At 69.8% G+C, this 56432-nt stretch carries 53 protein-coding genes, 1 tRNA gene and 1 other RNA gene; 23 read left to right on the forward strand and 32 right to left on the reverse strand.

Annotated features, from left to right (window positions below):
- From AB0F72_RS10310 to AB0F72_RS10320, 3 genes are all read right to left on the reverse strand, one after another.
- Positions 1-812: cbb3-type cytochrome c oxidase subunit I (locus AB0F72_RS10310; RefSeq protein WP_360428385.1), on the reverse strand; the 812-nt coding region annotated here is incomplete at its 3' end.
- A 150-nt stretch (positions 813-962) separates the two neighbouring features.
- Positions 963-2069: an FAD-dependent monooxygenase gene (locus AB0F72_RS10315; RefSeq protein ID WP_360428388.1), complete on the reverse strand. Its 1107-nt coding sequence runs from the start codon at positions 2067-2069 to the stop codon at positions 963-965.
- Between the two features lie 107 nt (positions 2070-2176).
- Positions 2177-2362 carry a hypothetical protein gene (locus tag AB0F72_RS10320; protein ID WP_360428391.1) on the reverse strand — a complete coding sequence of 62 codons (186 nt, stop codon included), beginning with the start codon at positions 2360-2362 and terminating at the stop codon, positions 2177-2179.
- A gap of 86 nt (positions 2363-2448) precedes the next feature.
- Between AB0F72_RS10320 and AB0F72_RS10325 the strand changes: the two genes are divergently transcribed.
- Together AB0F72_RS10325 and AB0F72_RS10330 are read left to right on the forward strand one after the other, a co-directional pair.
- Positions 2449-3582 carry a DNA polymerase ligase N-terminal domain-containing protein gene (locus AB0F72_RS10325; protein ID WP_360428394.1) on the forward strand — a complete coding sequence of 378 codons (1134 nt, stop codon included), beginning with the start codon at positions 2449-2451 and terminating at the stop codon, positions 3580-3582.
- 73 nt (positions 3583-3655) lie between these two features.
- Positions 3656-4642, forward strand: a complete 987-nt coding sequence (locus AB0F72_RS10330; protein ID WP_360428397.1) for a hypothetical protein — start codon at positions 3656-3658, stop codon at positions 4640-4642.
- On the opposite strand, the gene AB0F72_RS10335 is transcribed toward AB0F72_RS10330, so the two are convergent.
- The 4 genes from AB0F72_RS10335 to AB0F72_RS10350 all read right to left on the reverse strand — a co-directional run bounded on the left by AB0F72_RS10335 (position 4639) and on the right by AB0F72_RS10350 (position 12109).
- Positions 4639-5124: a MarR family transcriptional regulator gene (locus AB0F72_RS10335; RefSeq protein ID WP_360428400.1), complete on the reverse strand. Its 486-nt coding sequence runs from the start codon at positions 5122-5124 to the stop codon at positions 4639-4641. The two genes, AB0F72_RS10330 and AB0F72_RS10335, sit on opposite strands and share 4 nt — an antisense overlap.
- 221 nt (positions 5125-5345) lie before the next feature.
- A complete protein-coding gene (locus tag AB0F72_RS10340) occupies positions 5346-5735 on the reverse strand; it encodes a cupin domain-containing protein (protein WP_360428403.1) in 390 nt (129 codons plus the stop codon).
- A 19-nt stretch (positions 5736-5754) separates the two neighbouring features.
- The gene (locus AB0F72_RS10345) at positions 5755-7455 is read right to left on the reverse strand and encodes an EAL domain-containing protein (protein ID WP_360428406.1); all 1701 of its coding nucleotides are present in this window, start codon (positions 7453-7455) and stop codon (positions 5755-5757) included.
- 373 nt (positions 7456-7828) lie between these two features.
- Entirely contained in the window at positions 7829-12109 is a 4281-nt protein-coding gene (locus AB0F72_RS10350) for an AAA domain-containing protein (protein WP_360428409.1), read from the reverse strand.
- 121 nt (positions 12110-12230) lie between these two features.
- On the opposite strand from AB0F72_RS10350, the gene AB0F72_RS10355 reads away from it, so the two are divergent.
- On the forward strand, positions 12231-13127 hold the full coding sequence (locus AB0F72_RS10355) for a hypothetical protein (RefSeq protein ID WP_360428412.1): 897 nt from the start codon (positions 12231-12233) through the stop codon (positions 13125-13127).
- A 12-nt stretch (positions 13128-13139) separates the two neighbouring features.
- Here AB0F72_RS10355 and AB0F72_RS10360 read toward each other — a convergent pair whose 3' ends face one another.
- The 3 genes from AB0F72_RS10360 to AB0F72_RS10370 all read right to left on the reverse strand — a co-directional run bounded on the left by AB0F72_RS10360 (position 13140) and on the right by AB0F72_RS10370 (position 16576).
- The gene (locus AB0F72_RS10360; RefSeq protein WP_360428415.1) at positions 13140-14060 is read right to left on the reverse strand and encodes an SDR family oxidoreductase; all 921 of its coding nucleotides are present in this window, start codon (positions 14058-14060) and stop codon (positions 13140-13142) included.
- 539 nt (positions 14061-14599) lie between these two features.
- Positions 14600-15268: a hypothetical protein gene (locus AB0F72_RS10365; RefSeq protein WP_360428418.1), complete on the reverse strand. Its 669-nt coding sequence runs from the start codon at positions 15266-15268 to the stop codon at positions 14600-14602.
- 936 nt (positions 15269-16204) lie between these two features.
- On the reverse strand, positions 16205-16576 hold the full coding sequence (locus AB0F72_RS10370) for a hypothetical protein (protein WP_360428421.1): 372 nt from the start codon (positions 16574-16576) through the stop codon (positions 16205-16207).
- Positions 16577-16639: 63 nt separating this feature from the next.
- Between AB0F72_RS10370 and AB0F72_RS10375 the strand changes: the two genes are divergently transcribed.
- From AB0F72_RS10375 to AB0F72_RS10385, 3 genes are all read left to right on the forward strand, one after another.
- The gene (locus AB0F72_RS10375) at positions 16640-17938 is read left to right on the forward strand and encodes an AAA family ATPase (RefSeq protein WP_360428424.1); all 1299 of its coding nucleotides are present in this window, start codon (positions 16640-16642) and stop codon (positions 17936-17938) included.
- Between the two features lie 52 nt (positions 17939-17990).
- Positions 17991-18836, forward strand: a complete 846-nt coding sequence (locus tag AB0F72_RS10380) for a bifunctional DNA primase/polymerase (RefSeq protein ID WP_360428427.1) — start codon at positions 17991-17993, stop codon at positions 18834-18836.
- 208 nt (positions 18837-19044) lie between these two features.
- Positions 19045-20850 carry a SpoIIE family protein phosphatase gene (locus tag AB0F72_RS10385; RefSeq protein WP_360428430.1) on the forward strand — a complete coding sequence of 602 codons (1806 nt, stop codon included), beginning with the start codon at positions 19045-19047 and terminating at the stop codon, positions 20848-20850.
- Here the strand turns inward: AB0F72_RS10385 and AB0F72_RS10390 are convergent, their stop codons facing one another.
- Together AB0F72_RS10390 and AB0F72_RS10395 are read right to left on the reverse strand one after the other, a co-directional pair.
- Positions 20851-22260 (reverse strand): hypothetical protein, encoded by a 1410-nt coding sequence (locus tag AB0F72_RS10390; protein ID WP_360428433.1) that lies wholly within the window; start codon positions 22258-22260, stop codon positions 20851-20853.
- On the reverse strand, positions 22257-23351 hold the full coding sequence (locus tag AB0F72_RS10395) for a hypothetical protein (protein ID WP_360428436.1): 1095 nt from the start codon (positions 23349-23351) through the stop codon (positions 22257-22259). Before AB0F72_RS10395 ends, AB0F72_RS10390 begins: the two co-directional genes overlap by 4 nt.
- Positions 23352-23481: 130 nt before the next feature.
- Here AB0F72_RS10395 and AB0F72_RS10400 point away from each other — a divergent pair, with 130 nt between their 5' ends.
- Positions 23482-23766, forward strand: coding sequence for a DUF427 domain-containing protein (locus tag AB0F72_RS10400; protein WP_014441033.1), 285 nt, complete (start codon positions 23482-23484; stop codon positions 23764-23766).
- A gap of 21 nt (positions 23767-23787) precedes the next feature.
- Here the strand turns inward: AB0F72_RS10400 and AB0F72_RS10405 are convergent, their stop codons facing one another.
- Entirely contained in the window at positions 23788-24195 is a 408-nt protein-coding gene (locus AB0F72_RS10405) for a hypothetical protein (protein ID WP_360428440.1), read from the reverse strand.
- A complete protein-coding gene (locus AB0F72_RS10410) occupies positions 24170-24358 on the reverse strand; it encodes a hypothetical protein (protein ID WP_360428443.1) in 189 nt (62 codons plus the stop codon). Before AB0F72_RS10410 ends, AB0F72_RS10405 begins: the two co-directional genes overlap by 26 nt.
- 258 nt (positions 24359-24616) lie before the next feature.
- On the opposite strand from AB0F72_RS10410, the gene fxsA reads away from it, so the two are divergent.
- From fxsA to AB0F72_RS10425, 3 genes are read left to right on the forward strand one after another with little or no spacing between them, the layout of a single operon-like run.
- A complete protein-coding gene (fxsA, locus tag AB0F72_RS10415) occupies positions 24617-24811 on the forward strand; it encodes an FxSxx-COOH cyclophane-containing RiPP peptide (RefSeq protein ID WP_360428446.1) in 195 nt (64 codons plus the stop codon).
- Positions 24812-24818: 7 nt separating this feature from the next.
- Positions 24819-26246: an HEXXH motif-containing putative peptide modification protein gene (locus tag AB0F72_RS10420; RefSeq protein WP_360428450.1), complete on the forward strand. Its 1428-nt coding sequence runs from the start codon at positions 24819-24821 to the stop codon at positions 26244-26246.
- 48 nt (positions 26247-26294) lie between these two features.
- Positions 26295-27968: a bifunctional diguanylate cyclase/phosphodiesterase gene (locus tag AB0F72_RS10425; RefSeq protein WP_360428453.1), complete on the forward strand. Its 1674-nt coding sequence runs from the start codon at positions 26295-26297 to the stop codon at positions 27966-27968.
- A gap of 18 nt (positions 27969-27986) precedes the next feature.
- Here AB0F72_RS10425 and fxsT read toward each other — a convergent pair whose 3' ends face one another.
- A complete protein-coding gene (fxsT, locus tag AB0F72_RS10430; protein ID WP_360428457.1) occupies positions 27987-30410 on the reverse strand; it encodes an FxSxx-COOH system tetratricopeptide repeat protein in 2424 nt (807 codons plus the stop codon).
- A 93-nt stretch (positions 30411-30503) separates the two neighbouring features.
- Between fxsT and AB0F72_RS10435 the strand changes: the two genes are divergently transcribed.
- Complete coding sequence (locus AB0F72_RS10435; protein WP_360428460.1) at positions 30504-30821, forward strand: STAS domain-containing protein; 318 nt, start codon at positions 30504-30506, stop codon at positions 30819-30821.
- Here AB0F72_RS10435 and AB0F72_RS10440 read toward each other — a convergent pair.
- Positions 30811-32145 (reverse strand): MFS transporter, encoded by a 1335-nt coding sequence (locus tag AB0F72_RS10440; protein WP_360428463.1) that lies wholly within the window; start codon positions 32143-32145, stop codon positions 30811-30813. The two genes, AB0F72_RS10435 and AB0F72_RS10440, sit on opposite strands and share 11 nt — an antisense overlap.
- A gap of 1 nt (position 32146) precedes the next feature.
- On the opposite strand from AB0F72_RS10440, the gene AB0F72_RS10445 reads away from it, so the two are divergent.
- The 10 genes from AB0F72_RS10445 (at position 32147) to AB0F72_RS10490 (ending at position 41468) form a co-directional block, all read left to right on the forward strand.
- Positions 32147-33136: a helix-turn-helix domain-containing protein gene (locus tag AB0F72_RS10445; protein ID WP_360429271.1), complete on the forward strand. Its 990-nt coding sequence runs from the start codon at positions 32147-32149 to the stop codon at positions 33134-33136.
- Positions 33137-33195: 59 nt separating this feature from the next.
- A complete protein-coding gene (locus AB0F72_RS10450) occupies positions 33196-34863 on the forward strand; it encodes an ATPase, T2SS/T4P/T4SS family (protein ID WP_360428466.1) in 1668 nt (555 codons plus the stop codon).
- Between the two features lie 68 nt (positions 34864-34931).
- Entirely contained in the window at positions 34932-36050 is a 1119-nt protein-coding gene (locus AB0F72_RS10455) for a type IV pilus twitching motility protein PilT (protein WP_360428469.1), read from the forward strand.
- A gap of 4 nt (positions 36051-36054) precedes the next feature.
- Complete coding sequence (locus AB0F72_RS10460; protein ID WP_360428472.1) at positions 36055-37287, forward strand: type II secretion system F family protein; 1233 nt, start codon at positions 36055-36057, stop codon at positions 37285-37287.
- Positions 37288-37371: 84 nt separating this feature from the next.
- Positions 37372-37869: a prepilin-type N-terminal cleavage/methylation domain-containing protein gene (locus tag AB0F72_RS10465; RefSeq protein WP_360428475.1), complete on the forward strand. Its 498-nt coding sequence runs from the start codon at positions 37372-37374 to the stop codon at positions 37867-37869.
- Positions 37870-37947: 78 nt separating this feature from the next.
- Positions 37948-38727, forward strand: a complete 780-nt coding sequence (locus AB0F72_RS10470; protein ID WP_360428478.1) for a prepilin peptidase — start codon at positions 37948-37950, stop codon at positions 38725-38727.
- 57 nt (positions 38728-38784) lie between these two features.
- Positions 38785-39810, forward strand: a complete 1026-nt coding sequence (pilM, locus tag AB0F72_RS10475; protein WP_360428481.1) for a type IV pilus assembly protein PilM — start codon at positions 38785-38787, stop codon at positions 39808-39810.
- Positions 39807-40505: a hypothetical protein gene (locus AB0F72_RS10480; protein ID WP_360428484.1), complete on the forward strand. Its 699-nt coding sequence runs from the start codon at positions 39807-39809 to the stop codon at positions 40503-40505. Before pilM ends, AB0F72_RS10480 begins: the two co-directional genes overlap by 4 nt.
- Complete coding sequence (pilO, locus tag AB0F72_RS10485; RefSeq protein ID WP_360428487.1) at positions 40505-41119, forward strand: type 4a pilus biogenesis protein PilO; 615 nt, start codon at positions 40505-40507, stop codon at positions 41117-41119. Before AB0F72_RS10480 ends, pilO begins: the two co-directional genes overlap by 1 nt.
- A 139-nt stretch (positions 41120-41258) precedes the next feature.
- The gene (locus AB0F72_RS10490; protein ID WP_360428490.1) at positions 41259-41468 is read left to right on the forward strand and encodes a hypothetical protein; all 210 of its coding nucleotides are present in this window, start codon (positions 41259-41261) and stop codon (positions 41466-41468) included.
- 553 nt (positions 41469-42021) lie between these two features.
- On the opposite strand, the gene AB0F72_RS10495 is transcribed toward AB0F72_RS10490, so the two are convergent.
- Both AB0F72_RS10495 and AB0F72_RS10500 read right to left on the reverse strand, forming a co-directional pair.
- A tRNA-Ala gene (locus tag AB0F72_RS10495) sits at positions 42022-42094 on the reverse strand.
- A 77-nt stretch (positions 42095-42171) separates the two neighbouring features.
- Positions 42172-42720 carry a YqgE/AlgH family protein gene (locus AB0F72_RS10500; protein WP_360428493.1) on the reverse strand — a complete coding sequence of 183 codons (549 nt, stop codon included), beginning with the start codon at positions 42718-42720 and terminating at the stop codon, positions 42172-42174.
- Positions 42721-42842: 122 nt separating this feature from the next.
- On the opposite strand from AB0F72_RS10500, the gene AB0F72_RS10505 reads away from it, so the two are divergent.
- On the forward strand, positions 42843-43649 hold the full coding sequence (locus tag AB0F72_RS10505) for an S-methyl-5'-thioadenosine phosphorylase (RefSeq protein ID WP_360428496.1): 807 nt from the start codon (positions 42843-42845) through the stop codon (positions 43647-43649).
- Positions 43650-43741: 92 nt separating this feature from the next.
- On the opposite strand, the gene AB0F72_RS10510 is transcribed toward AB0F72_RS10505, so the two are convergent.
- The 4 genes from AB0F72_RS10510 to AB0F72_RS10525 form a co-directional block, all read right to left on the reverse strand.
- A complete protein-coding gene (locus tag AB0F72_RS10510) occupies positions 43742-44374 on the reverse strand; it encodes a DUF4360 domain-containing protein (RefSeq protein ID WP_360428499.1) in 633 nt (210 codons plus the stop codon).
- A 37-nt stretch (positions 44375-44411) separates the two neighbouring features.
- Entirely contained in the window at positions 44412-45005 is a 594-nt protein-coding gene (locus AB0F72_RS10515; RefSeq protein WP_360428502.1) for a DUF4360 domain-containing protein, read from the reverse strand.
- A gap of 31 nt (positions 45006-45036) precedes the next feature.
- A complete protein-coding gene (locus tag AB0F72_RS10520) occupies positions 45037-45621 on the reverse strand; it encodes a DUF4360 domain-containing protein (protein ID WP_360428505.1) in 585 nt (194 codons plus the stop codon).
- A gap of 671 nt (positions 45622-46292) precedes the next feature.
- Complete coding sequence (locus AB0F72_RS10525) at positions 46293-46436, reverse strand: Txe/YoeB family addiction module toxin (RefSeq protein ID WP_360429274.1); 144 nt, start codon at positions 46434-46436, stop codon at positions 46293-46295.
- Between the two features lie 55 nt (positions 46437-46491).
- Between AB0F72_RS10525 and AB0F72_RS10530 the strand changes: the two genes are divergently transcribed.
- Entirely contained in the window at positions 46492-47154 is a 663-nt protein-coding gene (locus tag AB0F72_RS10530) for a hypothetical protein (RefSeq protein WP_360428508.1), read from the forward strand.
- Positions 47155-47348: 194 nt separating this feature from the next.
- On the opposite strand, the gene AB0F72_RS10535 is transcribed toward AB0F72_RS10530, so the two are convergent.
- The 10 genes from AB0F72_RS10535 to AB0F72_RS10580 all read right to left on the reverse strand — a co-directional run bounded on the left by AB0F72_RS10535 (position 47349) and on the right by AB0F72_RS10580 (position 56374).
- Entirely contained in the window at positions 47349-47483 is a 135-nt protein-coding gene (locus tag AB0F72_RS10535) for a type II toxin-antitoxin system YoeB family toxin (RefSeq protein WP_360428511.1), read from the reverse strand.
- Between the two features lie 589 nt (positions 47484-48072).
- Positions 48073-49539 (reverse strand): pentapeptide repeat-containing protein, encoded by a 1467-nt coding sequence (locus AB0F72_RS10540; RefSeq protein WP_360428514.1) that lies wholly within the window; start codon positions 49537-49539, stop codon positions 48073-48075.
- 301 nt (positions 49540-49840) lie between these two features.
- Positions 49841-50218: a transfer-messenger RNA gene (ssrA, locus tag AB0F72_RS10545) on the reverse strand.
- Between the two features lie 27 nt (positions 50219-50245).
- Positions 50246-51010: a cellulose binding domain-containing protein gene (locus tag AB0F72_RS10550; RefSeq protein ID WP_360428517.1), complete on the reverse strand. Its 765-nt coding sequence runs from the start codon at positions 51008-51010 to the stop codon at positions 50246-50248.
- A gap of 63 nt (positions 51011-51073) precedes the next feature.
- Positions 51074-51550 carry an SsrA-binding protein SmpB gene (gene smpB, locus AB0F72_RS10555; RefSeq protein WP_360428520.1) on the reverse strand — a complete coding sequence of 159 codons (477 nt, stop codon included), beginning with the start codon at positions 51548-51550 and terminating at the stop codon, positions 51074-51076.
- Between the two features lie 51 nt (positions 51551-51601).
- Positions 51602-52825: a M23 family metallopeptidase gene (locus AB0F72_RS10560; RefSeq protein WP_360428523.1), complete on the reverse strand. Its 1224-nt coding sequence runs from the start codon at positions 52823-52825 to the stop codon at positions 51602-51604.
- A gap of 104 nt (positions 52826-52929) precedes the next feature.
- Positions 52930-53805 carry a permease-like cell division protein FtsX gene (gene ftsX, locus AB0F72_RS10565; protein WP_360428526.1) on the reverse strand — a complete coding sequence of 292 codons (876 nt, stop codon included), beginning with the start codon at positions 53803-53805 and terminating at the stop codon, positions 52930-52932.
- 66 nt (positions 53806-53871) lie between these two features.
- Positions 53872-54552, reverse strand: a complete 681-nt coding sequence (gene ftsE / locus AB0F72_RS10570; RefSeq protein WP_014441003.1) for a cell division ATP-binding protein FtsE — start codon at positions 54550-54552, stop codon at positions 53872-53874.
- 141 nt (positions 54553-54693) lie between these two features.
- Positions 54694-55806, reverse strand: a complete 1113-nt coding sequence (prfB, locus tag AB0F72_RS10575) for a peptide chain release factor 2 (RefSeq protein WP_360428529.1) — start codon at positions 55804-55806, stop codon at positions 54694-54696.
- A 52-nt stretch (positions 55807-55858) separates the two neighbouring features.
- Positions 55859-56374, reverse strand: coding sequence for a PadR family transcriptional regulator (locus AB0F72_RS10580; RefSeq protein ID WP_360428532.1), 516 nt, complete (start codon positions 56372-56374; stop codon positions 55859-55861).
- Between the last annotated feature and the right edge of the window lie 58 nt (positions 56375-56432).

The following is a 56432-nucleotide window of genomic DNA, read 5'->3' on the forward strand; positions in this document are numbered from 1 at the left end:
AACGGCAGCGCGATGATGTACACCTCGGGGTGGCCGAAGAACCAGAAGAGGTGCTGCCAGAGCATCGGCCCGCCGGTCTCCACGTCGAAGACGTGCGCGCCGAGGACGCGGTCCGCGGCGAGCGCGAAGAGCGCGGCCGCCAGGAACGGGAAGACCATGACCGCGAGCAGCGCGGTGACCAGCATGTTCCAGGTCATGATCGGCATCCGGAACATGGTCATGCCCGGGGCCCGCAGGGTCAGGATCGTGGTGATCAGGTTGACCGAGCCGAGGATCGTGCCCAGACCCGAGATCGCCAGGCCGACGACCCACATGTTGCCGCCGACGCCCGGCGAGTGCAGCGAGTCGCTCAGCGGCGTGTACGCGAACCAGCCGAAGTCGGCGGCGCCACCGGGCGTCAGGAACCCGCCGATGGTGATCAGGCCACCGAACAGGTAGAGCCAGTACGCGAAGGAGTTCAGCCGCGGGAACGACACGTCCGGCGCGCCGATCTGGATCGGCACGACGTAGTTGCCGAACGCGAACACGATCGGTGTCGCGAAGAACAGCAGCATGATCGTGCCGTGCATCGTGAACAGCTGGTTGAACTGCTCCGGCGACAGCAACTGCATGCCCGGGCGAGCCAGCTCGGCGCGCATGAGGAGGGCCATCAGGCCGCCCAGCAGGAAGAACACGAAGGCCGTGATCATGTACATGATCCCGATCTGCTTCGCGTCCGTCGTGCGCAGGATCCGAGCGATCGCCGAACCCTTGACCTGCCGCCGAACCGGATATGGCCGGGTCGCGATCGGCGACGGCGCAACGGTCGTCACGAAATGCCTCCGTTGTCTCGTTCGTCCCTCTCGGGGTACCCCTGAAGATCGGGCGTATCCCGTGGGCAGGATAGTCCCCCTCATGACCTTCGACTGGCGCGGGGGGACCCAACCGGCCCACATGGACAAGATCCATGCAGGTAAGAAGGTCTAAACCGGAGACACCAGCTCGCGATAGTGGTCGGTGAAGAGACGGAGGCCACGCCGGCGCAGCATCGGGTCACGCAGCGTGGGCGGAACGTCGCGGGTCCGGTCGCGCTCACGGGTCCGCTCGCGCACCTCGCCGCAGTGCGGCCGGCGCCGCCGCTCGAACGCCCGCAGGGCCGCCGGGATGTCGTCGACCGAGGCGCGGAGCTCCTGGCCCAGCACGTAACCGTCCTCGAACGACATCGCCGCGCCCTGGGCCAGGGTCGGCGCGGTGGCATGCGCCGCGTCACCGGCCAGCACGACCGGCCCCTTGGACCAGCTCGGCAGCACGACCTCGTCGGTCCGCGCCACCTGCACCTTCTCGATCTTGTCCAGGATGGCCGGCACCGGGCCGCCGAACGACTCGAAGAGCTCGATCATGCGGGCCCGCGGGTCGTCCGGGTTCGGGCTGTCCGGCGCTGTCTCGTCGGCGTAGCAGTAGATCTTGCGGCCGCCCATCGGCATCGCGACGAATGACGCGCGGCGCCCCAGCACCGCCGTCCAGTCGGTGAGCGGCGGCCCGCCGCTCACCACCGAGCGGTAGACGATCTGCCCGGTCGGCACGGCGGGTCCGCCGAGACCCACTTTCTCCCGGATCGTGGAGCGCCGGCCGTCCGCGCCGATGACCAGGTCGTACTCCGCGACGCCGCCGGTCGAGAACTCCACCTTCGCGGCGCCGTCGACGATCTCCAGCCCGGTGACCTCGGTCTCGTAGCGGACCTCGCCGCCGACCCCGGTGAGCAGCACCTGCTGCAGGTCGCCCCGGGACAGCGCGCGGGACTCGCCGACACCGGCCCACAGCGCGGCGACGTCCATCTCGAAGAGCTCGCGGCCACGCGCGTCCAGGAAGACCTGCCGGAAGATCAGATCACCGAGCGGGCGCAGCGGGACGTCCAGCCCGAGCAGCCGCAGCGCCCGTGACGCGTTGCCCGGAAGGTAGATGCCGGCACCCGGCACGACGGTGGCGGGCAGCGCCTCCACCACCTCCGGCCGGAATCCGGCGACGCGCAGCCCTCGCGCCGCAGCCAGGCCGGAGATGCCGGCGCCCACCACGAGGATGCGCAAGGTCATCGCACCAAAGCTTTCTTGTCGATGGATACGGGCCGGAGCCAGAACATTACCCCCCGCCATCATCGCGGGGGAACACCCGCGATCGACATCCAGTCCGATTTGTTCGGTCAGGCGCCGCTGACCAGCTCACCGAACGCGCGGTCGGCGCGAGCCAGCGCGACCGCCCGGCGCATCCGCAGAATCCGGCGGGCGGCGCGCGCGTCACCGCCGGCGAGGAGCCGCGCGACCTCGCTGGTGGGCGGCGGGGTCGTGCTGTGCCAGGCGACGACGAACGGCAACGCGGAGTTCTGCATGCCGACACCCCATCACGGGGGTACGACAGTTCTCGCCCGAGTTACACCGGTGTATTTCTCGATGCTCCCGGGCAGACAATCGGGGTATGACGGACCGCCTCGACGACTACCGCCGCAAGCGGGACGCCCGCCGCACCCCCGAACCCATGCCGGCGACCAAGGCCCACCGGAAGCCAACGCCGCAGGAAAAGCCAACGCCGCGGGAAAAGCCAACGCTGCGGGAAAAGCCGACGCCGCCGGAACAACGCTTCGTCATCCAGCAGCACCACGCCCGCAGCCTGCACTGGGACGTCCGGCTGGAACACGACGGCGTGCTGGTCTCGTTCGCCGTGCCGCGCGGGCTTCCTCGCGAACGGGCCCGCAACAATCTCGCCAAGCACACCGAGGATCACCCGTTGGAGTACCTCGATTTCTCCGGCGAGATCCCGGCCGGCGAATACGGCGGCGGCCGGATGACGATCCACGACCGGGGCACCTACGAGATCGACAAGTGGCGGGACGACGAGATCGGCGTGACGTTCCACGGCGAGCGCACCACCGGGCGTTACGTCTTCTTCCAGACCGGCGGGCGGGACTGGATGGTGCGCCGGATGGATCCGGCCGAGCCGGGCTGGGAGCCGATGCCCGAGGTGGTCGCCCCGATGCTGGCGACCAGGGTGGCGGGCCTTCCCTCCGACGACGCCGACTGGGGATACGAGATGAGCTGGGGCGGGCGGCGGGTCACCGCGTACATCTCCGGTGGGAGATCTCGCCTGACCGACGCCGACGGCGCCGACGTGACCTCGTGGTACCCGGAGATCCGGCCGATCGGCCCGGCGCTCGCGCCGGTCGAGGCCGTGCTCGACGGCGAGATCGTCGCGTTCGACGGCGCCCGGCCCGCGCCCGAGCTCCTGGATCGGCGCACCGCGCCGAAGGACCCGGCGGCGGCACGGCGGGCGGCGGAGCGCACGCCGGTGCAGTTCCTGGTGTACGACCTGCTGTGGCTGGAGGGCCACTCCACGATGGAGCTGGTCCGATACGCGGAGCGCCGCGAGCTGCTGGACGGGCTGGCCCTGACCGGTGAGCACTGGCAGACGCCGCCGTTCTTCGCCGGCGGTGGCGAGTTCGTGCGGGAGGCCGCGCGGGCGCAGGGCCTGCCGGGAGTGGTCGCGAAGCGGCTGGACTCGCCCTATCTCCCGGGCCGCCGCAGCCGCCTCTGGCTGACCATCCCGGCGGCCTGATTCCCTCAAGCCGGCCTCTCCCCCGCCGATCATCAGGTTTCCATCGGCTCGGGCAGGGAAGGTCGTCACTACGATGCACGCAGACGTCTCCGCCGAACTCTGGAAGTCCGCGACCTGGGTCCTCGACACCGGCCGCGCGGACCGCTCCGCCCCGGCGAGCTGGGACATCGCCGTCACCGCGATCGGTTTCGCCTACACCGATCCGGCGCGCGCCTGGCAGCGACTCCGGGGCCTCTTCGAGGCCCAGCGCCCCACCGGCCAGCTGCCTTCCGAGACCTGCAAAGCCTTTCCCGGGTACGGGCACAGCCTCACCCGCCCGGCCGCGCCTCCCCTGCACGCGGTGGCGGCGTGGGAGGTCTACCGGCACTGCGCGGCGCACGGGGCGGCCCCCGTCCGGCAGGCACAGGCCGAGCTCGCCTGGCTCTACCCCCGGCTCTCGGCTCAGCAGGAGTACCTGACCGGCGAGACGTCCCACCCCGGTTTCGACGCGATCCTCGGCTCGGCGGATCTCGCCCTGGCCCAGATCGCCGGCGCGCTGGGCCGGCTCGCCGACGCCGATCGGCACCGGGACCGGGCGCAGGCGGCCGCCGCCGCGATCGTCCGCCGGCTCTGGGACCCGGCGACCGGCACGTTCCGGTCCCGTGACCCGCGCACCGGCGAGCCCGGCCCGGCCCACACGGCCGCCGGCCTGCTGCCGCTGCTGCTCCCGGACCTGCCGGCCGAGCAGGCCGAGGCGATCCGCGCGGAGCTGGCGTCGGAGCGGTTCGGGCTGCCGTCACGGACCGGGTTGCCGGTGCCGGAGAACGACGGTTCCGGCCGCGGCCCGATCCGGGTCGACCTGAACTGGCTGCTGCGCCGGGGCCTGCTGGTGCACGGTCACCGCGCCGAGGCCGACCAGCTGCGGACCGCGGTGACCGGCCTGGTCCACGCGAACGGGCACTACGCGGCGTACGACGGGGACACCGGTGAGGGGCGCGGGGCGTCGTCCGACGAGCGGACCGCGGCGCTCTGCCTCGATCTGCTGGCCGACCGCTCGGCGCCGGCGTACGCCCGGGTCTAGCGTTTCTCCCGGACCTCGAGGGGCTCCTCCAGCAGGGCCTCGGTCACCCGGGTGAGCTGGCGCATCTGCGTCACGGTCAGCCTGTCGAAGATCAGCTGCTGCACCGCCTCGGCGTGCCCCGGCGCGGTCGCCACGACCTTGTCGTACCCCTCGTCGGTGAGCACGGCGATCTGGACCCGGCCGTCGTCCGGGTCCCGCTCGCGGCGGATCCAGCCCTTCTCCTCCAGGCGGGCCACGACGTGGGAGAGCCGGGACAGCGACGCGCAGGCCAGTTTCGCCAGCTTGCTCATGGACAGGCGGCGGTCGGGGCGCTCGGAGAGGGTGATCAGGACCAGGTAGCCCATGTGGGTCAGCCCGGCGTCCCGTTGCAGCTGGGCCTCCAGCGCGGCAGGCACCTTGACGAGCACCTCGACCAGGCGGCGCCAGGTGTGCTGCTGCTCGTCGGTCAGCCAGCGAGGCCCGCCGTCGATGGGCTCAGTCATGCTCGCAGGTTAGTGGTGATCCAGCCGGGCCGAGGCATCCGGGGCGACTGCCATCCGCCACGGCCTATATATAAGGCGTCGATTCGATCGACTTACGTGAACTTTGCCGGGTAGTCTGGTCGAGGACTTTCACCCCGACACGACGCCGGAACCGGCTGGCTGGGGGGCCTCGGCCGGTTCCGGCGTCGTTTTTAACTGATCAGTCGCCGGAGCCGAGCGCGTCACGCCGACGGCGGCTCGTCCTGACCGGCCTCCTCGGCCGCGTCGGCCTCTTCCTTGGTCTTGTGCACGGCGCCGTCCGCGTGCTCCGGCGGGCCGTAAACCGTGTAGAGGACCAGCGGGTTCGGGCCGTCGTTGAGGAAGTTGTGCTTACGCCCGGCGGGCACGACGACCAGGTCGCCCTGCGCGACCTTGCGGGTCTGACCCGAGATGATGGCCTTGCCGACACCGCTGACGAAGGTGAGGATCTGGTCCACCTCGTGGACCTCCTCGCCGATCTCGCCGCCCGGTGGAATCGTCATGACCACGAGCTGGGTGTGCTTGCCGGTCCAGAGGACGCGGCGGAAGTCGGGACTCTGCTCAGCGACGGTGGCAATCGTGAAGTGCTCCATGCACCGCACGTTACCCCCGTCAGGCGTTGTGCAATCGGCCCGGCGGAACCGGTGACGGCCGTCCGATCAGATAGCCCTGCACGTAGTCGACGCCCAGCTCACGCAGCATCCGCAGGGTCGGCTCGTCCTGCACGAACTCGGCCACGGTGTGAATCCCGTACGCCTGGCAGACCTGCACCAGCGCCCGGACCAGCACCTGGTCCTGGGGATTGTCGACCAGATCCACCACGTACTCCCCGTCGATCTTGACGAGGTCGATCGGGAAGAGCCGCAGGTAGCGGAACGACGCGTACCCGGAGCCGAAGTCGTCGAGCGCCAGCCCGCAACCCAGGTCACGGACGCGGTCGGCGAAGCGGCGCGCCTCGCTCAGGTTGCCGATCAGCGCCGTCTCGGTGATCTCGAAGGTGAGCTGTGCCGGGTTCACCGCGTAGCGGTCGAGCAGTTTCTCCACCTCGGCGGTGAGCCGCGGGTCGCCGACCGAGCGGCCGGAGAGGTTGACCTGCAGGCAGAGACCGGGCTCCTCGGCGGCGAGCCGCATGGCCCGCTCCACCACCCAGAGGTCGATGTCGAAGATCGCGTCGAGTCGCTCGGCGGTGTCCAGCACCTGGATCGGCGACTGCGGGCCGTCGGCCTCGTCGATCACCCGCAGCAGCAGCTCGTGCCGGGTCACCTTGTTGGTCTGCAGCTCCAGGATCGGCTGCGAGTAGAGCGTGAACCGGTCGGTGCCGAGCGCGTCGGCGACCCGGCTGCGGTACGACCCCTGCCGGTCCCGGACCGGAACCGGGTGCGCCACCAGGGTCAGCGGCCGGCTCAGCTCACGGGACTGACGCCAGGCCTGCTCGGCGTCGATCAGCAGACCGTGGCTGCCGGCCTCGGCATCCTGCTCGAAGCGGACCAGGCCGCCCCAGGCGGTCGCCCGCGGGCACCGGTCGGACGGCGGCGCGGACCGCAGAGCGTCGACCAGCTGGCGAGCGTGCTCGTGGGCCGTGTTCCAGCCGGCCGCGGCGAGCAGGACGCCGATCTCGTTGGGGCCGACCCGGCCGAGCAGGTGCTCCGGCCGGATCCGGTCCTCCAGCAGCCGGGCGGCGCGGCGCAGCAGCTCGCCGTTGTGCTCGGGGCGCACCCCGTCGTCGCCGTCGTCCTCCGCCTGGATCCGCACCACCAGCACCGCGCCGGCCGAACCGCGCAGGGCCCGGTCGATCTCGTCGGCGAACCGGGCCCGGGTGAGCAGGCCGGTCGCCGGGTCCGGCTCGATCAGGGACGCCTGCACGGTCTCGCCACGACGGGTGAGCCGCGCGTTCTCCCGGCGGGTCCGCTCCCGGTGGGTGACGTCCTGGACCGTGCCGCGCAGGCCGCGGACCGTGCCGTCCGGGCTCATCATCGGTTCCAGCCGGCAGTCCACGTCGAACCAGCCGCCGTCGGTGCGCATCAGCCGGACCGTGGTGTGCACGGTGTTCCGGCTGGTCCACGCCTCGGTGATCGCGCCGAGCGCTTTCGCGTGGTCGTCGCGGTGCACGTAGCGAGCGAGTATCTGGCGGGTCATCTCCTTCTCGGCGGGCGGGCGGCCGAGCATCGCGGAGAGCGCGGCGGACCAGACGATCTGGTCACCGGCGGCGGAGTAGGTGAACCAGGCGGCGCGGTCCTCGGCGGGCTGCCGTGGTTCGGGCAGAGCCGACGGCGGGGCAGGCGACCAGCGCTCCCGTTCTTCGGGCACGGTCATTCCACGACACCTCCCCCCTCGTGCACGGCTGCTCCCCCGACCAACCCCAAGACCCCTCACCTATTACGACCCGTCACCGGGCCGTAGTAACAGTGGACGCACGCGTCAAAGTTTTGACGTTTCCGCCAGCAGGGCCGGGAGCAGGGAATTATCGCCCATCCAGAGCAACGAAACAACCGATCGGACGACCTCGTCACTCCGCATTTACGTCGAAATGCCGCCGACAACTCCATGACAGACGGTTACTATAAGTGTTGGCTTTGGAACCTTGCGCAATCCTGTACCCGGACTCGACCGTCCACATGCACTCAACGCGAACAGAAGAGTGCACTATGTAGTCGATCTAGGCATCCGTTGTCCAGGCATCCGCGATCTAGGCGTCCGCGATCTCCAGTTCCGCGATCTCCAGTTCTGCGATCCGCTGCCAGAGCGGCCGCATCGCCGCCTCCGGCTCGCGGGCGAAGACGCTGCCCCGGATCCGCACGAACACGCAATTGCCGACCCGCTCCAGCACCGACTGCCGGCGCATGTCGCTCTCCCAGCGCTCCGGGCCGTGGTACGCGTCCCCGTCGCACTCGATCGCGAGCCGGCGCCCGTCCGGAGCGTTCAGCACGAAGTCGATCCGGTAGCCGCCGATCCGGAACTGCGGGATCGGGCGGTACCCCCGCGCCACCAGGCGCTTCAGCACCGCACGCTCGAAGTCGCTCTCGCAGCGGGCGGCCAGGTCGGCGGCCGCGGCCTCGGTGGGCAAATTCAGCGCGTACGACAGCAGCAGTCCCCGCGCGTCGTCGGCCGCGAGCGCCGCCGGCCGGACCGAGTGGAAGATCCAGAGCTGGTCCCGGGCCCGGGAGGCGGCCACGTTGATCCGCCGGTGGTAATCGCGCTTGGTGAACGCCGCCACCCGAGGATCATTCTCGGACACCACCATCGAGATGAGCATGACGTCGCGCTCGTCGCCCTGGAACGTGTACGCGTCACCGACGCGCAGCCGCCGCGCCTTGATCTCGTCCTCGCCGATCGCCTCACGCAGCTGGGTCAACAGGTGTGCGGCCTGCCCACTGCTGCTCAACAAGCTGATCACGCCGAGCGTCCGGCCGTCGTACCGCGGGTCTGCCACGATCTTGGTGACCCGTTCGACGAGGGCGCCCGACTCCTCCAGGTTGACATCGCCGAAACCGGCCAGCGACTGGCGCACCCCGGACGCGCAGAAAACCGTCTGGATCGGCGGCAGCACCGGCCGATCCGCCCGGAGCGGCATGATCTTGTGGTCGTAGTAGTGCCGGGACGAGAACTCGATGATCTGCGGCACGCAGCGGAAGTGCTCGGTCAGCAGGATCCGCTCCGGCGAGCGGCGCACCGCGTGGTCGTAGAGCGAGGACTCCGGGTCGAAGTGCTCGGCCGACGGCACGTCGTCCAGGTGCCGCTGGATCAGCCCGGTCACCGACCCGACGAAGCCCAGCTGCGGCCCGATCTGCTGATCGTCGCCGACCACCACGGCCCGCTCGGCGAGCGAGAGCACCGGCAGCGCGAACAGGTCGGCCTGGGACGCCTCGTCGACGATCACCACGTCGAACTTCGCGCCGCCGGCGAACTGCTCGATCGCCCGGTCCACCGACATGACCCAGACCGGCACCGCGCTCACCGCGGACTCCATCGCCCGCTGGGCGTGCGCCTGCCAGGCCGCCGCGCCCCGGCCGGTGCCCTTTCCGATCTTGCGAAGAGCGGTGGTCCAGTCCGCGAGCGCGGCACGTCGCCGGTCGTCCAGCGCCCGGGACACCTCGAGCCAGGCGGACGCGACGACCAGCTCACCGGTCAGCCGCCGGATCTTGGCGCGGGCGCGTTCCACCCGCCGGGACAGCACCGCCGGGTCGACGTCGCCGACGACCTCGTCGAACCAGGTCTGCGCCCGCCGCCACTCCCACGCCTCCAGGCACGCCTGCCCGGAGACGACCGGGTGCTCGCCGCTCGCGATCATGGCGGCCCACTCCGGCGCCACCGACAGGAGTCGGTCGTGCGCCGCGTGGAACCGCATCACGTCCGGTTGCAGCAGCACCAGCCGGCGCACCTCGGCGACCGCGGAGTCCCAGCCCGCCAGCGTCTTCCAGGCCTCGGCCAGGTCCGGCCAGGGCGCCACCCGTTCCGCCACGGCACGAGCCTGCGCCCGTGCCTTGTCCAGATCGAAGATCCGGGCCGCGCTCTCCAGCAGCCCGGCCACGTCGGCCAGGCACGCCGCGTCGATCTCCAGGTCCTTCTGGGGTACGAGCAGAGCGAGTCGCGCGGCCAGCGGCGGCCACCGGAACAGGTCGAAGTCGAGTGACTGCTTCGCCTCCGCCAGCAGCGCGCCCGCCCAGACCTCCGGATCGCCCCATCCGGTCGGCGGGGCCGGAACGGACAGCCGGTCCACCCACTCCAGCCAGCTGTCGCCGAGCCGCCGGCGTGCCTGCGACCGGCGCACACCGGAGATCACCAGGTCGACGTCCTCGACCGTGCGCAGCGGCTCGCCGTCCACCCGGATCTCGTCGGCCAGCCGGTACAGCCCCGGCTGCAGCAGCCGGTTCAGCCCACGGCCCGCCTCGAACCGCTGCCGCATCTCGCCCAGCCGGGTGAGCAGCAGTTTCGGCTCGTTCAGAATCGGCTCGGGCACGGCGATCCGGTGCCCGGTCACCTCGCGGGCCAGCGCGGCGAGCTCGGCGAAGGTCTGCTCGGTCGCGACGACCTGGTCGTTCCAGAGGCGGTGCCAGTGCGGGTCGTCGAGCAGCCGGCCCAGCCGGTCGGTCCAGGTGCCCTCGCGCCGGCGCAGCCACGCCACCGCGTCCTTCAGCTCGGCGAGCAACTCGGCCATGCCGGGCCGCTGCTCAGCCCGTACCCTCGCAATCTCGACGCCCTGATCCGCCAAGCGGGAGAGAGCCGCCTCGATCTCGCCGGTCCGCTCCCGGGCCGACGCGGCGGCGGCGGCGTCCGGGAGGTCCGAGATCTCCGGAAGAGGCCGCATCGCGGCGGCGCGATCCTCAGGCGTGAGGCGGGCGGCCAGCTTGAGCAGCGTCGCGAACTCCTCGATGGTCAGCGGTGGCGGTCCGGAGACCGGGTCCGGGATGCCACCGTGGGCCGCGGCACGCTCCCGCAGCCAGGCGCCGACCTCGGCGGGAAGAAGAGCAACCCCACCGATCGGGTACGTGGCCGCCTCGCTCTCGGCGATCAGACGCAGTCCCGCCATCGCCGCGGCGAGTTCCCGTTCCGCCTCCTCCAGCGAGGCGGTGAGCCGCTCCACCCGCCGCGCCTCGGCGTCCTTGTCGAGCGTCGCCGCCCGGTCCGACAGCTCCCGGGCCGCCAGCTGCAACTGCACCAGCTGATCGGTGGTCCGGCCGAGAACCGCGAGGCAGAGCGCCTGCACCTCCTCCGGGAGGCCGTCGCGGAGCACCCGCAGCGGGTCCTCCTTCTGCGCCACCACCAGGACCCGCTTGCCGTTCGCCATCAGGTGGCAGATCAGGTTGCGGATCGTGTGCGTCTTGCCGGTGCCGGGCGGGCCCTGCACGGCGACGTTGCGGTGATGCGCGAGCCGGCGCGCGATCGACTCCTGCGCCTCGTTCGTGGGCAGCGGCATGAGGAGACGCTCGCCGACGCGCGCCCAGGACTCCGAGCGGTCGCCGGGCATCTCGAGGCGGCTCGGCTCGTGCGCCACGATCGCCGCCAGCGAGCCGATCGAGCCGAAGTCGCCGCCGGTCAGGCGGTCCCTGAGGTTGTCGAGGAAGGCTCGCAGGTGGCGCTGCCGCGGGCGGGTGAAGAGGACAGCGGTGTCCGTGACGAACGCCGGCTTGTCGCACTTCTCGCCTTTTCGCACGATTTCCCGGTCGAATCCCAGGCGGGTCAGTGCGCGCTCGAAGAACTCGTGCCGCTCGAAGTCGTCCCAGAGGTCGACCTCGACCGCGCCACCCGGGCCGGCCAGCGAGGCGAGCTGGTTCAGATAGCGCTCGTCGAGGCCGGCCAGCGCCTCCACCTGCAGCCGCGACGGGCCGGCCGGGGAGACGCTGACCAGGGCGCGGTCCGCGTCGTACTCGATCAGCACCGGGGTGGCGACCAGGGGGTAGCGCACCCGGTTGCCGTCGACAGTGGTCTCCAGGATGCCGTGGCCCCAGACCAACTCGGTGGTGGCGGTGGCCATGTCCAGCTGGTACATCCGGTCGAAGAGGCGGCGGTGCAGGTCGCGGGTCTGCTCGGCGGCGGCTGTCGCCTGGGACCAGGGGCGCCAGACGGTGTCCCGCCAGTGCTCGAAGTCGTCCTCTTCTTCTGCCCTGTCAGCCGCCGCTTTTTCGCTGTTCGCCGCCGCTCTTTCGCTGTTCGCCGCCGCGTCTTTCTGGTTTCCCTCGGGGACCGGCTCGGCGGTCGCTGAGATGTCGCCGCGGAGCCGGCGGCGCAGGGCGGCCGGGACCGTCACCGGCGCCGGGAGCTCCGGACGGCCGACACGCAGCCAGGAAGTGCCGTCGGCGCCCGGGCCGGTCCGGCAGTCCGGGTGTTGCGGCAGGTCGTCGAGCCACTGCGCGTCGGACGGCAGGGTCCGCGACGGCCGCTCCATCTGCGCCCGGACGGCGAGCAGGTAGTCGGCGACGGCCACGGCACGATCCCGGATCGTCGTGGGCGACTCCCGCTGCTCAGCCATCCCACGGAGTTTAGGCCGTACCGTCGATCCGGCCTCGCTTCCGCCCGGCCGGGTTGTCGCGCCGGTACACCGGCACCACGCTGAACCGCTAGGGTGACGCCACTGATCTTGGATCGACGTCGTGGGGAAGCACGTGAATCAGGGCTGGCAGAACATGGACGGCAACGGGCACTACTGGCCCGGTCAGCAGCCGGGGATCCCACCGTCGTACTACGCCGGTCCCACCGACCCGCTGGTCAGCGCCGACTACAACGGCTGGTGCCGGCGCGGCGCCGCCCTGGTGAAACAGATCTGGAAGCCCGCGCTCCTGCTGCACGCCGTGATCGCCGTGCCGACCGTCGCGCTGACCCTGCCCACCCAGAACTACATGCTGCGCGAACAACAGGACGCCTCGACCGCCCTCGACGCCCAGCCCACCGAGCTACCGCCGCTGGGCGACCTGGCCGTGGCGTTCGCGCTCCTGATGGTCGCCGCCCTGATCGCCGGCGTCATCTACGTGATCGCCACGTCGGCGACCGTCCAGCTGGTCGTCCAGGCGGCCACCGGACGGCCGATCAGCCTCGGCGCCGCCCTGCGCACCGCGCTGCGCCGCACCCCCGCGCTGCTCGGCTGGTACCTCCTGCTCATCCCGATCTGCCTGGTCGCGATCATGCTGTGCGTGCTGCCGGTCTTCTACGTCGCCGCCGCCACCGCGATCCTGCCCGTTGTCGTCACCGTCGAACGCGGCACCGGCATCGGCCGCTGCTTCCAGCTGTTCCACGCCAACGTCGGCGTCTCCGCGGGCCGGATCGCCACCTACTTCGGCGTCGCGATCGCGGCGGCACTGGCGATCGCCGCGATCAGCGCGGTGGCCCAGCTGGCCGGCGGCGCGAGCGCCGGCCTGGCGGCCGACGCCGTGCTGAACGGGTTGTACTCGGTCGCGTTCGCGGTGGTCGGGACGCCGTTCGTGGTCGCGGCCTATGCGGACATGCGCTCACGGCGCGAGCCGTTCTCGACGGCTTACCTGATGGCGAGCTGATCCCGGTCCTCTTCAGGTCTCCTCCGGGTCGCGGCCCTGTGCGGCGCGGCCGCCGTCGACCGGGATGATCGCGCCGTTGATGAAGGAGGCCGCCGGCGAGAGCAGGAACGCCACGGCCTCCGCCACCTCGTCCGGTAGGCCCATCCGGCCGAGCGGCTGGAGCAGGGCGATCTCCCGCCGGAAGTGCTCACGGCCGGGCTCCGGGAGTGATCGCAGGTAGTCCTCGGAGCGGCCGGTGGTGATCGAGCCCAGGGCGAGGGCGTTGGTGCGTACCCCGGAAGGCCCGTACTCGACGGCGAGCGCGCGCGTGAGTCCTTCGATCGCCGCCTTCGCGGTGGAGTAGGGCAGCGCGCCACGGACCGCTCGGCTCGCCTGATGCGACGAGATGTTGACGATGGCCCCGCCGGTGGCGGGGGCACGCGCCCCGTCGTCGGCCACGGCAGCGGTGCCGGTCGCAGCGGCGCCGGTCGCAGCAGCGGTGCTCATCGTGGTGGCGGTGCCGGTCGTGGTGGCGGTGCCGGTCGTGGTGGCGCTGGGCGTGACGGCGCTGGGCGTGACGGGTTGGGGCGCGAGGAAGTGGCGCACGGCGGCGGCGGAGCCGGCCAGGACCGGGTCCAGGTTGCGGCGGATCAGCTCGGCCACCTCGGCCGGCGACTCGTGCAGCCGCGCATCCCGGAAGATCGCCGCGTTGTTGACCCAGCCACGCAGCGGGGCGGCAGCAGCGGCTGTCTCGGCGGCCCGCTCGGCCACGGCGGGATCGGCGGCGTCCCCGATAATCGGGAGGACCCGGCCGTGATGCTGATCGGCCCAGTTCAGGGCGTTCGGGTCGGCTTCCAGGACGACGACCACGCCGTCAGCGGTCAGACGCTCAGCGATGGCGCGGCCGATGCCACGCCCGCCGCCGGTCACGACGAACGATGCGCTACCAGTCATCTTGACCATCCTGCATCGCCCTCCGCCGGACCGCATGACATGGCTGCGCTACGGCTCGGGCGGCCATCGCACACATTGGCCGCTCGTGCGCCACTCACCGTTTGCGGAGAGGCGGCGGGCACACGCGGCGGGCACACGCGGTGAGCTCCCGCGTGCGCTCACCGCCCGGCCGCACACCGGACCGCCATAGCCGAGACGGCGGCACACCGAAGACCGCGCCGGCCGAGATGAGGCCACACCTAAGCGGTGCGTGTGCGTCCACCTCTGCCCTGGCGTGGATGAAAGCGCGCAATGGCGATGCGTGTGTCCTCATCCACGCTGACCCCGTGCCCCAGCCGACCCCCGGACCGAGCCGCGGCCCACCCGACCGAGCCGTAGCCCACGCAAGCCAAACCCGACCCACGACATGGCTGGCTACGGCTCGGCGGGGCGGCGCCTCCCATCGGGGCGTGGAACGGCCACCATCCGGGCGTGAAAACGGCCACCTCGGGCGGCGGCTGCCTGAGGTGGCCGTTGATGGGTGGGCGTCTTCGGGGGACCTAGGGGAACTGCATGCGCCTCGGCCGGGGGATCACCGGCGGCGGGAGCGGCAGGTCGTCCAGGTGGCCCCAGTTCAGGGTGCCGTTGTCGGTGGACTTGACCTCGCCGAGGCAGGCGCGGAGCAGGCCCAGGTTGGGCGCCCCGGCGTAGCCGGCGATGACCACCTCGGGTTTCGGGGCGATCTGGGCGATCGCTGCGCAGATCTTGGCCACCTCACGCTCGTCGACGGCGTCGAGTGGGAGGGGGGCCTCGACCGGTGAACGGCGCCACGGCGGGCCGAAGCGGCGCAGCAGTTCGCGGGCGAGACGGCCGAAGGAGCGGCCGACTTCCGCGTCGCGCATCGAGAGGCGGGCGGACTGGCCGTAGCACCACGGGACCACGATGTGCCCGTTGATGAGGACCAGCTGGTACACCGAGCGCGGGACAGCAATGATCTCCGCTCCCGGGAGGGTGCCGAGGAAGAGGACCAACTCTTCGTACGGCAAGGGCCAACGAGGGTTGCCGAGCACACGTTCCATGGTCTGAGTCATCGCGGGGTGGGCGTTCACCTCGCGATCGATCGCCGTGCTCAAAGCCTCCGGGACCCGGGTCCACAACTCGTCGGCGATCTGGGTGCCGAACTGATCGATGAGCCAATCACTCGGACCGACGAGAACGTCTGGGCGCATTCCCCACCACCACCGTCCGTGTTCCTGACGTCACTGCTGGCTAGAAGAGTTGCACTTCCGATGATCGACTGGAAGGGGTCGCGGCGAGATCATAAAAACAACCATGAATGAAATCGCGCATGTCGATCAAAGGTGCGCCACGACGCTGGAGCGAGCGGCCGGAAGGCGGTGAAACCTGCAACTTGCGCATGCGAACCGAACGCGCAAGTTGCAGGTTGGTTTCGCTATTCGCCCGTACCGATTATTGAAGCGGCCAGTTATTTCCAGCCGATGACGGAGAGGCAAACATCATTTCACCTAGCGTGATCAAATGACGGCTCACCTGGGACAGAGTGAAGCTCTTGATCATTTTCCCGGACGGGCGACGGGGCGTGCCCGACGATCTGGATCTACTGCAAGTCGCCACGCGGGCTTGCAAGCGGGCCCACCCGCGCGGTGTCCCCCGAGGGCCACGAGATCACTAGCTGGCTCACGACGAAGCAAGTGTCGGATACCCGTCAGATCAACTTGGCCGCGGTATGAGCGACGGCACCCCGCCCACCCGGGTCAGGCACGGCAAACGCTTGCCGATATCGCCAGAGAAGAGCCACCGAACTTCCCATTACCGGGTACGGCGGAACGGCTCGCAAGAATGAGGGGACTATCACCCTGTACCAAATGAATCGGGAAACCCGCGCTCAATTCCGCAACTCTCGGCGGCACACCATTGTGGGCCGTTGAAGCCATTGACGTTCGGTGCACACGAGCGACGCCGAGACAACCCGATTGACGCGGGAGCCCAGCACAGCGGCGGTCTCGCTGCGGCTACGGAGCGTGACAACACCTCACTACCGACGGGGAACGGAAGCGTTTCTCAAAGCCGAACGTGAACGAGCACAGGCTGACCTGCTCACATAACCGGAAAGGCGACCGGATCCCGGCCGGACGGAGGCTTGTTCAGCGCGGGTCCACAGTGTCCCAGGAGTGTTCGAAATCCTCCGGCGGCAGCTGCCATTCCCGCAGAACGGCGAGCAGTTCCGCCTCATCCGCGGCGTCGGCGTGGCGCAGGCGCACCGCGCCCGGGTCGGGGTCGTAACCCTCCAGCCGGTCGGCCTCGAACTCCCAGTGCGTGATCCGGAAACTGCGAGCCTTGTCGCTGCGGGCCCGCCCCGCTCGCATCGCGGCCTCATCGGCCGGACCCGAGCTGGGCACGATGTGCACCAACGACCAGCGATGCGGCTGCGAGGCGGGCAGGCGCACGCCGAGCCGCCGGCCGAGCCGGAGCGCCGCGAGCTTCACCGCCGGCCAATCCCATTCACACTGATCCATGATGCCGGGGAGCGTACCCAGCGGCGCCGGAATCTTGTCGGACAGGAACGCTACGGTCGTCGGGTGAATGTGATCCCGAGCCCGGCCACCGAGGCCGCGACCGTCATCACGGCGGTGCTGAGCGACCTGCGGTCCGGCCGCGATCGCGGCGTGGTGGTCGACTCGCCGCCCGGCGCCGGCAAGTCAACGCTGGTGGTTCGCGCGGCCGGAGAGGTGGCCGCGACAGGCGCGCCGCTGATGATCGTGGCACAGACGAACGAGCAGGTGGACGACCTGATCGAGCGGCTCGGTGTGCGCTCGCCGGAGGTCCCGGTCGGCCGGCTGTCGGCGGTCGACTACGAGCCCTCCGACCGGGTGCGGGCACATCCGAGCTGCCGGGTGGGGGCGAAAGTGGCGGATCTCGGCTCACCCGCGGTCACCATCGGCACGGCCGCCAAGTGGGCGACCGTCACCGAGGGCACCTGGCCACAGGCGATCGTCGACGAGGCGTACCAGATGCGGTCGGACGCGCTGCTGCGCGTCGCTCCCCGGTTCGAGCGGGCGCTCTTCGTGGGTGATCCCGGTCAGCTGGACCCGTTCTCCACGGTCGAGGTCGACAGGTGGATCGGCCTGTCCTGGGATCCGATGCAGAGCGCTGTCGCGGTCCTGCTGCGGCACAACCCCGATCTGCCGGTGCACCGCCTGCCGGTCTCCTGGCGCCTGCCGGCCTCGGCGGCGCCGGTGGTGGCCCGGGCGTTCTACCCGTTCACCGGTTTCCGCTCCGGGACCGGGCCCGGCGACCGCACGCTGACCTTCGCGAAACCCGCCGAGGACGCGCTGGACGAGGTTCTGGACACCGCCGCCGAGACCGGCTGGGGGCTGCACGAGCTGCCCGCCCGTTTCACCGTGCGGACCGACGCGGAGGCGGCAGCGGCCTGCGCGGCGCTGGCCGCCCGGGCGCTGACCCGGGAGGGTGTCGCCTCCTCGGAGTCCGGGACCGGCCCGCTCACCGCGGACCGGATCGCCATCGGCGCGGCGCACCGCGATCAGGTCGCGGTGATCCGCTCGCTGCTGCCGCCGGAGGCCGCCGAGGTCACCGTGGACACGGCGAACCGGTTGCAGGGCCGGGAGTACGACCTGACCGTCGTGCTGCACCCGCTCTCCGGCCGGCGCGACGCGACGGCGTTCCACCTGGAGTCGGGCCGGCTCTGCGTGCTGACCTCCCGGCACCGGCACGCATGCGTCGTGGTGGCCCGCGCCGGCATCGCCGAGCTGCTCGACGCCCACCCGTCGACCGAGCCGGTCCACCTCGGCGTCCCGGTCAGGTTCCCCGACGGCTGGGAGGCGAACCAGTCGATGCTCGCGCATCTGTACAGGTCATAGCCTCACATCTCGGACGTGTCGCCGGCGGCGAAATCGTCGTACGCTTGTTCTAATGTCGCTCGCAGCTGCCCTGGCGTACGCCCGGCACGGCATCCCCGTCCTGCCGGTGCACACGCCTGACCGGGGTGGCGTCTGCTCCTGCGGCAAGGGACCCCGATGCGATCACCCCGGCAAGCACCCGCTCCTCCGGCACGGCCTGCACGACGCCTCCACCGACTCCGAGCGGATCACGCTCTGGTGGACCCGCTGGCCGCGCGCCAACGTCGGCCTGCGCACCGGCGTGGTGATGGACGTGGCCGACATCGACTCGGCGGAGGGCTGGCACGGTTTCCGCCACCTGCTTCGCGACGAGATCCCGGCCGGCCCTCAGGTGCGCACCGGCCGGGGCGGCCGCCACCTGTGGTTCCGCCCGACCGGGTTCGGCAACCGGGTCGGGCTGCTGCCCGGGCTGGACTGGCGTGGCGCGGGTGGTTACGTTCTGGCGCCGCCGTCGCGGCACGCCAGCGGGGTGGACTACAGCTGGATCCGGCGGCCCGGCCGGGGTCTCCCGGCCGGGCCGGCCGCGCTGCTCGCGCTCATCGAGGGTCCGGCGCCGGCGCGGGGGCCGCGGGTGGTCGCTCACCCCGATCGGTACGCGGAGGTCGCGCTGGAAGCCGAGGCGGACCGGGTGGCACACGCGCCGGTCGGCACCCGCAACGACACGCTGAACCGGGCGGCGTTCGCGCTGGGGCGGTTCGTGGGGGCGGGCCTGCTGGACGCGCCGACGGTCCGGCGGGAGCTGACCTCGGCAGCGCGCTACGCGGGGCTGGGGCATGCGGAGATCAGGAGGACGCTGCGGTCCGGGTTGACGGCGGGGATACGCCAGCCGTTCGAGAATCGGGGCGGTGCCGCCGCGTGACAGAAGCGCACGGCACCGCGTGACAAAAGCGCACGCCGCCGCATGACACAAGCGCGCGGCGCCGCGTGACACAAGCGCACGGCGCGAGAGCCACCCGGCAAGGTTGGGGGTGGCCGTTCGGACAAGGGTGAAACGGATGATCGGATCGGCTTCGGAGCGGCTCTCACCGCCCCTCCGCCGGTAGCCTGGCGAACGGGACCGGGGGGCGATGGTGCTGCAGGAGGACGTGATCGGCGACGCCGAGCGCCGCATGCTCGCGGACCCGCTACGCCTCAGGTCGGTGCGCCGGATCATCGGCGGCCCCCGGCCGGACGAGGCGTTCGACCGGCTGGCCATGCTGGTGAACAAGCTGGTCGACGCGCCGATGGGCGTGGTCTGCCTGGTGGAGGAGGACAAGCAGCACCTGGCCGGCCAGGTCGGTGTGCCGGAGCCGCTGGCCACGGTCCGCGAGATGCCTCTCAGCCACTCGTTCAGCAGGCATGTCGTGATGGCCGGGCACCTGCTGGCGATCCCGGACGTGCGGGCCGATCCGCGCACCCGGGACAACCCGGCGATCCGCGAGCTGGGCGCTCTGGCGTACGCGGGGGCTCCGATCACCGACCCGGACGGCCTGATCGTCGGCACGCTCTGCGCGGTCGACCGGGAGGCCCGGGTCTGGACGCCGAGCGAGATCGCCCTGATCAGCGAGCTCGCCGAGGTGTGTTCCTCGGAGGTCTGCCTGCGGATCGCCCGGGTCGCGGCGGACGAGGCGCGCCGGGCCGCCGAGTCGGCGCACCAGCAACTGGAGGTGCTCGCCGAGCTGACCGAGTCGCTGGCCGCGACGATGGACGTCGAGGAGGCGATGCGGCGGCTCGGTGCGATCGTGTCGACCCGGATCGCGGACTGGTGCGTGGTGACGATCGCTGACTCACCGCGCGGCCCGGCGCACGTCTCGGCCACTCACCGGCACGCGGATCGGGCCACCGACATGGCCCGTCTCGCCGAGCTGGGTGTGCGCTCGCACGCCGACCTGGACGCCATGGTGCGAGCGGTCCGCCGGACCCGCGCTCTGCGCACCTCGGACGGGGCGGCCGACCTGCGGAGCCGGCTCCACGACGCCGAGCTCGCCGAGATCACCACGCGGGCCGGGTTCGGCGCGTCGCTGCTGGTGCCGATCACGTCGCCGGTGCGCCGGGAGACGCTCGGCGCGGTGCTGCTGGTGAAGCATCCGGATCGGGCGGCGTTCACCGCGGCCGAGGAGCGGACCGCCACGGAGATCGGCCGCCGGGCCGGGCTGGCGGTGGAGAACAGCCGGCTCTACCGGGAGCAGCGGCACGTCGCCGAGGTGTTGCAGCGCAGCCTGCTCACCGAGTTGCCGGCCATCCCCGGCGTCGATCTGCACGCCCGTTACGTGCCGGCGCAGGACGGCGCGGCGGTCGGCGGCGACTGGTACGACGCGTTCGCCCAGCCGGACGGCAGCGTGGTGGTGGCGGTCGGTGACGTGGCCGGGCACGACATCGAGGCCGCGGCGACGATGGGACAACTGCGCAATTTGGTACGGGGTGACGCGTACGGCCGTGACGAGGAGCCCGGTGAGCTGCTCTCCCGGCTCGATCAGGCGCTGCACGGACTGCACGTGCCGGGCGCCGCCACCGCGGTGCTGGCCCGGGTGCAACGGTCCTGGTCGGGCTGGGCGGTGAACTTCGCGTCCGCCGGGCATCCGCCGCCGCTGCTGATGCTGCCGGACGGGACAGTGCAGGTCTGGTGGGTGCCACCGGAGCCGCTGCTCGGCCTGCCGCCCAAGGAGCCGCGGAGCACCAGCCGCCGGTTCGTGCCGGCCGGCTCGACGCTCGTCCTCTACACCGACGGCCTGGTGGAGAACCGGGAGCGTCTCCTCGACGACGGGGTCACCCGGATCTGCGAGGTGCTGAGCGCCGCGGCCGGCCGCACACCCGACGAGCTGGGCGAGTTGCTGCTGGCGGCCGCCCCGGACGGCAACGACGACATAGCGCTGCTGCTGGTCCGCCTGAAATGACTAGGCGGGCGGCTCGGCGACGGGCGGGCCGCCGTGGGTCCAGGGGGTGTCGGCCGGGTCGGGGAAGGAACCGCCCGGGCGGAAACCCTCGTTCAGCGTGGTCAGCACCAGCCGCTCGCCCACCTCGGGCACGCTGCCCGGCTCGGCGACCAGTTTGCGGCCCATCCCGCCGGAGAGCTCCAGCAGCACGTCCGCCCCGTCACCGGCCGGCGTCACCGAGATCACCCGCGCTTTCTGCGCGGTCCGGGCCGGCGAGGTGAGCGACGTTCCGGGCTCCATCCGTACCGGCTCGGTGGTGTGCACCATGATCCGCGGACGGAGGACCGGCCGTTTGCCGCTGTCGTCGATCCGGTTCGGGTTGGCGAGCGTCACGACCCCCGCGAAGGCGGCGCCGGTGAGCCGGTGTTCGGCGAGCACCAGCGGGTCGTCGAAGGCGCGCTGCACCGCGTACCGGGCGGCGGCGTTCTCGAGCCGCGCCAGGCGCGCCGCGGCGGCCACCGCGCTGTCCCGGCGGGGCTGCGGTGCTCCGCCCTCGGCGATGTAGTCGGCGAAGGCCGTGTACGCGTCCCGGTCGGAGTCCCACCGCAGCGGCACCCGCTCGCCGACCGGCAACCGGCGCAGCAGGCCGAGCGCGCGCCACATCCCGTCCCAGGTCGGCAGGATCAGCTCGTGCAGCACGTCCGGCAACTCCGGCGCCGACCGCTCGATCAGGGGCGCGAGCACCCCGTTGTCGAATTCCGGGTCGGTGGCGGGACCGGCGGCCGGCCCCTTCTCCGCCTGCCGGGCCGCGGCGGCGCCCGACTCGATCCAGGCGAGCTGGGTGCCGAACTGGGCGTCCTCGGTGCCGCTCTGCCCGGTCGCCCAGTGCAGGCCGAGCGCCTGGACGGCGGTGAGCAGCATCGACGAGCCGGGCATCTCGGCGGTGCCGGTCAGGAACGTCAGCCAGCGGCCGAGCAGGGGTACGCCGGCGGGCACCGGGTACTCGCCGTCGACCGTACGGAATCGGGTGGATCGTCCCAGCAGCCGGAGGAAGTCGACGCCGGCCGGGTTCGGCACCCAGAGCTGTGGCGCGTCCAGGTAGCGCAGGCGGACGTCCTTGCCCCGGTCGATCGGGACCTCTTCGCTCTCGGTCGCGAACGATTCGAGGTACGGCAGAAGCTCCTCGGCCAGCTCGGCGAAGAAGGCGAAGCGGTCGTCGCGGTTGCGGGGCTGCCGGACCACGAGCAGGCGCGGCTTCGCCGGATCGGTGCCGATCATGGCGGCGAGCGGCGCGTTCGCCTCGCCGGCCATGGCGAACGGGACGAGCACCAGCGGCTCGGCGTGGACGTGCAGGTGCCGCACGGTGGCGATCGGCTGCGCCCGCCCGGTCGCGACCGCCTGTGCCCGCGCCAGCGCGGTGAGAGTGCTCAAGAAAGGGCCTCGGCGCGCAGCCGCAGGGCGGCCCGCAGCAGCGCCGCCGACTCGGCCTGCTCCTCGGTGGGCTCCTGGCGGCCCTCGGCCAGTGCGAGCACCTCCTCGACGCTCTCGATGCCGCCGAGCGCCTCCCGGACGGTCCGGCCCAGCGCCGCCGTCGTGCCGGACGCCTCGTGCCGGCAGTAGACCGACAGCTCGCAGGCGGAGAGGCACTCCGGCGCGTACCGGGCCTCGACGTGCCCGAGCGCCTCGACCAGGTGCAGCGGCTCCAGGGTGACGTCGAAGCTGACGCCGGGCGGCAGGGCCTCGATCAGCGACGAGACCGAGGCGAGCCGGGAGAGCTGGCGGCGCAGCGTGGACAGCTGTTTGCGGACGTCGAGGACGACGGCTTTCGGGTTGAGCGAGAAGTTCTCCGGGCAGACCAGCACCACGTCGTGGCTGACCAGCTCCGGGTCCTTGCCGAGACGGCTCAGCAGGTCGCGCAGGGCCAGCACGTAGACGGCGGCCTGCACCGCGGCGGCCGAGACCTTGGCGCTGTCGGCCTGGTCGTCGACGATCGCGAACGACTTGATCTCGACGACCTGGAGCCGGCCGTGGTGGGCGTAGGCGACCAGGTCCGGTTCCAGGTAGACGGTCTGCCCGGCCACCTCGAGCGTGAGCAGCGGATGGTCGATCAGCGCGGCCCGCGCGTCGGCGAGCACCCGCTCGGTCTCCGCGTGCCGATCTCCGAGCGAGTCGGCGCCGAGATCCTGGTACGCGAGAGACGCGGAGGCGCCGAGCACCGATCGCAGCAGCGCGCAGTCGTCGGCCTTGAGCATGGCCTCGAACGCGTTGCCCCGGGAGAGCGCGAACCGGGACTGGCCGAAGCTGCCGGGAAAGCCCAGCCGGTCGGCGAGCTTGAGTTTGTCGACTCCGGCGGCGTCCAGCACGGCCCGGCGGGAGCAGCCGGGGTTGCCGGTGAGCGCGGCGATCGTTCGCGCGTTGTGGCGCTTGGCCTTCGCGGGGCCGCGCAGATCGTCGAGCCGGTATCGCGGGTCGGGCAGGTATCGCGGGTCGGGCAGGTATCGCGCTTCGGGAAGGTTCTGCATGGTGCACTCCAGGGGGAGGCTGGGGACCAAGGGTAGATCTTCACACATGCGGTTTGCGAGGTTTCACCCACGAGAGGTGAAGAAAACGCACGTATCGGACACAAATCGCGAGGCGCGCTACGTTCGAGGCATGCCGAAGGCCATCTGGAATGACGAAGTGATCGCGGAAAGCGACGACACCGTGGTTGTCGAGGGGAACACGTACTTCCCCCTCGCCAGCGTGCGGGAGGACGTGCTCGTCCCGTCCGAGACGCACACCGTCTGCTTGTGGAAGGGCAAGGCGTCCTACTACTCACTGCAGGCGGGCGGGCACACCGCCCCCGATGCCGCCTGGTTCTACCCCGACCCGAAACCGGACGCCTCCGCCGTCCGCGACCGGGTCGCGTTCCGCAAAGACGTCCGCGTCGAAGCCTGAGACCGCCTGAGGGAGGCCCGCTCACGTGATGCGGGGGTGGGCCTCCTCGATCGCGCCGACCTCCAGATAGTCCAGCATGTCCCGCTGCTCAGCCGGATCGAGCGCCTCGAACGCCGCGTAGGCCTCGGCCCGCGCGTGCGTGGTCTCCGCCGCCAGCAGCGCGATGATCGCCGACCAGGCCAGCGACACCCGGTCGAAGAGCCGCGCCCGGCGCAACGACGTGAGCCGGGAGAGCAGTCCCACCTTCGTCGCCGCGTCGTCGTCCGCGGGCACCCTGTCGCAGAGCTCGAAAAGGGCCTTCCCCCGGTACGGATGCTCGGCCTCGACCATCCGCGCGAGCTCCGCGTTGCTCATCTGGTCCACCGGCGGCGCCGGGCCACGACGGGGCAGCGAAGGGGTGGGTTCACCGGGCACGACTGTCACGTCCACTCTCGAATCCGTTGCCGGGCATCTGATGCGGCAACGTGGGGGTGTTCTCAAAGGCCGGAAACGGCGGCGCCGGCGGCATCACCGGCTCGTCCACCCCAGCCTCGGTCTGATCAGCTTCGGTCAGATCAGCCTCGGTCCGGTCGGGCACGGTCTGATCGGGCACGGTCCGATCGGGCACGGTCTGATCGGCCAGCCCGGAGGCGGCGCCCCGGGTCCGGGGCACGCCGTCGTCGGCGTCTGGCTCTGCACCCAGCACGATTTCGCCCTCCGTTACCGCTTGCGGTCGTGTTGTCCCATGAGATCACGGGAATGCAACAGTGTGCGAGCACCCACGGTAGTGACTCCCGCCGGTCACCCGACCCGACGACCGCCGTAACCTTGCGGCAACGCATCGACCGACACCGAGGCAGGACCGGAGGAGATGCCCGTGGAGGCAGGTCAGGACGGCGGAGAGACGCCGGAGCAGTGGCGATCCGTGCTGATCGACGTCTCCGGCGTGACCCTCGCGGAACTCGTCGCGGCCGACGACTCGGCCCTCGCCCACGCGCTGCGCCGAGTCACCGACGAGCTGGATCGGCCCGGTGAGCCGATCGCCGGCTTCAACTCCGCCATCTGACCCGCGGATGCGATCCCGCGCCTTCCAGCTCAGCGACGCCGCCTTCGCCGCCCTCGGCGCCGGCCGCCCGGACGCCGGCACGCTCGACACGCTGTGCCGCGCGCAACTGAGCCGCACCCTCCTGCTGCTGCGCGAGCTCCGGCGCCGGCATCCGGCGGCTCCCGCGTGGTACTCCCGGATCGTCGCGGCCGGCCCGGACGAGGGGAACCGGCTGATCGCCGATCCGATGACGGGTCTCTGGGCGGCCCGGGCGCTGCGCGCCGGCGACCCGGCCGAGGACTTCGAGATCGAGGGACGTCCGCTCGCGGCCGTTCATCGCGATCTTCGCTTACGGGTACGGGTGGACGACTCCAGCCCTCTGCGGCACGAGTTCGGCCTCCCGCCGGCCGAGCCGCTCACCGACGCCGGGCGCGATCACTGGCAGCGCTGCCTCGACGAGGCCTGGCGGGTCCTGGTGACCCGGCACCGCCCGGCCGCCGAGATGCTCGCCGCGATTCTCCGGGTGATCGTCCCGGTCCGCCCCGACCCGGCCGCCGAGGGGATCAGCGCCACCTCCTCGGAGGCGTTCGGCGCGGTCGCCATGTCGGCCCCGGCGGACGCCACAGCGCTCGCCGTCGGCCTGCTGCACGAGACCGTGCACAGCGTCCTGAACGCCACGAACCTGCTGTTCGACCTGGTCCGCCCCGGTGGCGGCACCGGCTACTCGCCCTGGCGGGACGACCCGAGACCGGCCTCCGGCGTGCTGCACGGCACCTACGCCTACCTGGCCGTCACTCGGTACTGGCGGACCGAGCTGGCGCACGCCGCCGACCCCGGCGCGGCGTTCGAGTTCGCCCGCTGGCGGGTCGCGGTCGCCGACGCGGCGCGGCGGCTGCTCGCCGGTGGGGAGCTGACGCCGGCCGGCGTCCGGTTCGTGACCGCGCTGCTCGACGAGGTCCGGCCCTGGCTGGACGAGCCGGTCGACCCCGAGGCGGTCCGCCTGGCCGATCTGGCCCGCACCGATCACCACCTGCGCTGGCGGCTGCGGAACCTGACCGTGACGCCGGAGCACGCCGCCGCGCTGGCCGGCGCCTGGCGGGCGGGCCGGCCGCCGCCGCCGCCGGTGCCGTCGATCACGGCACACGTCCCGGGGCGGGCCCTGGAGAACAGTCCCCGGCTGCGCCTGGCCCGTGCGTTCCTGCGACGGGAGGATGACGACCCGGCAGGCCGTGCGACCGCCGGGGACCTCGCCTGTGTGCGGGGTGATTCGGGGGCCGCTGTCACCGCGTACCAAATCGATCTTGAAAAGGACCGCAATCGGGATCTCACCTGGGCGGGCCTCGCCCTGGTCTCCCCGCACCCCGGCTTGCGCTCCCGGCCGGAGCTGGTGAAGGCCGCCGCGCTGGCCGTGCCCGAGGCCCCGGTGGACGAGCTCGCCGATTGGCTCTCCGGATAACTCATCTGCACCGTTCCCGGACCGATACGACTCGCCGGAGGTGGCCTCGTGGGTCGTCATGCTTTCTTGGATCGGGTACGGGTCGGTGTCGACGACACCGTCGTCATCGCCTCGCTCGTCCTGCTCGCCTGGCCGGCCGAGGGCGGTCCCTACCCGGGCGCCCACGCCGGTGGGCACGTCGTGCCGCTGCTCGCGGCGCTCTGCCTGGGCCTCGCCGTCCTGCTGCTGGACGGCGGGCGGCCGGTGCTGCGGATGGCGGTCACCGCTGCCGCGCTCGCCACCGCCGGGTTCCGCCAGCTGCACGGCGAGCTCACCCCCACCGCGGTCGGACTGGTGCTGCTGGTGGCGATCGCGGTGCTGGCCCGGGAGCACCTCGGCAGGCGGGTCAGCGCCGACCTCTCCCGGCAGCAGAGTCTGCTCGCCCAGCACGCGTTCCGCGACTCGCTGACCGGTCTCGGCAACCGCCGGATGTTCCTCGAGTACGCCGAGGGCGTGCTGCGCGAGCCGGCCCGCGCACAGACCGCGGTGGTGATCGTGGACCTGGACGGGTTCAAGGCCCTCAACGAGTTCCACGGGCACGCGATCGGCGACAACCTGCTGCGTGCCGCCGCCGACCGGCTCTCCACGAACGTCCGCGCCGGTGACACGGTGGCCCGGCTCGACGGCGACGAGTTCGCGGTGCTGCTGCCCGGCGTCGAGGACGAGCAGGCGGCGATCGCCGTCGCCGAGCGGGTCCTGACCGAGCTGCACCGGCCGCTCACCGTGGCCGGCATCCCGATGAGCGTGCGGGTCAGCGCGGGTGTCGCGGTGGCCGGCCCGAACGAGCGCCTGGACTCCGTGCTGCGCCGGGCCGACCAGGCGCTCTTCCGGGCCAAGCAGGAGGGTGGCGGCGTCGCCCGGCGGTTCGACCCGGTGCGCTTCGCCGCCGCCGCGGCCCGCCGCCGTGCCGAGGCCGACCTGCTGCGCGGCCTGGAGGCCGACGAGTTCGAGGTGCACTACCAGCCGATCGTGGACCTGGCCGGCGCCGACCGGACCGTCGGCGTGGAGGCGCTGATCCGCTGGCGGCACCCGGAGCACGGCCTGCTCCCGCCGGCCGACTTCCTCGACCTGGCCGAGTCCCTCGGCCTGCTCCCCCGGATCGGCGGCTGGGTGCTGGAGGAGTCCTGCCGGCAGGCGATCGCCTGGCAGCGGCAGTTCCCCGGATTCGAGCTCAACGTGAACCTCTCCGCGTCGCAGCTGGGCAACCCCCGGCTGATCGACGAGGTCCGCGAGATCCTGGACCGCACCGGCCTGCCCCCGCGCGACCTGGTCCTCGAACTCACCGAGTCGGTGGCGCTCACCGATCTGGAGGAGTCGGCCCGGGTGCTCGGCGGGCTCAAGTCCCTCGGTGTGCGGCTGGCCCTGGACGACTTCGGCACCGGTTTCTCGTCGCTGAGCCACCTGAGCACCCTGCCGGTCGACGTCGTCAAGATCGACCGCTCGTTCGTGCAGGGCATGCCGTCCAGCGGCGGCGCGTCGGTGGCCGAGGCCGTGCTGCACATCGCCCGCACGTTCGACCTGTCCCCGGTCGCCGAGGGCGTCGAGGACGCCGCGCAGGCGGACTGGCTGCGCGGGCTCGGCGCCGGCCGGGCGCAGGGCTACCACTTCGCCCGCCCGATGCCGGCCGACGAGGTGACCTCGCGGCTGGACCACGAGGCGCTGGTCGGGGAACGCGCGGCCTGATCTCGTAACGGAGATCTACTAGAGCGGCGGGAGATCGATATCGGTCTCCAGGCGTTCACCGGCGGCGGTCCTCCGGAACACCGGATGGCCGTCGCCGAACGCTTTCGCCAGCGCGTCGAGGGCCTGCTGCTGCGCCGCCTCGTCACCGTCGCCGAGCGCCAGGTTCCACGCGCAGGCCGCCGTGTCCGGGTGGTCCACGCCGCGCACCTGGCGGGACCGGCGCAGGGTGTCCGCGGCCACCTCCCGGGCGGGTTGCGCCTCGCCGGCCGCGGCCAGGTCCGCCGCGAGGCCGTTAGCGCAGCTCAGCGTGAACGGATGGTCGGCGCCGACACTGCGCCGCAGGCCACCGAGCACCTCCTGGTCGATGGTGCGCGCCTCGGCGTACCGGCCTGCCGCGCGGACCACCGCGGCCAGCCCGGCCGAGGCGGCCAGCGTGAACGGATGCTCGTCGCCGAGCACCGCGTGGTACCTGATCACCGCGCGTTCCAGCAGCTCGTGAGCGCCGGTCAGGTCGCCCTCCGCGCGGGCGCAGTGCGCCAGCGAGACCGCGGCGGCGAGCGTGTCGACGCTCAGGTCACCGAACCTCTGCCGGCACGCCGCGAAGTTGGCGGCGGCCAGCTCGCGGGCCTCGGGCAGCCCCCGGCGGCGGGCCGCCATCGCGGCGAACCGGCCGGCCCAGAGCGCGAACGGGTGGTCGGCCGGGACCCGTCCGGACGGCTCGTCGGCGAGCACCGCCGCGGCGCCGGCGAAGTCGCCGAGCCCGTACAGGTCGAAGGCGAGGCCGGTGCGGGACGACAGCGTCTCCGGATGGCCGTCCACGAAGATCGCCTGCCGGTGCCGCAGCACCTGCTCGTCGATCGTCCGGGCGCCCCGGAAGTCGCCGAGCAGCCGCAGGTCGGCGGCGAGGTTGTTGGCACAGCGCAGCGCGGTCGGGAAACTCTCGCCGAACAGCCGCCGGTACCGGACCAGGTTGTCCGCGTCGAGCTGCCGGGCCTGCCCGAAGTGGCCCTGCATCCGCAGGTCGCCGCCGACGCTGTTGGCGGTCGCCAGGGTCGCCTCGTCGTCGGCGCCGAACACCTCGCGCTGGGTGCGCAGCGTCTGCAGGTTCAGATTCCGGGCGTCCGAGGTACGGCCCACCGCCCGCAGCGCGTTCGCCAGGTGGAACGCGGCGAGCAGCGTCTGCTCGGCCGTCTCGCCGAGCGCGTCACGCCACCGGGCCACGGCCGACGACGCCAGGTCCCGGCTGGAGTCGTAGTCGCCCCGGGCGAAGTGGAAGCGGATGCAGTTGATCACCAGCTGGCGCACCTCCTCGGCGTCGCCGCCGAGCAGGTCGGAGTGGATCAGGTGCGGCGCCAGCTCGGCGTACCGGTACCAGCCGGCCGGGTTGTCCGGGTCGCCCGGGTCGGCCGCCGCGAGCATCCCGCGGACCGTGCGCAGCAGCGCGGCGTGCCGCTCCGAGCTGAGCTCCTGCCCGAACATGCCCCGGACCAGCGGGTGCACGGTGAGGCTCTCGCCGGCCGGGTCCAGGTCGGCCAGGCCGAACCGGCCGATCCGGCGCATCGCGGCCCGCAGGCGACGCTCGACCCGGACCGTGCGGGCGACCTCCCCCTCCAGCGGCAGGGTGCGCGCCGCCCAGAGCAGCCGCCAGGAGATCGGCGCGCTGGCCAGGAACGTGCAGAGCTCCAGCAGGACCCGGTCGGCCGGGGCGCTCTCGCCGAGCGCCTCGGCGGCCAGTCCCCAGGCCACCCGGATCGGGGTGGGGAAGGCCAGCTCGGCGGCCCGCTCGTCGTAGCGGCGCAGGTACTCGCTCAGCGGCCAGCCGGCCGCCTCGCGCACCGCGGCGGCCAGGTCGAGCGCCATCGGCACGTCGTCCAGCCGGGCCGCCAGGTGCTCGGCGTCGGTGGCGGACAGCTCCGGGGCCCGGGCGCGCAGCAGGTCCACACTGTCCGCACGGTCGAAGACCGGCACCGGCAGCGCCTGCGCCACCTCGGCGGTCCATCGTGGGTTCCGGCTGGTCACCAGCACGTGCCCGGCCCCGCTCGGCAGGTACGGCATGATGTCCTCGGGCCGGTTCGCGTTCTCGAAGACGACCAGCCAGTTGCGGTACGGCTCGCCCCGGCTCAGCGCGTCGCGCACCGCGCCGAGTGTCCGGTTCAGATCTCGCGCCTCCGGGATGCCGAGCTGCTGTGCCAGACCGGCGAGCGCGGCCCGCATCCCGGCGTTCTGCTCGGCCGGAATCCACCACACGAGGTCGTACGTGTCGGCGAGACGATAGGCATATTCCACCGCTAATTGGGTACGTCCGGTACCGCCGAGCTGGTGGTCCGGGCTTGGCAGCAGCACCACCGGACCGTTGCCGAGCAGACCGCGCACCCGGGTCAGCAGCTCTTCCCGGCCCACGAAGCGGGGGTTGCGCGGCGGCAGGCCGCCACGGATCGGCACACTGTGCTCCTCACGTGTTGGTGATGCCGATTACCGTACGTGGAACCCCCGCCAACGCAAAGCGGGCACGCGCTCGAGACGGAAGGCTCCCCGGTGACCGATGAAATCGTGACGAGTCTGGATGTCGCCGACGGCACGGCAACGGTGTCGCTGCAGGGCGAGATCGACATCCTGACCGTGGAGCAGCTGCGGGTCGTGCTGGGCGAGGCCGTGGCGAGCCGCCCGCGCGAGATCGTCGTGGAGATGGCCGGTGTGGCGTTCATCGACTCGACCGGCCTGGGCGCGCTGATCTCCGGTTTTCAGCGTGCCCGGGACCAGTCGATCGCGTTCCGGCTGGCCCGTCCCAGCGCCAACGTCCGGCAGATCCTGGTGCTGAGCGGGCTGCTGGAGGTCGTCCAGGTCACGCCTTGACGACCAGCCCCAGTTCGGGGGACATCGTCTTCACCTTGGTGCCGATGAAGAGCATCAGGCTCAGGACCGAGGCGAGGATCGCGAGCGCTCCGGCGCCGTACCAGGCCATCGTGTACGCGCCGAGCTGATCGCGGACCAGCCCGGCGGTGGTGGCCGCGATCGCCGCGCCGAACTGGTGCGAGGCGAAGACCCAGCCGAAGACGATCGGGCCGGCCGCGCCGAAGTACTCCCGGCAGAGCGTGACGGTCGGCGGCACCGTCGCCACCCAGTCCAGGCCGTAGAAGAGGATGAAGACCAGCATGCTCGGATGCGCGGTGGCGGCCAGGATGGACGGCAGCACCAGCAGCGACAGCCCGCGCAGGAAGTAGTAGCCGCCGAGCAGGATCCGGCTGTCCACCCGGTCGGTCAGCCAGCCGGACGCGATAGTGCCCACGATGTCGAAGACGCCGACCAGGGCGAGCAGCCCGGCCGCGGTGGTCTGCGGCATGCCGTGGTCGTGCGCGGCCGGGATGAAGTGCGTGCCGACCAGCCCGTTCGTGGTCGCCCCGCAGATCGCGAACCCACCCGCGAGCAGCCAGAACGCCCGGGTCTTCGCGGCGTCCCGCAGGCCGCGCAACGCGGTGCGCGCGGCGCCTCCGCTCTGCTTCGGCGCCTCTTCCGCGGGGCTGCCCTCCGGGCTCCCGAGCGCGGTCACCCCGAGGTCGGCCGGGAAATCTCTCAACCGCCAATAGATCAGGGGTACGACGAGAAGCGCCGCGACCGAGACGGTCAGTGCGGCTGTCCGCCACCCGTCCGACTCGGCGATCCGGGACAGCACCGGCAGGAAGATCAGGTTGCCGGTCGCGCCGCCCGCCGTGAGCACACCGGTGACCAGGCCACGGTGCTTGACGAACCAGCGCCCGGTGATGGTGGCGACGAATCCGAGGGCGAGCGAGCCGGTGCCGAGGCCGACCAGGACGCCCCAGCAGAGCATCAGCTGCCAGCTCTGCGACATCCACAGGGTCAGCCCGGAGCCGGCCGAGACGAGCAGCAGCGCCGCCATCGCGACCCGCCGGATGCCGAACCTGTCCATCAGGGCGGCGGCGAACGGGGCGGTCAGGCCGTAGAGCAGCAGGTTCACCGAGACGGCGGCCGAGATGGTGCCGAGCGACCAGCCGAACTCGTCGTGCAGCGGCTGGAGCAGTACGGACGGGGTGGCGCGGAAGCCGGCCGCGCCGATCAGCGCGATGAAGGACACCGCGGCCACGGTCCAGGCGGGGTGGATTCGTCTCACACCCGGATTCTGCTGAATCCGGCATCGGTGAACGAGTGGCCGGAAGGCCATGATGCGCAAGAATCAGGCCATGGCTCAGCCTCAGCCTCATGTCGTCGCGGTGCTCGCCCTCGACGGCGTCGTCGCGTTCGACCTCGGCACGCCGGTGCAGGTGTTCTGGTCCGCCCGCCGTGCCGACCACGAGCCCCTCTACGACGTGCGGGTCTGCGGTCCCGGCCCGGTCCGCAGCTCGGCCGGGTTCACCGTGGTCCCCGACCACGGCCTGGAGACGCTGCGAATCGCCGGCACCGTGGTGGTGCCCGGCGTCCACGGCGTCGGACCGATCCTCGACGGCACGATCGATCCGGAGATCCGGGACGCGCTGCGGGACGCCGCCGAGCGGGGCGCCCGGATCGTCTCGATCTGCACCTCCGCCTCGGTCCTGGCCGCGGCCGGTCTGCTCGACGGTCGTCCGGCGGCCAGCCACTGGGCCTACGAGCGGATCCTGCGCCGGCTCTACCCGGGCGTCGGGTGGGACTTCGACGTGCTCTTCATGGACGACGGCGACGTGCTGACCTCGGCCGGTGTCGGCGCCGGGATCGACCTCTGCCTGCACATCGTACGCGCCGACCACGGCAGCGAGGTCGCCAACCGGGCGGCCCGCCGGTGCGTGGTGCCGCCCTGGCGGGACGGGGGTCAGGCCCAGTTCATCGAGCGGCCGGTGCCGCCTTCTGCGGGTAGCGGCACCGAGGCGACCCGTGCCTGGGTGCTGGAGCGGCTGGCGGAGCCGCTGAGCCTGGAGGAGATGGCGGGACACGCGCGGATGAGCGTGCGCACGTTCACCCGGCGGTTCCGTGACGAGACCGGCTTGAGCCCGCGGCAGTGGCTGCTGCGGCAGCGGGTCGAGCAGGCCCGGCTCCTGCTGGAGTCGACCGACCTGGCCGTGGAGGTGGTGGCCCGGCGGGCCGGGCTGGGCAGCGCCACCGCGCTGCGGCAGCATCTGCACGCCACGATCGGGGTGGCGCCGGCGGCGTACCGGAGGACGTTCCGGCACGGGAGCTGACTCGGTTCCGGCGACTCAGGTTCCCGGCGATCCGTCCGATGGGTCCGTCGGAGGACTCGATGGATCAAACGTTCCGCCCGCTGCTCGATGCCCTCAAGCAGATCGGTGTCGACCCGCACGCGGTTGATGCGGCAGCCGATGAGGCTCAGCGCAGCGGACGGTCGGTACGGGCTGTCCTGATCAACGACCAGGTGGTCACCGAGGAGCAGCTCACCAAGGCCGCGGCCGCCGCGTTCGGCATCAACACGCTGGACCTCGTCGGTTTCACTCCGGACCCGACCGCGCTCAAACGCATCCCGCTGCCGGTGGTGCTGCGGCACCGGGTCCTCGGCCTCGCCATCAACGACGGCGAGCTGGTCGTCGGCGTGACCGACCCGGCCGACGTGGTGGCGCTCGACGACGTGCGCGCGGCGACCGGCATGACCATCCGCCCGGTCGTGGTGGCCCGCAGCGAGGTCCGCCGGATCATCGAACGCCTCCAGCGTGAGGGCGCCGACCTCGCCGACCTCGCCGACGACGCGATCGACGACTCGGCCGGCATGGCCGCCCAGGCCACCAGCAGCGAGGACGCCCCGATCGTCAGGTACGTGAACAGCCTGATCGAGCAGGCCGTCATGAACCGCGCCTCCGACCTGCACCTGGAGCCGACCGAGGACGACATGCGGGTGCGGTACCGGATCGACGGCGTGCTGCACGAGCTGGACGTCGTGCCGCGCGGCGTGATGGCCGCGCTCACCTCGCGCATCAAAATCATGTCGGGCGTCGACATCACCGAGAAGCGGCTGCCGCAGAACGGCCGGATCAGCGCGCTGATCCGGGACCGGACTGTCGACCTGCGTACCGCGACGCTGCCCACGGTGTGGGGCGAGAAGATCGTGCTCCGCGTCCTGGACACCGGCGGGATCGACCTGGACCTGTCCAAGCTCGGCTTCACCCAGCACAACCTGGACCGGTTCAGCGCGTCGTTCACCAAACCGCACGGCATGGTCCTGGTCACCGGACCGACCGGCTCCGGCAAGTCCACCACGCTCTACGCCACCCTCGGCAGGATCAGCCGGCCGGAGGTCAACGTGATCACGGTGGAGGACCCGGTCGAGTACCGGCTGCGCGGGATCAACCAGGTGCAGGTCAACGCGAAGGCCGGCTTGACGTTCGCCTCGGTGCTGCCGGCGATCCTGCGTACCGACCCGGACGTGGTGCTGATCGGTGAGATCCGGGACGGCAACACCGCGCAGATCGCTGTCGAGGCCGCGCTCACCGGTCACCTGCTGCTCTCCACCCTGCACACCAACGACGCGCCGGGCGCGGTCACCCGGCTCACCGAGATGGGCATCGAGCCGTTCCTGGTCGGCTCGTCGCTGGACTGTGTGCTGGCGCAGCGGCTGGCCCGGCGGATCTGCGACTGGTGCAAGGAGGCGTACGCGCCGACCGAGGAGGAGGTCATGGCCGCCCGCTGGCCGATGGAGGACCTGGCCTACCCGGAGGTGCTGTACCGGCCGGTCGGCTGCCGCAACTGCGCGAACACCGGTTACAAGGGCCGGATCGCGCTGCACGAGGTGATGCCGGTGACCGCGGAGATCGAGTCGATGACCATCCGGCGGGCCTCGGCCAGCGAGATCCGCGAGGCCGCCCTGGCCCAGGGCATGTACGAGCTGCGCTCCGACGGCCTGGCCAAGGCCGCCGGCGGGCTCACCTCGATCCGGGAGGTCTCCCGGGTGGCCGTCTGACTACTAAAGCTGGTTCCCCCGGTGCCGACTTAACAGGCGACGGAACGAGGAAAGGGCTGGAGCGGGAAATGGACACGATCGAGCAGGTTCGGCAGCCGGAAACAGCCGCCACCTCGGACGATCTGGACGTGCTCGACCAGTTGCTCGTCACTCTGGTGGAGTCGCGCGGCTCCGACCTGCACCTGACCGTCGGCTCGCCGCCGATGATGCGGGTCGACGGCGGGCTGCGGCCGGTACCCGGCTACGGCAAGCTGAACGCCTCGGACACCGAGCTGCTGGCCCGCGCCGCGGTCACCCCGGCGCAGTGGGAGACGTTCCAGCGCGTCCAGGAGATGGACTTCGCGCACAGCATCGTGGGCGTCTCCCGGTTCCGCGGCAACCTCTACCGGCAGCGGGCCTCCTGCGGCGCGGTCTTCCGGGCCATCCCCCACAAGATCAAACCGCTGGACGAGCTCGGCATGCCGGAGTCGGTGGCCCGTTTCGCCCACCTGCCCCGCGGCCTGGTGCTGGTGACCGGCCCGACCGGTTCCGGCAAGACCACCACCCTGGCCTCGCTGCTCGACCTGGCGAACCGCAGCCGGGCCAACCACATCATCACGATCGAGGACCCGATCGAGTTCCTGCACCCGCACAAGCGCAGCGTGGTCAACCAGCGCGAGGTCGGGTCGGACACCGAGAACTTCGCCACCGCGCTCAAGCACGCGCTGCGGCAGGACCCGGACATCATCCTGGTCGGCGAGCTGCGCGACCTGGAGACGACAGCGACCGCGCTGACCGCCGCGGAAACCGGTCACCTGGTGCTGGCGACGCTGCACACGCAGAGCGCCACCCAGACCATCGACCGGGTCATCGACATCTTCCCGCCGCACCAGCAGCTGCAGATCCGCGCCCAGCTCGCCGCCAGCCTGCAGGGCGTCATCACCCAGGCGCTGGCGCCGAAGGCCGACGGAAAGGGACGGGTGGTGGTCGCGGAGATCCTCACCGCGACCCCGGCCATCCGCAGCCTGATCCGCGAGGGCAAGTCGCACCAGATCCCGTCGTTCATGCAGGCCGGCGCGAGTGAGGGCATGCTCGCCTTCGATCAGCACCTGGCCGAGAAGATTCGGGAGGGCGCGATCACCATGCAGACCGCGCTGGAGATCAGTCACTCACCGGACGAGCTCAAGCGGCTCGTGGGACGGGCGTGATGCCATGCCGGCCACCAAGACCTTCAACTACAACACGATCGACGCCCACGGGAAGAAGTCCAAGGGCACGATCGAGGCGCCCAACGAGGCCGCCGCGACACACATGCTGCGCCAGCGTGGCGAGGTGCCGCTCGGGCTGACCCTGGCCGGGCAGGGGCTGCAGCGCGAGCTCAAGATCCCTGGCCTGGGCAACCGGGTCAAGATCAAGGATCTCGCGGTGTTCGCCCGGCAGTTCGCCACGATGACGGCGTCCGGCATGTCGCTGCTGCGGTCGCTCGCGATTCTCGAGGAGCAGACCTCGTCGGCCCCGTTGAAGCGGGCGATCGCCGAGGTGCGTACCGACGTGGCCAGTGGCGGGGCGCTCTCCTCGTCGATGGCCAAGCACGACCGGGTCTTCCCGCGCCTCATGATCGCCATGATCCGGGCCGGCGAGACCGGCGGCATGATCGACAAGGCTCTGGTGCAGATCGCCGAGAGCCTGGAGAAGGACACCGCGCTCCGCGGCAAGATCAAGGGCGCGCTCACCTACCCGGCGATCGTGCTGGCGTTCACGTTCGTACTCATCGCCGCAGTTTTGATCTTCATCGTCCCGATCTTCGAGTCGATGTTCAAAAGCCTCGGTGGCGAACTGCCGGCGATCACCCAGTTCCTCGTCACGGCCAGCCACAACATGGTCTGGATCGGTCCGCTGATCATCGCGGTCGGGCTGATCACGAGCATCACCTACAAGCACCAGATGCGGACCAGCCCGGAGTTCCGGTTCCGGGCCGACGGGCTCAAACTGCGCATGCCGGTCTTCGGGCCGCTGCTGCGCAAGCTGGCGATGAGCCGGTTCTCCCGCAACCTGGGGCTCCTGCTCAACGTCGGCGTCCCGGTCATGCAGGCGCTGTCAGTGGTCGGCGAGACCACCGGCAACGAGGTCATCAACGTCGCCATGAAGGACGTCCAGGCCGCCGTCCGGGACGGCCAGCCGATGTCCTCCGCGCTGCGTAACCACAAGATCTTCCCCGAGATGGTCACTCAGATGATCGAAGTCGGTGAAGAAAGCGGCCAGATCAGTCAGATGCTGGACAAGGTTGCCGACTTCTACGACAGAGAGGTCGACGAGGCGGCGGAATCCCTGACCGCGTCGATCGAACCGATCATGGTGCTCGTCATGGGCGCCGTGGTCGGCGGCATGGTCGTCTGCCTCTACCTGCCGATGTTCACGATCTACCAGAACATCCAGACGAGCTGATCCCCCATTCCCCCGGCCGCTCCCGACGGCCGGGTTCGCACCGCCCCTTCCCCACCCCCTCATACGCCCTGGAGGCACCCCGAAATGCAGGACGTCATCGCCAAGCTCCGCGCGAAGAAGGACGACGAAGGCTTCACCCTGATCGAGCTCCTCGTGGTCGTGGTGATCATCGGTGTCCTGGTCGCCATCGCGGTCCCGGTCTACCTGAACTACCGCCAGGGTGCGGCGGACAAGTCGGCGCAGTCCGACGTCCGGGGCGCGATCAGCGCGGTGGAGCAGTTCTACACCAACAACGGCAACGCGTACCCGGCCACCAAGGCGGACGAGACCGGCACCGCCAGCAAGCTCGACCTGCCCGCGCTCACCAGCAGTGGCCGCCTGGCCACCATCACGCTCTCCGACAAGACCAAGCTCGGGTACGTGAACAGCGGCAACGGCAAATACAAGATCTGCGCGACGAACACCGGCGGCAGCGGCAAGTACTACCTGTACGACAGCGAGACCGGTGGCTCGGTCAAGACCGTGGAGGGCACCCTGACGCTGACCACCTGCGCCACCGCCACCCCCACCACCACCAACTGATTCGCCACTTCGGTCCCGGGTGTCCCACCCGGGACCGAAGTCCTGTAGTAACGCCCGCCGCGAGCCGATAGGAACGACATGACGGAGACGCTGCTGCTGCTCTGCCTGGTCGGGGTGCTCGGTCTCGCGGTGGGCTCGTTCCTCAACGTCGTGATCCATCGGGTGCCCCGGGACGAGTCGCTGGTGCGGCCCGGTTCGCACTGCCCGCACTGCGGGAACCCGGTCCGGGCCCGGCACAACGTGCCGGTGCTCGGCTGGCTGCTGCTGCGCGGCCGGTGCGCCGACTGCCACGCTCCGATCAGTGCCCGGTACCCGCTCGTCGAGGCCGGCACGGCGGCCCTGTTCGTGGCGGTCGGCGCCCGGTTCGGCTGGTCCTGGGAGCTGCCCGCCTACCTCTACCTCGCCGCCGTCGCGATCGCCCTGTCGCTCATCGACCTGGACGTGATGCGGCTGCCCGACAAGATCGTTCTTCCCTCGTACGGGGTAGCCGCCGCCCTGCTGATCCCGGTCTCGCTGGCCGCCGGCGACCCCGGCGCGGTGCTCCGGGGCCTGGTCGCCGCCGCGCTGCTCTACCTCTTCTACCGGGTCCTCTCCCGCTGGGGCCTGGGCGGCGGCGACGTGAAACTCGCCCCGCTGCTCGGCTTCTACCTCGGCTGGCTCGGCTGGAGCGCGGTCGCGGTCGGCGCGTTCGCCGCCTTCCTGCTCGGCGGGATGGTCGGCGCCGTCCTGCTCGCGCTCCGGCTGGCGAGCCGCAAAAGCGAGATCCCGTTCGGCCCGTACATGCTGGCCGGTGCGTTTCTCGCGGTCTTCGCCGCGGCGCCGGTCAGTGGTTGGTACAGCACCCTGCTCCTGCTCTGAATTTCCGAATCTCCCGGCGCGACTCTGCATCTCCCGGCGCGAAAGGAAGGAACGTCGATGGCTGGCGCAACACCGATCGGGCTCGACATCGGCTCGTCCTCCATCCGGGCCGTCGAGGTTCGCCGCTCCAAGGACGAGTACACGCTGACCAACTTCGGGCAGTACCCGTTGCCGGCCGGCACCGTCTCCGGCGGCGTGATCCAGGACCCGGCCGCGGTCACCTCGGCGCTGAAGCAGCTCTGGGCGGCGTGCAAGTTCGGCACCAAGAAGGTCAGCCTCGGCGTCACCAACCCCCAGCTCGTGGTGCGCGAGATGTCGATCGCCAACCTGCCCGCCAACCAGATGAAGCAGGCCCTGCCGTTCCAGGTCAAGGAGGCCCTGCCGCTCGCTGTCGAACGCTCGCTGCTGGACTTCTACCCGCTGGAGGAACCAGGCGACAATCCGACCGTACGCGGTCTGTTGATCGCCATGCCGAAGGACGCGGTGCTGACCCTGGTGCAGTCGGTGCAGAAGGCCGGCCTGCAGGTCAACGACGTCGACCTGGCGTCGTTCGCGCTCCTTCGCTCCGCCTCCCGGCTGGACGCCCAGGTCGAGGCGATCGTCGACATCGGCGCCAACATCACCAGCGTCGTGGTGCACGCGGACGGTGAGCCGCTCTTCGTGCGTACCCTGCCCCGCGGCGGCGCCGAGATCACCGAGAGCATCGCCACCCGGCTCGGCATCGACGTGACCGAGGCCGAGACGCTCAAATGCCGGTTCGGCATGCACGGCGACGGCAACCCGGACACCGTCACGGCGCTCACCGACGCGGTCCGGTCGCTCTCCAGCGAACTGCGCAGCTCGTTCACCTACCTCGCCTCCGGCGAACGGCAGAAGCAGGTCACCCGGGTGTCGCTCTGCGGCGGCAGCGCGCTGATGCCCGGTCTCGCCGAGCACCTGCAGGAACAGCTCGGCGTCGCGGTCATGTACGCGGACAGCACGGCCCGCCTGCGCGACACCCGGCGGGCCCGGGAACGCGGATTCGACAGTTTCGTGCCGTCGGCGGCGGTGTCGATCGGCCTCACCCTGGGAGCGGCCCGATGACCACGGTCCTGATGCCTCTGGATCCCTCGGTCTCACCGCAACAGGCGGCCCGGGTGCTCAGCATCCGGGCGGACCTGTTGCCACCGGAGATCCGGGACAACCGGCGCGCCCGGCGTACCAGGGGTTTCATCCTGGTCTCGCTGGCGCTGGTGCTGGGTCTGCTCGGCAGCTGGTACTGGTACGCGGCCCAGGATCTCGACGAGGCCCGCGCGCTCAACGACGCCGCCTTCACACAGCTCACCGACGTGCGACGGGACCAGCAGCAGAACGAGCGGGTGCAGGCCCTGATCAAGGTCGAGAACGGCCAGGCCCTGCTCACCAACGAGCTCACGGCGGTCCTCGGTGACGACCTCTCCTGGGCGAACCTGATCAACCTGGTCCTCGACAAGGCCGATGACCACGACGTCACGATCAGCGAGATCACCCCGGCGCTCAACAACGAGAGCACCGGCGCGGCCGCGGTGAGCGGCACCGTCGGCGAGGTGCTCCTCACCGGCAAGGCGAAGACCAAGAAGATCGTCGCCGACTACGTCGACGCGCTCGCCGACACGAAGGACCTCTCCAAGCCCTTCGTCAGCACCATCACCGACGACACCAAGACCGCGTCGTTCAGCATCTCCCTCTACATCACCGACGACGCGCTCTGCGGACGCTTCGTCGGCGATGACCACGTGTGCCCGAGCGAGGGAAAGTGATGAGCGCCCGACGCGTCGACAGCATCTGGCTCATCGGCGGCATCTCGCTGATGGCTGCGATGATCATCGCCAGCTGGTTCATCCTGATCAAGCCGAAGTACGCCGACGCCGACGCCGAACGCGAGCAGGCCGGCACCGTCACAGCCCAGGTGAGCAGCCTGAACAGCAAGTACTCGGAACAGAAGACGCGCGCCGAGGACCTCGACGAGTACATGGCCGACCTGGCGACCTATCAGGACGCCCTGCCGCAGGCCAGCAACACCAACGAGATCCCGGCGTTCCTGCGCCAGCTGCAGACCCTCGGCACCGACCTCAGCGTCAGGGTCAGCGCCTACACCGCCGCCGAGCCGGCGACCTCCACCACCGCCGGCACGGTCACCGAGCTGCCCATCAACATCAACGCGTCCGGCAAGATCACGGACTTGACCAAGTTCCTGAAACGCCTGCAGAACACCCAGCCGCGCGCGCTGCTGATCGAGAGCGCGGCGATGACCCGGGGCTCCGGCCAGACGGCCACGATCCAGGTGTCGATGAACGCCTTCATCACGTCCTCGGAGACCGCCGACCTGGAGGAGCTGAAGAAGTCCCTGGAAGATGACTCGACGGACTCCTGATTGCCATCGCGCCCGGCTGGGCATTGATCGGCATATGGCTCTGGTGCGGAAAGGATCCCGTCTGATCACGGTGGATGGCGTCACGTACCGCTGGCGCGTCCGGAAACGCCCATCCCGCCCGGCCCCGCTCTCGTTCGCCGTGGAACGAGCCGACCGCCGGGGCGCCGTCCTGCTGGCGACCATGCCCGACAGCAACCCCGCCGACTGGATCGGCCCACCCACCGCCCCGGTGGTCCCGTCCATCGTCGCCGAGGTGGTCCGCCAGGGCCGGGAACGCGGCTGGCGCCCGGAACAGCCGGGCCCCGCCTTCCCGATCACCGCAGGTCGCGAGATCTGGGCGGCCCGCTGACCCGGGTCACCCTTCCGGCCCGCTCCACCGGATCACCGCGTAGACCGCCGGCCGAGGGCCCGCAACGCAGACGAAAGCACACGCAGCCCCGCGCCGCCCAGACGAAAGCACACGCACCCCCGCGCCGCCCAGACGAAAGCACACGCACCCCCGCGCCGCCCAGACGAAAGCACACGCAGCCCCGCGCCGGCCCGGATGAAAGCGCACGCAGCCCCGCGCCGGCCCGGATGAAAGCGCACGCAAGCCGTCCGAGTGCCCCCATCTCGGCCCTGGCGTAGATGAAATCCCGCAATGACGTTGCGTGCGACCTCATCCACCCTTGATCACCGATGCCGGCCAAGCCACCCCATGCACCGGGCCACGCCGTGCCACGCCGGGCCGGGCCACGCCGTGCCGTGCCGGGCCGGGCCGGGCCGCACCGGGCCGGGCCGGGCCGGGCCGGGCCCGCGCCGGGCAGGACACCGCGATCTCACAAGTCAGGCGCACGCAGCGGCCGCGCCCAGTGACGAAAAAAGGGCCTGACCGAGATCCTCGATCAAGCCCTTAACAAGGGTGGAGCTGAGGGGACTCGAACCCCTGACCCCCACACTGCCAGTGTGGTGCGCTACCAGCTGCGCCACAGCCCCTTGCTTTCGTCCCCGGCGTTTCCCCCGGGCACGCTGGAAATACTACACACCCCGACGGCGCCCCTCGAAGCACCCCCTCAGTTGAGGGTCGGGTCCGGCGGGAAGTGCGCGACAGCAGCCAGGATGTCGCCCTGCCTGCGGAGCACCATGGCCCACAGGTCGTCCGGGCGCTCCACGAAGGGGTCGCCGGGCAGGGCGTCGAAGACGAACCACGAGCCGGCCGCGATCTCCTCCTCGAGCTGGCCCGCGGACCAGCCGGAGTACCCCGCGAAGACCCGGATGCCGGCGACGTTCTCCCGCATGCGGTCCGGGTCGGCGGAGAGGTCGAGGGTGCCGAGGGCGCCACTGACCGGGTGGAAACCGGACACCCGTTTCTTCACCTCGGGACGGGTGCGCGCCAGGCAGATGGCGGACTCGGGCTGCACCGGGCCACCCTCGAAGAGCACCGCCGGATCGCCGGCCAGCTCGCCCCAGTTGCCGAGGACCTCGGCGACCGGAACCTCGGTCGCCCGGTTCAGGACGACTCCGAGGGCACCACCGGTCTCATGGGCGACCAGCAGCACGACCGTACGGTCGAAATTGGGGTCTTTCAAGGTCGGGGTGGCCACGAGCAGTTGCCCGGTCATCGACTCCACCGACCGGCCTCCAACCCGCTGCCCCTCACCGAACACGTGTTTACCGCCGTCCGCTCGACGTAGCCATGCTCAGCACATTAGCTTGCGTTTCGGGCCACGGATAAGGTCTGGACATGAACCCGCCACCTACGGCAGCAGAGATCGGCGTCATCGGCGGATCGGGGCTGTACGCGCTCCTCGACGACGCCACCGAGTTCGAGGTGAGCACGCCCTACGGCGCGCCGTCCGACAAGATCACCGTGGCCGACGTGGGCGGTCGCCGGGTGGCGTTCCTGCCCCGGCACGGGCGTGATCACCGGTTCCCGCCGCACAAGATCCCGTACCGTGCCAACCTGTGGGCGCTGCGCTCGCTCGGCGTGCGCCAGATCGTCGCCCCGTGCGCGGTCGGCGGCCTGCGGCCCGAGCTCGGCCCGGGCACGTTCGTGGTGCCGGACCAGCTGATCGACCGGACGAGCGGACGCGAGCAGACCTACTACGACTCGGGCGCGGTCCACGTGTCGTTCGCCGACCCGTACTGTCCGGACGGTCGCGCCGCGGTGCTGGACTCCGCAGTGCGGGTGAGGGCCGTCGACGGCGGCACGATGGTGGTCGTCGAGGGCCCGCGCTTCTCCACCCGCGCCGAGTCCCGCTGGTTCACCGCGATCGGCGGCACGATCGTGAACATGACCGGCCACCCGGAAGCGATCCTGGCCCGCGAGCTGGAGCTCTGCTACACCGCGATCGCGCTGGTCACCGACTTGGACGCGGGCGTCGAGGGCGATCACGGCGTCACCCAGGAGGAGGTTTTCCGGGTCTTCGCGGAAAACACTGCCCGCCTGCGCGAGGTCCTCCTGGACGCGGTGGTCAAGCTCCCTGCCGAGCGTTCCTGCCCCTGCAAGGATGCCCTGGCGGGCATCAAACTGCCGATCCAACTGCCCTGAGGGTACGGGTGGAATCACTCACCGAGTGTTCAGTTGTGCTGAACGGCCCCCAAAACTGAACACTCTCCGGAGACGCTGGTGAGCTCGGCGGGTCAGCAGCGCCGCCACTTCGGGAGGCCGAAGGTCGTCCCCACCAGCTTGGCGGTGCTCGTCCGGCTCCCGGTGACGCGCACCGTTTCAGCGATGGACAGGTCCACCGATGCGCCGCATGGTGACCACGTCGCCTTGCGAGGGACGGCGCTGGTGTTCCAGGTGCGGTTCAGCGGGCCCGCCACTTTCTTGATGTCGCGCACGGTCCACGGGAAGCCGGTGAACCACATGGCAGTCGAAAGGGTCACTGCTGCGGTCGCGTCGAGTTTGACTGTCGCCTGATTGCTCACCGAAGGGACCGAAAAGCTCCATCCCGTCGGAGCCTTCACGCGCACGCTCAGGCGGCAGCTCTTGTAGTCGTTGCCGGAGACCGAGAAACCTCGATATCGCAGCGTGAACGACCCGGACGGCAACGCCTCCACGTCTGTGGTGTTCGCCGGGCAGCCGCTACCGAACACGCTGAGCAGGCTCATGGCGAGCGGCGGGTCGGTCCGCGGCGGCAGGGAACTTGCCGAGCTGGACGGCACGAGCAGGGACGTGCCGACGAGCGCCGCCACGATGATTTTCAGTCCGGACACGGGACCCCCTTGGTTGTTCTCGGCGTTTTCCTGTACAGCTACCAGCAGGCCGGCCACAGGGAGCCCCTGTCGCCGGCCGGTTGATGGTCGCGTGTCAGCACTTCTTCCAAGACAGGTTGAAGACCGTCGACGCCTGCGTGTCGGTGTCGATGAGCTCGGCGGAACTCGAGGTGTTGCCGGTGACCCGCAGCGTGTTGTTGACGTTCAGATCGAGCGTCCTGTTGCACGGCGCGTAGATGAGGCTGTGGGCGGTGCTCGTCGTGGTCCAGAGGTCGGTGTCCGGGCCGTTGATCGAATCGTCGGCCGACGCGTTCCACGGGCTTCCGGTGAACCACGCGTTCATCTGCAACTTGGCCGACGACTGGTTGTCCAGGTCGGGCGTCACCCGGTTGATCACCGAAGTGACCGCATAGGTCCAGCCCTGAGGTACGGACACACGGATCGACACCTTGCAGTTCTTGTAATCGTTGCCGTACACCCGGAACGCGCTGTAGGCCAGGCTGAACGCGGTGTTGTCCTCGGTGGGCTGAGCGTAGGTGGTGTCCTTGGGACAGCCGCTGCCGAAAGCGCTCAGGACCTTGAGGGTGATCACCGGCGCCGCGGTCGGCGCGGCCTGAGCCGCCACCGGGAGAAGCGGACCGAGCAGCGCCCCCGCGAGGATTGCCGCCGCCTTCTTCGTACGGAACATGAGAAATCCTTTCACATTGATGTTGCTGGAATCAGCACTGCTTCCATTTCAAGAGGAAAGTGGTCGATACACGGGCGTCCTGCGCGAACAACTCCATCGAACTGGTCGTGGGCCCGGCGACCCGCAGCGTGGTGGTGAGAATCAAGTTGGTCGACGCGCCGCAAGGGGCGTAGATCAGCGCACTGGCGGCGCTGTCCGTCTGCCAGAAATCGTCGTACGGCCCTTTGATCGTCTGGTCCGCCTTCAGGGTCCACGGGAAACCGGTGAACCACGAGGTCATCAAAAGCCGGCCGGACGCACCTTTGTCGAGTACGCCGTACCCCCGATTACTGACCTCGTACACCGAATACGTCCAGCCCGCAGGAATACCGACTTTGATGTCGACTTTACAGTTCTTGTAGCTGCCGCCGGTCACCTTGAACTCGCTGAAACTCACGGAGAACGCGGTCTCGTCCGGCACGCTGGTGGCGACGGTCGTCTTATCCGGGCAACCGCCGCCGAGGGCGCTCAAGGGCTTCAGCGTGACGACGGGGTCATCCAGTCGCGCCTCCGCCTGCACCGCCGAGGGGATCAACGGCACGATCAGCGATACTCCGGCTACTGCGGCCGCCATCATCCGCCTCAACCTGAACATGGGATCCTCTCAATCACATCTTATTCTTGGGAATAGCGGAATTTTCGGACACTTTGCTGCCTGGCCACGAATGTGGTTGTGCCGCGCAATTAGATGGCAACGAAAAACGCGGTCGCCATCCTTATTCAGCACCCTGCAAGGCCGCGCCAACCTGTCGCCGCCGACCCGCATAACCGTCAGAAAGATGAATATCAGGCCGCTTGTCAGCTACGCAGGCAGTCCGGTGATCTCGTACACGATCCGGTGGTTCCAAACTGGCGCACCGCGCCGATCGCTTCGCCGAGCCTACCCACGCCGTAGCCCGATGGTGTCGCAAAGAGTAAAGGTCTGCCCGGAAAGCGGAATAGAACTCAGCGCCGGCGAATTGTCGGACCTGATGCCGCCACCGGCCGACGAGGCGGGAAACGAACTCACCTCGGCTTCAAACCGCCGACGCGACCCAGCAGGCAAGCCGCTTGCCGAACGCTTGCCGCAGGCTGCCGCGGCAAGTTGCTCGCCGGGCTGCATGACCTGGATCCGCTTTCGGGCGAAGCGCCCCCGACGAAGTGATGCCCCAGCCATCGGGCCGGGGCATCACTTGATCATGCAGTGGACCTGCTGTCCGCCTACTTGAGCCGAACGGACCTGACCAGGCAACTCCGCGAGAGTCTCGCTCAGTAGTGATAGCGAGCCTGAACGATGATCAAGTTTTCAACACGGACGGTGTACACGAGCCGATGTTCGTCGGTGATCCGACGTGACCAGTAACCGCTGAGGCTTTCGGGCAGTCGCTCCGAGTTCCGACCCCACGGAGCCAGCCATCCACGGCTCCCGTCGCACCAGCGGCAACCCTGTCCCGCATAGGGTCACCTGATGGGCGTCACATATTCCGAGTCGGGCGAGCCGAGCACGTTCGATGCGGCGGCATTCGAAGAGTGGCGAAGCGCGTTGTACTCGCTTACCGGCACCAAGGAAGCCGCCCGAGCCTGGAGGCACCACAGATACCGATTCGCGCACCGGCTCGGCACGGTCCTCAGCGGGACCTCGGACCCGCGAGGCCCGGTCCACGGACCGGCGGTCTACGGAGTCTGGTTACGAGGGGGCCTGCTGTACGTCGGTCAGACCTTGCAGGCCCAGCGTCGCCTACGCGACCTCCCGGTCGGCGAGAGCCACCACCTGGCCAACACCTTTCCCCCGGAGGTCTGGGAACGGATAGTGGTGATCACGTGGCCGGATCTACCGTCGGCAGCGGCATTGCTGGCCGAGGTAACTCCGAGAGATGTCGGTTTGGCCTTGGAGCATCGACTCCAGGAATGGCTGCGGCCCCTGGCCAATTCTCAACGCAGAACCACGACGGGCGACTGGACCGATGTCGAGTGGTCCAGTAGCCGATCGATCGGTGCCCGATTGGGTGCCCGGGTGGGCGACCTCTTCCATGACCTTCAAGCCGTCTGGATACAGGGGGCCGAGCAGACATCCGCGGCCACCCCAGAGAACTCGGCCTGCCGCGTCGTCTTCCCCGACCTCCTGCGGTAGAACCGTCGAACAAAGACATCGGCCGCCCGACCTAAGCGATGGCAGGGCGCGCGATGATCTTGCACTGGAGGTGATGTCGGCCTACTTGAGCCTCGAGGGTGCCAGGCCGCTCCGCGCCTCATTGACGGAACTGCATGCCAACGATCCCGCCGCCGCAACGCGTCAGCCGACCGCGGCGCCTGGCGCGACCCCGTTCAGTAGCAATAGCGAGCCTGAACGATGGTCAGGTTCTCGCCACGAACGGTGTAGACGAGCCGGTGCTCGTCGGTGATCCGACGCGACCAGTATGCGTAGTCCTCCCAGCCGGTCTTATCGAAGGCGATGTTCACGACAGCCGACGCTCCGTCTTCTCAGTGTCAGGAAGCGGATCGCGCCGCTCGAATTCACCCGCATCGACTCCCGCAACGCTGTCTAGCATCCGCCGCGCGTTCGCCCGGCGACCCTGAGCAGGTACCGCGTCTCCACCAAGACTGCCAGCAGAGGCAGCGGAGACGGAGTCCGCCAATTCGAACCCTCGGCGAGCGTGCTCAACTACAGCGGTGAGGCCGGTCTACCAAGAACATGAGGTCAATCCACGTGTCCCTATTCGGGTATCGGTCGGTCATATCCGAGATTGCACCGCAATACACCCCAACATAGGGGCTTGACCTAGGCTCAGCCGGCGCAACGACTCACCAGACCACACCGTGGGTTCAGAGTGCTCGGGCCCTCAGAAGCGTGAATGATGCGAGGCTTCGGTCCGCCGCCCTGTCAGCCATGGGTGCCGACGACGCGTCACCTATCCGCCAAAGTCCATATGAGGGACGCATGGCACCAAGGCCGCAACACCGCCGAGAAGGCTGCCTCGGACCCGCGTGTTCGTATAGGAAATTAACGGAGACTTCCAGATCATAGACCCGTTCCAGTGCAACTTCTCCCCTAGGCCAGGACCAGCTTGCCGAACTCAGGCCTATCCGGGTCGACACGCACGGACCATCCGGCTGGCCACGAGTGGCAGCTGTCGCTCTTAATCGCGACGTAACAACCGGCCAATAACGGCTCACGGTAGGGCTTGTTGGAATAGGGCGCCTTCGAAAACGTCGCAAGTTCGAATATCCCGTCCCGGCAAAACGTTGCCGACAAGAAGTCGGCATGCCAGAGGAAAACTGCCGCCCTGAATTCGGCATGCCCGGAGAATATTGCATCCCGAAACACCGCACCTGACAAGAACTTCGCACACATGAAACGCGCATGCCCTAAGAAACTAGTCTGATTGAACCACACGTGCTTGGCAAACTTGGTCTCTACGAAAACCGCAAGCCCAGAAAACACTACACTTCTAAAAAAAGCTTCTCCATCAAACACTGATTCAGTAAAGGTCGCAAAACCCGCGAACGTCGCCTCGTCGAATACTGCGCCGCCCAAAAAGACCGCTTCCGCGAAGCTGACCTCTCCGGAAAACGCTACCTCGCGAAAATCTGCCGACTCAGAAAAGACGGCTCCCCCGAACATCGATTCCCCGAAGAAATGCGCCTTATAGAAGTTAGCCGAGCGCACATGACATAGCCGCGAGTCCCAGTTGACTAGTGCAGCGCCCGAAAGGTCGAGGTCTACGCCCGGCCAGAAGGTATCGACGGACTCAGCACTCTCCGGGTGCTGAACTCGGCGCAGGTGCCTAGAAAGCACGTCTTGGACGGCGAGCCTAACTTGCACTTCCCCATAGGCGTCACGGTGGCTTGATGTGACTCTGGGCGGTGGAAGCGGCAGCTCCGAAACGCGTTGTGCCGCAGCGTCAGGGGATGGTTCCGTTGGCGGCGTGAACGGCATCCGAAGGCAGGCACAGAGTAAGCTGACAACCGCTTGGCGCTGGCTGGGATTGTCCTGCGCCACCCGCTCCAGAGCGTATACACCGGCTAGGCGCACCGTTGCCTCCGGGTGGCCGAGTTGTTCAGCGGCGCTCGCGTAGAGGTCCGTCACCCGTCGGGCGGCGGCGTCCCGTTCAGTGTATAGCTGGGATTCCCGAGCCAATTGGTAGCTTCGCTCGGCCAGATGTTGCGAGTGGAACGCGAGTTTGTGCGCGTACTCCGCAAGCTGCTGACGGCGCACGGCAAGCAGGAGAGCCGCAATCGCACCTGAACCGGCGAAGAAGCCGAGCCCGTACTTTAACGCCTCAATTTGTAGCTTCGCCCGATCTGGCCCAGCAACGTCACCAGCGATCAACCACATGCCTGTCAACGCTGCAACGCCGACACCGATCAGAAGTAGGGATATTGTAAGAATTCCGGCATTGGACAGCAGCCACGGCCACCGTAGCTGTCCTGCGTAGGCCTGGTCGGCGTCCGCTGACGGCGCTACTTGGCTTAAGGCATGCGAGTTCAAGGAACCACGCTGAGCCAGCGCGTCCATGCTGACCTTGTGTCGATATGCCACACAAGCATCGTCGCCTATGCGCGCACCCAACTGTTACCCGGTGGGGCGGCCGACGGAACATGTTCAATGGGCTGATGCACGGTGCTAAGCGCCAGGACGCAGCTGGCAGGGTTGATCAATTCTCGCCGGGCCGCGACATCGCACGGCGGCATGCCGTCCTAAAACCCAATCCAAGCCACCGCGGAAGCCAACCTTGTACATCGGCAGTCAACCACGCCTAACGAAAGCGGCACCGCCCTCCCGGGCGGTGCCGCTTTGGGCCCAATTACGAACCCTCTCGTGGAGGTGCCGGGAATCGAACCCGGGTCCTTCGTTGCTTTGTCAGGGCTTCTCCGAGCGCAGCTCACTATGCCTCTACTCGGCCCTACCAATCACGTGAGCGAGTTGGTATGACGGGCCCAGTCGTGTTTGATCTCGCCGCACGGTCCTCACGACTAGAACCGGTTGGCCAGCCTTCTAGCTGATGCCGACAGACCGGGTCGAAGGCGACCCCGGGTCGACAGACTTGCTACTTACCTCAGGCGGCAAGAGCGAAGTCAGCGCGGGAGTTATCCTTGGCGCTTATAAGTTTCCGACGACCGATTCTCGAGACGACGTCGGCTTCCTCGGCTCGCTTCCCCTGTCTCCACGTACGAAGTCGAAACCAGTCACCCCCTGGCATGTGTCCTACAGCTAGACAATCTTAGCTCACCCGGCAGCTTCCGCCACTCACGGAGCACGTCGCCGACCGTACGCTGTCGTCGTCGTCCTTGCCGGCCTGGAATCCGGCGGTGACCGAGCGGCCGGCGCCCAGGGTGCCGCGCACGGTGACCCGGTCGTCGTCGCCGCTGACCGAGGCGTTCCAGGAGCCGTAGACGCGGATGTCCGAGGCCGAGGAGTACCTGATCGTCACGGCGAAGTCGCGTCTGCTGGAGCTGTTGTTGACGATCCGCACCGAGCCGATGAAGCCACTCCCCCAGTCGGCGCTGGTGGAATAGGTGGCGGAGAACGCGTCAGTGGTGCGGGTCGGCTTGGGGCTGGCCGGCGGCTTCGCGGTGGTCTTCTCCGGCGTGGGGGCGGCCGGGGGCCGGCGCGACGGCGCGGAGGTGGCCGGAGCCGCCGAGGCCGAGGGCGACGCCGAGGCCGGCGCGGACACCGACGGCGAGACCGAGGCCGACGGCGACGCCGAGGCGGAGGGCGAGGCGGACGGCGACAGCGATGCCGAAGGCGACGCCGAGGCGCCCGCCGGCATCGTCGCTGTCGCCAGCGGCTGGTCCAGCGGGATGTGGTTCTCGACGGCCTGGAGCTCCCCGGCGGACGGCTGGATCAGCAGCGGGTCACTGCCGGCCTCGGTCTCGGAGCCGCCGACGCGGACGACGATCCAGCCGACCAGGGCGACCAGGACGGCAGCGGCCAGCCCGAGAATGAGTCGTGCCGGGGTGAACTGACGAGCGACATGCTTGGGCAACGGCCGAGTCTCCTCGAGACAGCAGAAAGAAACGATCAAGCAGTGGCGGGGCAGAATACCGCGTCAGTCCATACCCTTGGCACGGCGGCCCAGAGCCCGGTTGATCTCCCGCTGGGCGTCCCGGCTGGCCAGGTCCTGCCGCTTGTCGTAACTCTTCTTGCCCTTCGCGACGCCGATCTCGACCTTGGCGTACCCGTTCTGGAAATAGACCGAGAGCGGCACCAGCGTGACGCCGTCGTCGCGCAGCTTGCCGAGCACCTTGTGGATTTCCTCGCGGTTCAGCAGCAGCTTGCGGGGGCGGCGCGGCTCGTGATTGGTCCAGGTGCCCTGCGTGTACTCCGGGATGTGCATCCCGTGCAGGTAGATCTCGCCGTCCCTCTCGTGGCCGAACGCGTCGACCAGCGAGGCGCGTCCGGCGCGCAGCGACTTCACCTCGGTGCCGGTGAGCACCATGCCCGCTTCGTACGTGTCCAGGATGGTGTAGTCGTGGAACGCCTTGCGGTTGGAGGCCACCGGCTTACGCCCCTGTTCACGCGGCATGTCGGCCCTCCCTATTGACGTTCGTGCAACCGATCAATAGTACAAGGGTTCTCAGCAGAGACAGCCCGGCAGGTACTGGAGCGGGTTGCGGGGCACGCCGCCGAACCGGGTCTCGAAGTGGAGGTGGGCCCCGGTGGACGCTCCGGTGCTGCCGACCCGGCCGATCACCTGACCGCGGCGCACGTAGGAGCCGCGATGAACGTACATCCGGGATTGGTGGCCGTAGCAGGTGGTGAACCCGTATCGGCCGAGCCGGCCGTGGTTGATGCACGTGTAGTTGCCGTATCCGCCGGCCCAGCCCGCCTGGATCACCCGCCCGGACGCGGCCGCCCGGATCGCGGTGCCCGATCCGGCCGCGAAGTCGGTGCCGGCGTGCAGCTGCCAGACCCGGTAGTAGGGGTCGTAACGGTTGCCGAAGTCGCTGCTCTTCCAGCCCTGCACCGGCATGGTGAGTCGGCCGCCGCCGTAGCTGCGTACCCCGCCGGCCCGGCTGTCGTAGCCGCGCAGTGCGGCCTGGACCTTGCGCTCAGTGGCGAGCGCGGCGCGGTACTGGGCGAGCACGGTGGCCCGTTGCGCCTGCGCGGCCCGCAGCGCGGTCTGCCGGGCGAGGACCAGGTGGTACATCGCCTGCCGGGCCTTGACGGCCGCGGCCTGGGCCGCTTGCGCGGCGCGCAGCTTGGCGACGGCGATCCGCTCGTACTTCTCGGCGGCGCGCTTCGCGGCGCCGGCGCGGTCCTGCGCGGCCCGGGCGTCCCTCCGGGCCCCGATGAGGGTACGGACCTCAGCCTGCTCGTGGCCCATCACCTGATGGACCAGTCCCATCCGGTCCAGCATGTCCTGTGGCCCGGTCGCCGTGACCAGCACGTTGATCCGGGCGAAGGTGCTGCCCATGTACGTGGTGGCGGCGATCTGGTCGACCCGGTCGCGAGCGTCGGTGACCCGCGCGGCGGCGGTGGCGTAGAAGTCGGCGACCTCGGCGTACTCGGCGCGGGCCCGGTCGGCCTGCCGGCGGGCGGTACCGGCCTCGACGCGGGTGGCGACCACGACGCCGCGGGTGGTGGCGACCCGGCGCTGGGCGGCGGGCATGGCCGCGGTGGCGGCGGCCAGGCGGCTCGCGGCGGCCCGGGCGGTGACGCTCGCGCTCTCCAGGAGCGCTTCGGCGCGGCGGACCGCACGGGACGCGTCGCCACTGCGATCAGCAGCGGCGGGCGCCTGGTGGGACGCGAGCCAACACAGACAAACGGTGAGCAGTGCAGCAGAACGGCGATACCTCACGGGGAGTCACCGTACCCCCACCAAACGCCCGGAAAGCCCTAAATCGCCCGACGGCCGCGACCCCATCCGGGGTCGCGGCCGTCGCACATCAGCTCGAGTGAACGTCAGACCTTGAGGTAGAACCGCAGGGTGACCCACGCGGTGACCGCGCTGACCAGGGCGCCGACACCGGCGAGCAGCGGCAGCATCAGCCACACGTTGCCGTTCGGAATGGGCGTCAGGATCGTGGTCAGGGCTTGCAACTTGTTGTCGAGCAGCACGACCTTGCCGATGAACAGGGCGACGAAGCCCAGCACGGCGCCGATCAGGCCGGCGACCACGGCTTCCAGCACGAATGGCGCCTGGATGAACCAGTTGGACGCGCCCACCAGTTTCATGACCGCGACCTCACGGCGCTTGCTGTAGGCCGCCACCTGGATGGTGTTGCCGACCAGCAGCAACGCGGCGAAGGCCATCACCGCCGCCACGACCAGCGACATCACCTGGATCGAGTTGAAGATCTTGAAGACCTTGTCGAGCAGCGTGCGCTGGTCGATGATCTGCCGGACCCCCTGCAGGCTCTCGATCTCCTTGGCGAAATCCGCGTATTTCTCGGGATCGTTCAGCTTCACCCGGTACGACTCGGGGAGGCTGCTCGCGCTGATCGAGTTGACGAAATCAGGAGAGTCCTCCCAGAGCACCTTGAAGCGCTCGAAGGCCTGCTCCTTGGTCTCGTATTCCTTCGACTTGACGAGCGGGTTGCTGTCGATCGCCTGATCGATCGCCGCCCGCTGCGCGTCGTCCACGTCGTCGTTCAGGAAGATCGAGACCTCGATCTCCCCGTAGTAGAAGTCCTTCATGCGGTCGACCTGCATGTACATGAGCACGCTGGCGCCGAACATGGTCAACGAGACCGCCATGGTGATGATCATGGCGATCGTCATCGTGACGTTGCGCCACAGGCCCACCAGGACCTCATTGAGGACATACTTCACGCGCATCGGGGGGATCCTTCCGGGACTCCGCGTGTTCCTGCGTCAGCTTTCGGTACGTGCACGGAGCCGGGCCTAACCGTAGACACCGCGGGCCTGGTCACGGACGATCCGTCCGCTCTCGATCTCGATGACCCGGCGGCGCATCTGGTTGACGATGTTGGAGTCGTGCGTGACCATCACGACCGTCGTGCCGGTCCGGTTGATCCGGTCGAGCAGTCGCATGATCTCGATGGAGGTGTCCGGGTCGAGGTTACCCGTGGGCTCGTCGGCCAGAAGGATCAGCGGGCGGTTCACGAAGGCCCGGGCCACCGCGACACGCTGCTGCTCACCACCGGAGAGCTCGTGCGGGTAACGGTGCTCCTTGCCACCGAGACCGACCAGCTCGAGCACCTCGGGAACGACCCGGCGGGCGACCGCCTTGGTCTTGCCGATCACCTCGAGGGCGAACGCCACGTTCTCGTACGCGGTGCGGTTGGGGAGCAGGCGGAAGTCCTGGAAGACGCACCCGATCGACCGGCGGAAGTGCGGCACCTTCCACGATCGGAGGGAGGTCACGTCCTTGGCGTTCACCACCACCTTGCCGCTGGAGGGCGAGACCTCTTTCAGCAGCAGCTTGATGATCGTCGACTTGCCGGAACCGGAGGGGCCGATGAAGAAGACGAACTCACCCTTCTCGATCCCGACGCTGACATTGTCCAACGACGGCCGAGACGCCTTCGGATACGTCTTCGTCACGTTCTCGAGCTGAATCACGGGACTGGAGTCTACGCGGTGTAACGAAATCGCCAAGCCTGCCGGGGGCCGGAATATTTACCACCTGCGGTAACAGCCGAACCGGGCACACCTCGCCTGACCTAGCGTTCAGGCGAGGTAGCGCTCAGTCACGGATCTTTCCTAGGCGCTCATCTGATTCTGCTTGCGCCACTTGATGCCGGCCTGGATGAAGCCGTCCAAATCGCCGTCGAAGACGCCTGTCGGGTTGCCCACCTCGAACTCGGTGCGCAAATCCTTCACCATTTGGTACGGGTGCAGGACGTACGAACGCATCTGGTCGCCCCACGATCCGGTGGTGTCCTGCCTCAGGTCGGCCATCTTGGCCGCCTCTTCCTGGCGCTTGCGCTCCAGGAGGCGGGCCTGGAGCACCCGCATCGCGGCCGCCTTGTTCTGCAGCTGGGACTTCTCGTTCTGACAGGACGCCACGATGCCGGTCGGGATGTGGGTCAGCCGGACCGCCGAGTCGGTGGTGTTGACGCTCTGCCCACCGGGGCCGGAGGAGCGGTACACGTCGACCCGGATCTCGTTGTCCGGAATGTCGATGTGGTCGGTCTGCGCGACCACCGGCATCACCTCGACGCCGGCGAAGCTGGTCTGCCGGCGGCCCTGGTTGTCGAACGGGCTGATCCGCACCAGCCGGTGGGTGCCGGACTCGACGCTCAGGGTGCCGAACGCGTACGGCACCTTGACCGCGAACGTGGCGGACTTGAGGCCCGCCTCCTCCGCATAGGAGGTGTCGTAGACCTCGGTGGGGTAGCCGTGCCGCTCCGCCCACCGCAGGTACATCCGCATGAGCATCTCGGCGAAGTCGGCGGCGTCCACGCCACCGGCGCCGGCCCGGATCGCGACCAGGGCCTCCCGGGAGTCGTACTCCCCGGAGAGCAGGGTCCGGACCTCCATCTCCTCGACGGCCTTGGTCAGCGTGGTGATCTCGTCACCGACCTCAGCGATCGAGCCCGCGTCCGACTCCGCCTCGGCCATCTCCAGGAGCAGGCCGGCGTCGTCGAGACGGGAGCGCAGGCGCTCCAGCTTGGAGATCTCCCCCGACACGTACGCAAGGCGGCTGTTGACCTCCTGCGCGCGGGCCTGGTCGTCCCAGAGGTCGGGGGCCGAGGCCTGCTCCTCCAGATCCGCCTTGTCGCGGCGCAGCCTGTCCACGTCCAGGACGGTCTCGATGTTGCGGAGGGTGGCGTCGAGGACTTTGATTTGCTCAGCGAAGTCGGCAGCGGTCACGACACCCAAGACTACGCCGCCCGGCCAGAAAGCTGGCCGGGCAGGTCGCATATCAGGCCGTCGGCGCGGCCTTGAGCCATGTGAGAGCGGCCTTGTGGTAGGCGACGGCGAACTCGAGGGCTGCCGCACCGTACGGATCGCCGTTCTTCTTCGCCTCCTTGGCCTGCTCCTTGGCCATCGCCATGGCCTCCGAGTGGTACTGATTGGCGTTGCTGTAGAGCACCTCCAGCTGGTCGCCGCTGTGCTGCTGGCCGAAGGCGACCCGGAGCGCGACCGGGTTGCGCAGCGCGTCGCGGCCGGGCGACTCGGTGAGCCATCGGGTGAACGCCCGCTTGCCGGAGGCGGTGATGGCATAGGGCTGACTGGACCTGGGACCCGGCTTGCCGAGGCGGACATAACCCATTTCGGCCAGTACGGGCAATTCGCGGTAGACCTGGCTCCGCGTCATCGACCAGTAGGGCCCGAGGCGGCGTTCGGCAGCCGCCATCAGCTGTCCACCGGTCATCGGACCCTCGTGGAGGAGTCCGAGGAGGGCAGCAGCCGTCGGATTGATTTGGAAGTCGGGCATGCCTTCTAAGCTGCCACTTTGTCGGTCCGGCGTCCAGGATTTCGCACGATCCGTCCAG

The sequence above is a fragment of the Actinoplanes sp. NPDC023936 genome, from assembly GCF_040639325.1.
In the GTDB taxonomy this organism is placed as follows: Bacteria; Actinomycetota; Actinomycetes; order Mycobacteriales; family Micromonosporaceae; genus Actinoplanes.

What these genes read in the sequence shown, in the direction of transcription:
- fxsA (WP_360428446.1), top strand. Translation starts at nt 24,617, where the DNA reads ATGCCCGTGGAGGCAGGTCAGGACGGCGGAGAGACGCCGGAGCAGTGG.
- AB0F72_RS10505 (WP_360428496.1), top strand. Translation starts at nt 42,843, where the DNA reads ATGAACCCGCCACCTACGGCAGCAGAGATCGGCGTCATCGGCGGATCG.
- AB0F72_RS10445 (WP_360429271.1), top strand. Translation starts at nt 32,147, where the DNA reads ATGCGCAAGAATCAGGCCATGGCTCAGCCTCAGCCTCATGTCGTCGCG.
- AB0F72_RS10520 (WP_360428505.1), bottom strand. Translation starts at nt 45,621, where the DNA reads ATGATGGCGGCCGCAGTAGCCGGAGTATCGCTGATCGTGCCGTTGATC.
- AB0F72_RS10540 (WP_360428514.1), bottom strand. Translation starts at nt 49,539, where the DNA reads ATGGACGCGCTGGCTCAGCGTGGTTCCTTGAACTCGCATGCCTTAAGC.
- AB0F72_RS10500 (WP_360428493.1), bottom strand. Translation starts at nt 42,720, where the DNA reads ATGACCGGGCAACTGCTCGTGGCCACCCCGACCTTGAAAGACCCCAAT.
- AB0F72_RS10315 (WP_360428388.1), bottom strand. Translation starts at nt 2,069, where the DNA reads ATGACCTTGCGCATCCTCGTGGTGGGCGCCGGCATCTCCGGCCTGGCT.
- AB0F72_RS10335 (WP_360428400.1), bottom strand. Translation starts at nt 5,124, where the DNA reads ATGACTGAGCCCATCGACGGCGGGCCTCGCTGGCTGACCGACGAGCAG.
- AB0F72_RS10370 (WP_360428421.1), bottom strand. Translation starts at nt 16,576, where the DNA reads ATGGATCAGTGTGAATGGGATTGGCCGGCGGTGAAGCTCGCGGCGCTC.
- AB0F72_RS10345 (WP_360428406.1), bottom strand. Translation starts at nt 7,455, where the DNA reads ATGACCGTGCCCGAAGAACGGGAGCGCTGGTCGCCTGCCCCGCCGTCG.
- pilO (WP_360428487.1), top strand. Translation starts at nt 40,505, where the DNA reads ATGAGCGCCCGACGCGTCGACAGCATCTGGCTCATCGGCGGCATCTCG.
- AB0F72_RS10470 (WP_360428478.1), top strand. Translation starts at nt 37,948, where the DNA reads ATGACGGAGACGCTGCTGCTGCTCTGCCTGGTCGGGGTGCTCGGTCTC.
- AB0F72_RS10320 (WP_360428391.1), bottom strand. Translation starts at nt 2,362, where the DNA reads ATGCAGAACTCCGCGTTGCCGTTCGTCGTCGCCTGGCACAGCACGACC.
- AB0F72_RS10460 (WP_360428472.1), top strand. Translation starts at nt 36,055, where the DNA reads ATGCCGGCCACCAAGACCTTCAACTACAACACGATCGACGCCCACGGG.
- AB0F72_RS10455 (WP_360428469.1), top strand. Translation starts at nt 34,932, where the DNA reads ATGGACACGATCGAGCAGGTTCGGCAGCCGGAAACAGCCGCCACCTCG.
- smpB (WP_360428520.1), bottom strand. Translation starts at nt 51,550, where the DNA reads ATGCCGCGTGAACAGGGGCGTAAGCCGGTGGCCTCCAACCGCAAGGCG.
- AB0F72_RS10340 (WP_360428403.1), bottom strand. Translation starts at nt 5,735, where the DNA reads ATGGAGCACTTCACGATTGCCACCGTCGCTGAGCAGAGTCCCGACTTC.
- AB0F72_RS10350 (WP_360428409.1), bottom strand. Translation starts at nt 12,109, where the DNA reads ATGGCTGAGCAGCGGGAGTCGCCCACGACGATCCGGGATCGTGCCGTG.
- AB0F72_RS10385 (WP_360428430.1), top strand. Translation starts at nt 19,045, where the DNA reads ATGGTGCTGCAGGAGGACGTGATCGGCGACGCCGAGCGCCGCATGCTC.
- AB0F72_RS10480 (WP_360428484.1), top strand. Translation starts at nt 39,807, where the DNA reads ATGACCACGGTCCTGATGCCTCTGGATCCCTCGGTCTCACCGCAACAG.
- ftsX (WP_360428526.1), bottom strand. Translation starts at nt 53,805, where the DNA reads ATGCGCGTGAAGTATGTCCTCAATGAGGTCCTGGTGGGCCTGTGGCGC.
- AB0F72_RS10325 (WP_360428394.1), top strand. Translation starts at nt 2,449, where the DNA reads ATGACGGACCGCCTCGACGACTACCGCCGCAAGCGGGACGCCCGCCGC.
- AB0F72_RS10360 (WP_360428415.1), bottom strand. Translation starts at nt 14,060, where the DNA reads ATGACTGGTAGCGCATCGTTCGTCGTGACCGGCGGCGGGCGTGGCATC.
- AB0F72_RS10530 (WP_360428508.1), top strand. Translation starts at nt 46,492, where the DNA reads ATGGGCGTCACATATTCCGAGTCGGGCGAGCCGAGCACGTTCGATGCG.
- AB0F72_RS10365 (WP_360428418.1), bottom strand. Translation starts at nt 15,268, where the DNA reads ATGCGCCCAGACGTTCTCGTCGGTCCGAGTGATTGGCTCATCGATCAG.
- AB0F72_RS10395 (WP_360428436.1), bottom strand. Translation starts at nt 23,351, where the DNA reads ATGCAGAACCTTCCCGAAGCGCGATACCTGCCCGACCCGCGATACCTG.
- AB0F72_RS10450 (WP_360428466.1), top strand. Translation starts at nt 33,196, where the DNA reads ATGGATCAAACGTTCCGCCCGCTGCTCGATGCCCTCAAGCAGATCGGT.
- AB0F72_RS10580 (WP_360428532.1), bottom strand. Translation starts at nt 56,374, where the DNA reads ATGCCCGACTTCCAAATCAATCCGACGGCTGCTGCCCTCCTCGGACTC.
- AB0F72_RS10465 (WP_360428475.1), top strand. Translation starts at nt 37,372, where the DNA reads ATGCAGGACGTCATCGCCAAGCTCCGCGCGAAGAAGGACGACGAAGGC.
- AB0F72_RS10380 (WP_360428427.1), top strand. Translation starts at nt 17,991, where the DNA reads ATGTCGCTCGCAGCTGCCCTGGCGTACGCCCGGCACGGCATCCCCGTC.
- AB0F72_RS10440 (WP_360428463.1), bottom strand. Translation starts at nt 32,145, where the DNA reads ATGGCCTTCCGGCCACTCGTTCACCGATGCCGGATTCAGCAGAATCCG.
- AB0F72_RS10330 (WP_360428397.1), top strand. Translation starts at nt 3,656, where the DNA reads ATGCACGCAGACGTCTCCGCCGAACTCTGGAAGTCCGCGACCTGGGTC.
- pilM (WP_360428481.1), top strand. Translation starts at nt 38,785, where the DNA reads ATGGCTGGCGCAACACCGATCGGGCTCGACATCGGCTCGTCCTCCATC.
- AB0F72_RS10515 (WP_360428502.1), bottom strand. Translation starts at nt 45,005, where the DNA reads ATGTTCCGTACGAAGAAGGCGGCGGCAATCCTCGCGGGGGCGCTGCTC.
- AB0F72_RS10400 (WP_014441033.1), top strand. Translation starts at nt 23,482, where the DNA reads ATGCCGAAGGCCATCTGGAATGACGAAGTGATCGCGGAAAGCGACGAC.
- AB0F72_RS10420 (WP_360428450.1), top strand. Translation starts at nt 24,819, where the DNA reads ATGCGATCCCGCGCCTTCCAGCTCAGCGACGCCGCCTTCGCCGCCCTC.